This window comes from Paenibacillus sp. EB106-05-06-XG162, assembly GCF_058791655.1.
Genome location: NZ_JBYTDT010000004.1, coordinates 346,029 through 403,699, shown reverse-complemented (window position 1 = coordinate 403,699; position 57,671 = coordinate 346,029). Strand labels below are relative to the sequence as shown.

The following is a 57,671-nucleotide window of genomic DNA, read 5'->3' as shown; positions in this document are numbered from 1 at the left end:
GGACTTTCCAGTCCGTCACTGAACACGCTGCGCGTAATTGCCGATTCGTTAGAAATTCCTTTATTTAGTTTATTTACCGAATTTGTGCCAACCAAAAATTTAATTACTCGAGCAAATTCCCGAAAAAAAGTCATTATTCCATCATCGAACAATTGGGAATATTCATTATTGTCTCCGGATTTAAGCGGCTCCATTGAGATGGTTCTCATGAAATTACCACCTGAATCCCAGTCTGCCGAAAAACCTATGAGACATATTGGTGAAGAAGTCGCCTATGTTTTGGCGGGTGAGGTCGTATTATTTATTGGGGACGATGTGGAGACTTTATATCATGGGGACAGTGTAAAAATACCACCTGGAATGCAACATAAGTGGGAAAATAAATCGGATCAAGAAGCAACCGTTATTTTTGCTATTACGCCTCCGACATTTTAGATTACAAACATAAACCGTTTCTGTATTTGCGAGTGTATTTCACACTGGTAAATACGGAAGCGGTTTTTTTTACCAAAAAAATCGATAAATATTACGCTTGAATTAATAAACGCGAAGTGCTAATATTCAACTATAGTTAATTTATTAAATCTGATTTAACTTTTAGGTTTCCGATGAAAATATCATTAACAATGGAGGTGCCCATATATTAATACACTGCAATTAGAACTGCAATTAGATATTAATGGGAATGTTGCCTCAAAACAAGGAGATGGAATTTTTATGAAACAAACAATTATGACTGATAAAGCTCCCGCTGCAATTGGACCTTATTCGCAAGCAATTGTAAGCGCTTCACGTTTGTATGCATCTGGTCAACTTGGAATTGATCCCCAGACAGGTGAAATGAATAATGATTTTGCAATACAGGCAAAACAAGTGATGGAGAACATCGCCGCAATTTTGAATGAAGCAGGATACGATTTCGATGACATTGTAAAAACGACTATTTTTGTGACCGATCTTGCCAACTTTACTTGTCTGAATGAAATTTACGGCTCTTATTTCAAGTCTAGCAAACCCGCACGTTCCTGCTTCCAAGTTGCAGGTCTTCCAAAGGGAGCCAAAGTTGAAATCGAATTCATCGCAGAAAAATAAAATTAAAATCACCTATTGGATTTAAAATATATCCATTTTAGTACGGAGGTAACCATGACTAACTTAATTGCTGGAAAAACGATCGAAGAATGGAAAAATGAATTACCGGAACTGCAGAAAATCATTGATACTCAGGAAGTTTTCTGGGTAAATCCGCAGCTTGAGAGCTGCAACAACCGAATTATTAACACGGAAATAGGCATCGCTGATATCGAAGATGCGGAAGAACGACTGCTTCGCTTCGCTCCTTATTTAGCAACAGTATTCCCGGAGACCAAAGAAAAAAACGGAATCATCGAATCTGAATTAGTCAACATCCCTAAAATGCAGCAGCAGTTATCAGAAATGTTCAATCAGGAAATAGCGGGAAATGTATATCTTAAATGTGACAGTCACCTGCCTATCTCCGGTTCTGTAAAGGCTCGCGGAGGAATTTACGAAATATTAAAAGTTGCCGAAGAGATCGCCTTTAAACACGGCATGCTGTCAATAAATGATGACTACTCCATTCTGGCAGATGAAAAATTCCGGACGCTATTCTCGAATTATTCGATTGTGGTCGGATCAACCGGTAATCTAGGTCTTAGTATTGGTATTATGAGTGCCCAATTAGGCTTCAAAGTTATTGTGCATATGTCTACGGACGCGAAAGAATGGAAAAAAGATTTATTACGGCAAAAAGGCGCAATCGTCGTTGAACATAATAGCGACTATGGGAAAGCAGTAGAAGCAGGCAGAGAACAATCCCAGGAAGATCCCAATAGCCACTTCGTTGATGATGAAAATTCTAAAACGTTATTCCTTGGTTATGCCGTAGCAGCTAAACGGCTTCAAAAGCAACTCAACGACATGTTGATTCCAGTCGATCAGGATCATCCTCTATTCGTCTATCTACCTTGCGGTGTAGGCGGCGCTCCTGGTGGCATTACTTTCGGATTGCGGACCGTATTTGGAGACAATGTTCATTGCTTCTATGCAGAGCCAACCCATTCACCGGCCATGTTGCTAGGTTTAATGACACGTAAGCATAGCGAGGTATCCGCTCAGGAGTTTGGCGTTGATAATATTACTGCAGCAGATGGGCTTGCCGTAGGGAGACCATCAGGATTTGTGGGCAAAGCACTTGAGAAAGATATTAGTGGTGTCTTCACTGTTCAAGACGATTGCCTCTATCGGATCCTTAGAAAGCTGGCCGATTCAGAAGGAATATTCTTAGAACCATCGGCAGTTGCAGGATTTATCGGACCCGTTCAACTGAACGCTTCTTCCATGGGACAAGATTATTTGAACAATTATCACCTTGAACAGAAGATGCAAAATGCTACGCACATTCTTTGGGCTACTGGTGGCGGCATGGTTCCGAAAGATGTTATGGATGATTTCTACCGTAAAGGCGCAATCAGCTAATTTACTCTATCGTATAGGGAGAGGTTAAGACAATGGACACTGCAACAATGATGATGCTAGTATTAGCCGCATCTATAGCAATTCTCATCTTTCTCATTCTTAAAGTTAAAATACATCCCTTTCTATCCTTAATTTTAGTGTGTATATTTGTGGGAATTGCTACAGGTATGCCTCTTCCTAAGATTGCTACTTCCATTGAAAACGGTATGGCTGGAACGTTAGGTTTTCTGGCCACCGTTATCGGTTTTGGTACAATTTTAGGCAAAATGTTGGAAGTATCCGGCGGCGCCGAGCGTCTTGCACGAACCTTACTAGAAACAATGGGAGAAAAAAGAGCTCCCTGGGCGATGACAATTGTCGGGTTAATTTGCGGCATCCCCGTATTTTTTGAAGTCGGATTTGTTTTACTGTTTCCTTTGGTTTTCATCGTTGCCAAACAAGCTAAGATGTCGTTACTCCGTGTAGGAATTCCTTTGGCAGTATCGCTGATGGTCGTTCACTCGATGGTGCCTCCACATCCGGCAGCGTTTGCAATTACTACAAGTTTGGGGGCTGATGTAGGGAAGGTCATTCTGTATGCTCTTCTTGTTGGAACGCCTACGGCCATTTTAGCGGGTCCAATTTGGGCCAAGTTTATCAGTAAGAAATGCAAGACTGGGGTAATAAAAGAATCAGAACAAAGTGCTGCAACACCATCTGAGAATCTTCCAGGCTTTGGTATTACCCTTTTTACGATCCTATTGCCCCTAATCATTATGGTTGGAAAAACGGTTGGTACAATGTTTCTCGCAAAAGATTCTTCGTTATTGCCTATTGTAAATTTCCTAGGTAATCCAATTATCGCACTTCTCATTTCAGTATTTGTAGCTTATTATACGTTAGGTCTTTCTCGTGGTTTAAAAATGAAAAACCTGTTAACGCTTACAGAACAATGTTTTGGACCGATTGCCGGCATCTTGCTGATTATTGGTGGCGGTGGAGCATTCAATCAGATATTAGTTGACAGTGGGTTAGGTAATGAATTGTCTAAGGTTTTGATGTCGCTAAATATGAACATCGTTATTCTTGCTTGGCTCATAGCTTGGCTCATGCACCTTGCGATCGGTTCCGCTACGGTGGCCATGATTAGTACTGCAGGTATGGTGGCACCTATGCTGGCTGCTTATCCTGGTGTGAGTCCAGAAATTATCGTTCTCGCCATTGGTTCCGGAGCGATTGGCTGGTGCCATGTCAACGATTCGAGCTTCTGGTTTGTCAAAGAATATCTAGGATTATCGTTACCGGATATGTTTAAGAGCTTCACTGCAGCGTGCCTAATTGCATCATTTGTTTCTCTAGGCGGTATACTACTTTTAAATCTAGTCATTTAATAAAATACTATTAAAATACTATCCTCGCCATTCGTCATGGAGAGATACAAAGGTACTTAAATTACATGCTTCCATCAGCATGAAATTTAAGTGCCTTTTTCATCTCTATCTACTTGTGAGATTGGGTCGTCGGTGGATGCCCGTCTTGTGACTCGGGCATACCAACAGGTGTACAACGCGGAAGTCATCGGTCTATAGATTGGTCCTATTTTCTCCACAATTATACCTTTCAAACAATCATGATCATGAATAATCTAATATTATCTTTATAGATTAGGAGGGAAGATCGATGGCAAATACGTTTCGCCAACAAGCAATAAAATTACAGGGAAAGTCAGTACAAGTTACAACGACCGGCAGCACATTTACGGGTACTCTCTCATCAGTTGGTACAGATTTTCTAATTTTAAGTTCCATTATTAGAGGGCGCAGAAGACGACTTATCATGCGATTGGCCGAGATAATTATACTCTCGAGATTATTGGGCTAAAATATGGAATAAACAGAAACCGAAGCCAGGTAATTTCACCTGGCTTCATTGCTACCTATTAAAGCTTGGAAGTTCCTTAGGTCAGATTCGCTTTTGGTTAGTTACTTTACATATCGTTACCGGATAATGTTGAAGTCCCTTTTTGCGCTGTAACTCGCGTTATCAGATTCTTTCATCCAATAGTTTTTAGACTTATCATAAAATTTGACCATATTCAACTTATCAGGTTATAAGCAACACTGTTTCTCTAGACCCACACGAATATCATCGTTTAGAATGTTCTAGTTGAATAGATTTACCTCAAAAGTTTAAAGATATGTGAGGAAAGAATAATGAAGGAATATAAAAAGCAAACATCATTCGCTATATGGATCAGCTTTATTAGTAATATCGTATTGACTGTTATCAAACTGATTGTTGGATTATTCTATAATAGTCCTGTATTAATTGCAGACGGGGTTCATAATGCAGGGGACATTGTTGCTACTGGTGCAGCTCTCACCTCCATGCGTGTGTCTAAACAACCACCTGATGAGGACCATCCTTATGGACATGGTAAAGCAGAAGTTATAAGTGCTGGTATTGTTGCCATTATATTAGTGTTGGCTGCAGTATATATGGCATACCATTCAATAATGGTATTATTCGAGCCACCACAAAAAGCAACAGTCATCGCCCTGATTGCAGCATCCTTTTCTTTAATCCTGAAGCAAATACTTTACCTATATACAATATCGATTGGAAAAAAAACAAATAGTAATGGTTTGATTGCAACTGCATACGACCATCTCGCCGATGTATATGCATCCATTGCCGCAGTAATCGGTATTGGATTAGCAATGATTGGAGATTATTTTCAGATTGGTTTTCTGTCCTACGGAGATCCCATTGCAGGGATCATTGTCGCTTTTTTTGTGTTAAAACTGGCAATTCATATGGGGAGGGCAGCTGTTGATGTACTAATGGAAAAAACTGTGGATCAAGAGAAAATGGATGCATTTGTCCAACTAGTACAATCAGTTCAAGAAGTAAAGCGAATTGATAAAATTCGTGCAAGAGAGCATGGTCATTATATTATCGTTGATGTGAGAGTCGGAATTCCGGCGGAATTAAATATACAAGAAGGCCACGATATTTCTAGGCACATAAAACAATCGATTATGAATCAGCATCCAGAGGTTGAAGAAGTATTGGTTCATTTAAATCCATGGTACGGCGACATAGATTAAATGTGGGAACTATTTTTCATTAATATTGAGGAGAAGTCCAATAATCATAAGTAATTGATTACAATGTAAGACATGTACTTTTAGAAATTAAGAAATGGATAGAGGGTTCAGACGCCATCTGAATCTCTATCCATTTCTTTTTGTTATTTACAACAACATTTTGCCCGTGAGTCACAACGAAGGAATGAGAGGGCTACGTCCCAGATTGTTGATAGTTTAGATGTTTGTCTATAGCAGCAGAGATATTTATGAATATGCTCTTTATATCTGGAAGCTAACAAGAGAAGAGGATGTCAATGACCATTGGAAAAATGAAAAAGCATAAAGAAATGTTACAGATCCCTGTCTTGCGTCCACATTTGCCTAAAACTTACTGGATGACGAAATCAAGGACCTTACGGATGCTCAAAACCTATTCATCTGTCTTCATAAAACCCAATCACGGGAGCGGTGGTAACGGAATCATCCGTGTCAAGAGGTTAGGAAAGAGATATGAGGTTCGCTCTGGCTCAAGTCTGAAGATTGCGAAACGTTCCTCTATCCACAAAGCGATTCGCTCGTACCGGAATTCAAAGCATCGGTATTTGGTACAGAAAGGCCTACGATTAGGGAAGTATCATGGGAAAATTTTTGATATCCGTGTATACCTGCAGAAGCCAAAGCACAAATGGATGATTTCGGGTATGGTCGCCCGTGTTGCCGCCCCTCATAAATTTGTGACCAATTATCATAAAGGGGGCCATGCAGCACCTTTGCGAAGGGTCCTTAAAAGTCTTTTTCATCATAACCAATCCAAAGTGGACACGTGTTATCGAAAGATGGAAAAACTATCCATTATCATCGCCAAAACGGTTAACAAACGGCATTCGATTCATGAATTAGGGGTAGATCTTGCCATAGACAAGAAAGGCCGCATTTGGATCATTGAAGCTAATTCACATCCGGGCCATATGCTGTTTACTCAACTCTCCGATCGCACAATGATCAGAACCATTATGAAAAACAAACGATCCATCGGGATCTAAGCTCCAAATTGATTATTTTAATGGGAAGGAGAAAAGTTCCTATGAAAAAAACAAAGGAGCTTAGAAACTTGATAAACTCCAAAAAGCTGGAGTTTATCATGGAGGCCCATAACGGCCTATCTGCCAAAATTGTTGAGGAGGCAGGATTTAATGGGATTTGGGCCAGCGGGTTATCCATCTCTGCAGCGATGGGCGTAAGAGACAATAACGAAGCCTCCTGGACCCAAGTTCTAGATGTTCTGGAATTCATGAGTGATGCAACGTCCATCCCGATTCTACTGGATGGGGACACAGGATATGGCAACTTCAATAATGCAAGACGCCTGGTTAAAAAGCTGGAACAGCGCAATATTGCAGGGGTTTGTATTGAAGATAAGCAATTTCCTAAAATGAACTCGTTCATAAACGGCCAATTACAGCCGATGGCCGATATCGAAGAATTTTGCGGTAAGATCAAAGCGATGAAAGATACTCAAATCGACGATGATTTTGTAGTTGTAGCCAGAGTAGAAGCTTTGATTACAGGAAGAGGACTTGAGGAGGCGCTGCGGCGGGCGGATGCATATCGGAAGGCAGGTGCCGATGCGGTGCTCATACACAGTAAAAGGCCGGATATCATGGAGATTGAGGCGTTCATGAAGGAATGGGCGGGAAGATTGCCCGTAGTCATCGTACCTACGACGTATTATTTAACTCCAACCGACAAGTTTAGGGAGCTGGGGATTAGTCTTGCGATTTGGGCCAACCATAACTTGAGATCATCCATTGAAGCTATGAAACAAGTTTCCCGCAGAATATATCAGGATGAGAGCCTTGTTCACATCGAAAAGAATGTTGCAACAGTAAAAGAAGTTTTCAGACTGCAAGGAGCAGAAGAACTGGAAGCTGCAGAACAACAATATCTCCCGGCGTCACAGATCGACTCGAATGAGGGGATATAATGGACACGAAATTGTTTGGAGAAGAGCTTCGGAAATTAGGATTTACCTTTTTCAGCGGAGTACCGTGTTCCTACCTGAAAAATTTAATCAATTATGCTATCAACGAAACCGATTATGTTGCAGCAGCTAACGAGGGGGACGCGATTGCCATTGCATCCGCAGCTTATATAGGAGGACGGAAATCCGTTGTACTAATGCAAAATTCAGGACTAACTAATGCTACTTCGCCGCTAACATCCCTTGTCTACCCTTTTCGTATTCCGATGCTTGGTTTTGTCAGCCTTCGCGGAGAGCCGGGTGTCCCTGACGAGCCTCAGCATGAGCTTATGGGCAGGATCACGACGCAGATGCTGGAATTGATGAACGTGGAGTGGCAATATCTTTCCAAAGATTTGGAGGAGGCCCAAAAGCAACTGAATCAGGCTAATGAGCAAATTGCCCAGAATCGGCCGTTCTTCTTTGTCGTCAAGAAAGGGACCTTTGACAATGAGCCTTTGAAAAAGCAACAAAACGCCATTCATTCAAACCAGATTATACGGCATGCCCATAAAAACAATCAGATGCCTGGACGGTATGAGGCACTAGCTGCAATCAATTCGATGAAAGATAGGGATACGATACAGCTTGCAACAACAGGAGAAACAGGACGGGAATTGTATGAAATTGAAGATGCAAGCAACAACCTATACATGGTGGGATCGATGGGTTGCATCAGTTCTTTCGGACTCGGGCTTGCCCTAAGTCAACCCGGCAAGAACATTATCGTGATTGACGGAGACGGATCTCTATTAATGCGCATGGGAAGCCTTGCGACAAACGGGAATTATAACCCCGGCAATATGATTCATATTCTTCTCGATAATAACGCCCATGAATCGACAGGCGGTCAAAGCACGGTATCCCATAATGTTGATTTTGTAAGCATTGCTGCTTCCTGTGGGTATTTGAATGCGATCCATGTCCATAACCTCGAAGAATTAAAAGCCTGTTTACAAGCGTGGAAAGAGACTAAAAGGATTACTTTCCTGTATATGAGAATATCCAAGCAGTCCAAAGAGCATCTTGCTCGCCCAAGCATTAAGCCCCACGAAGTAAAAGAACGACTACAACGATTTATCGAAAGCTATCCTGTACAGATCAAGGAAGTGGATGGCTCATGAGTTCTGCCGTAAAGAGAAACATTTTGCTTACTCCAGGTCCGGTAACGACTACAGAAAGCGTTAAAAATTCACAGGTGGTTCCGGATATATGCCCCCGTGAGGCCGAGTTTGGCGCAATCATGAAGGATATTGCCACAGAGCTTACATGTTTGGTTGCGGATCCGGGCAACTATCAGACCGTATTATTTGGCGGATCGGGGACTGCTGCCGTTGAATCCATGATCGGTTCCGTCCCCGGCAACGAATCCGTAGTTATTATCAATAATGGTGCTTATGGTAAAAGAATGTGCGAAATCGCTGCGGTTTATGGAATCGATTATTTGGAATTCAAAAATCCCTTCGACGATGCGATTAATTTGGCTGACTTAGAGAGTTATATCCAATCTGCAGGCCGAAAGATATCCCATCTTGCTGTTGTGCATCATGAGACAACAACCGGCCTTCTTAATGAAATAAAGGAGATCGGAGAGATATGCAGACGGTATCACATCGACATGTTGGTGGATGCCATGAGTTCATTTGCTGCTGTTCCGATTGAGATGAAGGAAATGAACATTTCCTTTTTGGTATCCAGTTCGAACAAGAATCTGCAGGGAATGCCTGGCGTTTCGTTCGTAATCGCTGAGAAAAGCAAGCTGGAGTGTTTGAAGGATAAGAAACCTAGAAATTATTATTTGGATTTGTACGCCCAATATCAATATTTTGCGAAACATGCGCAAATGCGGTTTACGCCGCCTGTACAGACTTTGTACGCGCTTAGGCAAGCGATCCAGGAATTAAAGCAGGAAGGTATAGCAAAGCGTTACGAAAGATACATGTCATCCTGGAAAACTTTAATCAGCGGTCTAAAAAGGCTGGGTTTAACCTATATCGTCCCCGATGAGCATCACTCCAAGATAATTACATCCATCCATGAACCTGTTGCAGGGTTTGATTTCCAATCGATGCATGATTTTTTCAACAGCAAGGGCATTATGATTTATCCTGGAAAACTTGACGATCTTAAGACGTTCCGAATTGCCAATATCGGCGACATTACGACCAAGGATATCGAGTTTTTTTTGGAATTGCTCGAAGATTATCTGGGTGGCATGTGATCAAATTCGAGAAAGGTGGAGTACTGTGGGAACAATAGCAAAAAATAAATATGCGAAATATAAGTTCATGAAAAAAAGTGCCTCCCTAGCGCCTTACCTGCCGGAAACCAGAAGGATGCGTCGTAAATCCTTCTGGAGCCTTTTGAATAGACATAGGCACGTCATAGTTAAGCCGGTTTGGGGGAGCCGTGGACGGGGTGTCATTCAAGTCTCCGATTTGGGGCATGACAAATACGCCATACATTACGAGAATATGAAAAAGATGAAACGGGGAAGAAAGAAAACCTATCGTTATATCAAAAGGAAAATCGGGTATGCCGCTTATATGGTTCAAAAAAGAATAACTCGTCCGACCATAAATAAGCGCCCCTTTGATATGAGAGTTATCGTTCAACGGAAAAAAAGATCATCTAGGTGGGTAGTCACGGGAAGGGTGATCAAGGTTGCGGGCAAAAACTACATTGTTTCCAATAATACGCGGAGTCATGGAAAACTGCTTAGGTTTAAGACGGGTATTCGGCGTTCATCCATTAGTCACTTGTCTGTTACCAAATTAAAATCCCGAATAGATAAGGTTTCGCTTCGTTCCGCGAAAAGGTTAAAAGCATTGTTCCCTGGACACCGTATTTATGGTCTGGACGTTGCAACAAATCGGAAAGGGCGTGTTTCCATTATTGAAGCCAACCTTTATCCGGCAATGTCCCATTTTCTTAAGCTGAAGGATTTTAAGATGTATCGTCGAATACTCTCGTATAAATGAAGGTGAAAATAGAAAAAGCGATCTTCGAGACGGTCATCGGACCTGTATCTCGAATAATCGCTTTTTTTGCTATGATTTGTACATTGTGATATTTGTTATGAAAAAATAATTAAGATTTAAGGTAATATTATGATCTATGAAATTGGACTTCAGCAAAATTGTTGAATGGACAAAATGCAAAGTATGGGATATTACTGGGTACAATCACAATAAAAAGTTCTTTGAGGTGGGTAAGTGAAAATAGGAAGAGTGACATTAAGGTTGCGGACGACGATTACCTTGATGATTTGTGCCGTTGTTCTCATGGTGTTATTCATTGTTTATGTATTATTCGGAATGAAAGTGACTGAAATGACGAAGGATGCTGTGCAGAATAAAGCGCTCACAATCGCTCGTACCGTTTCACGGACACCGTTTGTGATTGAAGAACTAGAGGGCCGTGGAGATCCAGAGGGAATTCAGCGTTATGCAACGGATATCCTTACGCTCAACCAAGTAGAGTTCGTTGTCGTAATGGATATGAACGGCATTCGTCTTACCCATCCCGATCCAGCAATGATTGGTCACCACTTTATTGGCGGCGATGAAGTTGCAGCACTACACGGAAATGAAAGCGTATCTACAGCCAAAGGTTCACTTGGTGATTCTGTAAGAGCATTTTCGCCGATTTATGGTGAGGATGGAAAACAGGTTGGAGCTGCAGTGGTAGGCATTTCACTAGACAACGTCCACACTGCGGTGCAACAGAATCGGTGGATCATATATTTAGGAATGCTTCTTGGTGGTGTGATGGGGATTGTAGGAGCGGTTGTTCTAGCTCATAAAATTAAAAAAATGATGTTTGGTATGGAGCCTGACGTCATTGCGAAGCTGTTGGAAGAACGTAGTGCCATGCTCCAAAGCGCGCGTGAAGGCATACTAGCCGTGGATAAAAATCTGAAAATCACCCTGGTGAACACGGAAGCAAGACGATTGATGGATCGTACAGGTGTCGATAATGATCCTGTCAATCAAATGGTTGGACATATTTGGCCGCAATTACGAATGGAGAAGGTTTTGGAAACGGGCGAACCGTTGCAGGACATAGAGGTTGAGCAGAGTGGAATCACGCTGCTGGTCAATGTCGTTCCTGTCCGAGTAGGCGAGCACATTGAAGGTGTTATCGCAAGCTTTCGTGACAAGACGGAAATATCTGTTCTGATGGAAAGACTGACCGGTATTTCGGTTTATGCTGATACACTGCGATCACAGACCCATGAATTTATGAATAAGCTTCATGTCATTATAGGATTGACCCATATGCAGCGGTACGAACAATTGGAACACTATTTGGCAGGTATCTTAAGCCATATTCACAATGAAACGGATGCTGTAATCCGGCTCGTGAAAGATCCGGTTATGGCAGGATTTTTGCTCGGCAAGCAAAGCCGGGTGCGTGAGGCGGGGGTAAGGATGGAGCTGCTGGAAGAGGGGATACTGCCTGAATCCGCAGACCCGGATGTCTCACGTGAACTCGTAACCATCGTCGGAAATTTGTTGGAAAATGCACTGGAGGCCTGTCAAGGCACCGAAGACAAAGTGATTCGTATTGGATTTCAATATGAAGACCATACAATGCGTTTCCGAGTCATAGATAATGGCATAGGGATACCAGAAAACAAAGTAGAACGATTGTATGAGCAAGGTTATTCTACAAAGGGGAAAGATCGTGGTATTGGCCTGTATCTGGTTAAGAAAAGCCTGGACAAGCTGGGGGGCTCGATTTACTGGGAAAGCCACCCTGAACATGGTACTGAATTTATTGTACAATTACCCTATGAAGTGAAGAGTGAGGAGTAATTATGGATACATCGATACTTTCTGTATTAATCGTCGAGGATGATCCGATGGTTGCGGAGATGAACAAATTTTATTTAGAGCAGGTAGAGGGCTTTCGAGCCGGAGATTGGGTTGCGTCCACGAATGAGGCATTGCTTGTACTAGAACAGGGCGATTTCGATCTGATTTTGCTCGATATTTATATGAAAGAAAGCAATGGATTGGAGCTGTTGTCCGAAATACGACACAGAGGGATCAAGGTCGATGTCATTGTTATTTCGGCTGCTAGTGACAAGAAGAGTATTCAAGTGGCACTGCAGAACGGGGCTGTAGATTATTTGATTAAGCCGTTCGAGTTCAGCCGGTTCCACGCGGCATTAAATGGCTACAGAGAGCAAAATCAACTGTTTCGCAGTCAGGAACGCCTCAATCAATCGGATCTGGATACGATTAGACGTTTTCGTCAGGAACAGAGAGTGTCACAGGAATTGCCCAAAGGGTTTACAAGGCAGACGCTTCAGACCATCTGGAAAGTCATTGCGTCTTCCGGAGCGGAATTCTTCTCCGCCGAGGACATCTCGATGTTGTCAGGAATATCACGAGTATCGGTCAATAAATATTGTGCGGGTCTGGTGGAAATGGGCGTGCTCGAGATGGACTATGTATACGGAACCGTGGGGAGGCCGGTACAGAAATACCAGATCGCACCGAATGGGAGAAAGACGATATCTAAATACATCACTCAAAACTAAAAGAACAATAAAGTAGGTATGCTGCTGCCATGATGGCAGCCTTTTTTTTGTTATACAACAGAAAAAAATGACAGCGCTTACTTTAATAATTTACAAAATGCATTCAATATTTACATAAAACCAAAAGCGCTTTCAAACGGTTTATGATGGAAATGTAAACGATTCAAGGAGGTTAAGAGGACATGGAAAATGCAATACAGACGTCAGTCGGATTAGAAAAAGAGCAATCATCGAAACCTAAACAAGGATTGTGGCAAAAATTCATGCAGCTTAAGGTAGGTGTTATCCCATTACCGTTATACATCGTATTCGCACTTGTTATTTTTGCAGCCGCTTCACTTGGTGAACTACCAAACGATATGATCGGCGGGTTCGCGGTTATTATCGTCCTGGGTGTGCTGCTCAGTGATCTGGGATTCAAGATTCCGATATTGAAAAACATTGGCGGTCCTGCAATTCTGTCGTTAATGATTCCTTCATTCCTGGTGTTCTGGAATGTGTTGAATCCTTCCGTTATGGATTCTGTGACGACATTAATGAAGACGTCAAACTTCCTTTATTTATATATTTCTGTCCTAGTGGCTGGCAGTATTACTGGAATGAATCGCACCACGCTTATCAGCGGTTTCACCCGTATTTTCATCCCGATGCTGCTTGGAACGGTGGCTGCTGTCGCTGCTGGGGTTGGCGTTGCGATGCTGCTTGGTTATAGCGCACATCATGCCTTATTTTACATCGTTGTTCCAATTATCGGCGGAGGTGTTGGCGAAGGTATCCTGCCGTTATCGATTGCGTTCTCTCAAATTCTTGGCGGCGAATCCGCTCATTATGTGGCACAAATGATTCCAGCTGCGGTCATTGGGAATGTATTTGCCATTATTGGCGCGGGGCTGCTTAAGAAAATGGCGGATCGAAATCCATCGATTACAGGTAACGGTGTCCTGGTTAAATCGAAGGATGGCAAGAAACTTAGCGGAAGTACCTATGATTCGATCAAACCAGACTTTTTGCTCATGGGAGCGGGATTGTTGTTTGCCTGCGGTTTATTCATCACGGGTCACCTGTTGTCACCGTTTGTAGGTATTCCAGGACCGATTTTGATGATTTTTGCCGCTGCGCTGCTTAAAGTGTTCAACTTGCTGCCAGCGAAAATCGAGCAGGGTGCGTACCACTTGTACAAGTTTATTTCTAGCACATTGACTTGGCCGCTGATGGTCGGTCTAGGAATGTTGTATATTCCGCTGAAGGATGTAGCTGCTATCATCTCGATTCCTTATATTCTGGTTTGTGCAACGGTCATTGCAGCGATGATTCTTACGGGTTATTTCGTTGGTAAATGGGTCAACATGTATCCTGTAGAAGCAGCGATTGTAACAGGTTGCCGTGGCGGTCTCGGCGGTACGGGTGACGTAGCCATTCTATCAGCATCCGGACGGATGGAACTGATGCCTTTCGCCCAGATTTCTACGCGAATTGGCGGTGCACTTACAGTAGTTGCAGCTACACTGCTAATAGCCGTATGGGGTGGCTGAAGAAGCTCGAGCAACAGATAGATCAGAAGTGGATAGCGTAAGGCATTAGCCAATATTGGAGGAGATACTATGGAACTATTAGAAGAAATCATGAACTTGCATAAAGGTGGCAAGCTGGAGACAACATTGAAGACCCCGATTCTTACCAAAGAAGACTTATCTAAGGTCTATACTCCGGGCGTAGCTAAAGTGTGTCAGGCCATCGCCCAAGATGATGCCCAGGCATATGAGCTGACGACCAAAAAAAATACAGTAGCAGTTATTTCAGACGGGACGGCTGTATTGGGGCTTGGTGACATTGGACCTAAAGCAGCGATGCCGGTCATGGAGGGGAAGGCCGCGCTGTTCAAACAGTTCGCTGACGTGGATGCGGTACCGATCTGTCTCGATACGAAAGATACAGAAGAAATTATTTCCGTCGTCAAGGCGCTTGCACCGACCTTTGGCGGGATCAATCTGGAGGATATCTCTTCACCACGCTGCTTCGAGATCGAGAAGAGATTAAGAGAAGAACTAGACATTCCGGTGTTCCATGATGATCAGCATGGAACGGCCATTGTCGTGCTTGCCGGATTGCTGAATGCACTGAAGGTCTGCGATAAAAATATGAAAGATGTCAAAATCGTCGTGAACGGTGTCGGTGCTGCCGGCATCTCGATTTCCAAAATGCTTCTGCAAGCAGGTGCCGTGAATCTGATTGGGGTTGACCGTCAGGGTGCGATTAGCCGAAACCTACAGTATGATCTGTCACACTGGAGCGATTTCGCTCAACTCACCAATCCCAATCTGGAAACCGGACAACTGTCAGATATTATCAAAGATGCAGATGTATTTATCGGTGTATCCGCGCCGAATATGCTGACCGTAGAGGATCTTCAACATATGGCGAAGGACCCAATTGTATTCGCGATGGCGAATCCGACGCCGGAAATTGACCCTAGACTAGCAGCCCCATATGTAAAAGTAATGGCGACTGGCCGTTCAGACTTCCCGAATCAAATTAATAATGTACTATGTTTCCCTGGAATTTTCAGAGGTGCGCTGGATAGCGAGGCTACGGATATTACCGATGAGATGAAGCTTGCAGCTGCAGAAGCCATTTCTTCCGTGATTGATCCAGCAGATTTGAATGAAAAATATATTATTCCGGATGCGTTTGATACACGTGTGGTAGAAAGAATCCGTAAGGCCGTTGCTAAGGCTGCGCTAAATAGCGGAGTAGCACGTAAAAGCTTGGTACCTAGCATTGGCTAGGTGGTTAATGGTGATAGAGTAGACACCTAAAAAAGGTGGTCAAGACCCCATTTAGGGGGGATCATAAAAACACCTAGCCTATAAGCTGATTCCTGTACTCGACAGGAGTCAGCTTGTTTAATTTTGTGCTTCATCAATTGATCGAATTCATAGGGAGCTTCAAAATTGGACGATTCATACCTCGTAGCAAGGGTTGAGTAGAGTATTGCTTAGCAATAAATTCGTACTACATTCGGGTCTTGTCCTATATACATCAGTAATGTGAAAAGTATGTTGAGGAGGCTGAATAGGATGATTTATGCACAACCAGGACAACAAGGAGCAAAGATAACTTTTGCGAAGAGGTATGAGAATTTTATTGGAGGCCAGTGGGTGGCGCCTGTGAAGGGTGAATACTTCGAGAATGTATCGCCGGTCAATCATCGCATATTCTGCGAGATTCCACGTTCTACCTCTGAGGATATCGAGTTGGCACTGGATGCTGCGCATGCTGCGAAGGATGCATGGGGCCGTACGTCCGTTCAGGAGCGATCCGTGATCCTGAATAAAATTGCCGATCGGATCGAAGCCAATTTAGAAATGTTAGCGGTTGCAGAGACGTGGGACAACGGCAAACCGATTCGAGAGACGCTCAATGCCGATCTGCCGCTCGCGATTGATCATTTTCGCTATTTTGCAGGATGTATTCGCGCGCAAGAGGGTTCACTCAGTCAATTGGATGACAATACGGTGGCCTATCATTTCAATGAGCCGCTAGGGGTTGTCGGGCAGATTATTCCTTGGAACTTCCCACTGCTCATGGCGACTTGGAAGCTTGCACCTGCACTTGCTGCGGGCAATACGGTCGTCTTAAAGCCAGCAGAGCAGACGCCTGCATCGATTCTGGTGCTGATGGAACTGATTGAGGATTTACTGCCCCCAGGTGTCGTCAATATCGTCAACGGCTTTGGACTTGAAGCAGGCAAGCCGCTCGCGTCGAGCAGTCGAATTTCGAAAATTGCCTTTACCGGTGAGACGACAACAGGGCGCCTAATTATGCAGTATGCATCGCAAAATATCATTCCGGTGACCTTGGAGCTGGGTGGGAAGTCGCCGAACATTTTCTTCGAGGATGTGTTCGCGCGGGACGATGCATTCTTCAATAAAGCACTCGAAGGGTTTACGATGTTCGCCTTGAATCAAGGTGAGGTGTGTACATGCCCATCTCGAGCGTTAATTCAGGAATCGTTCTATGATCAATTTATGGAGAGAGCGCTCCAGCGGGTCGCATCCATCAAGCAGGGGAATCCACTCGATACGGATACGATGATTGGGGCCCAAGCCTCAACTGAGCAGCTCGAGAAGATTCTTAGCTATATCGATATCGGGCGGCAGGAAGGTGCTACGTGTCTTATTGGCGGTAATCGGGCTGCGCTGGATGGGGAACTGTCTGACGGTTATTATGTCGAGCCTACGGTACTTCAAGGTCATAATAAGATGCGAATCTTCCAAGAGGAAATCTTCGGACCGGTTGTCTCCGTTACGACGTTCAAGGATCAGGAGGAGGCACTGGCCATCGCGAATGATACGCTCTACGGACTTGGCGCAGGCGTATGGACGCGCGACATGAACACAGCATACCGATTCGGTCGCCGCATTCAAGCTGGCCGGGTCTGGACGAATTGCTACCATGCGTACCCTGCTCACGCGGCATTCGGAGGCTACAAACACTCGGGGATCGGGCGCGAGAATCACAAAATGATGCTCTCCCATTACCAGCAGACCAAGAACCTGCTCGTAAGCTATAGTCCTGACGCACTCGGATTCTTTTAAGAGTGGCGGTTTTCGATGATAGAAGTGAACAAGGTTATCGCTACCGATGCTGCATTAGAACTGATCGAGACAGTGAAAGCCAAGTATGGTCCCGTCATGTTCCACCAGTCTGGTGGCTGCTGTGACGGCAGCTCTCCCATGTGCTATGCACAAGGGGAGTTTCTCATCGGAGATAGCGATGTATGTCTGGGGGACATTGGCGGAGCGCCTTTCTATATGAGTAGAGCACAATATGACTATTGGAAAAATACGCAGCTGATCATCGACGTCGTACCTGGCAGAGGGGGGATGTTCTCCCTAGAAGGACCGGAAGGCAAGCGATTTCTGACGCGTTCAAGGTTGTTCACGGAGGAAGAACGACGTGTGTTGGGTCTGATTGATTCTTAGTGAACATGTGTTAAAAAAACCAAATCGTAAATGAACGCTGCCGCTCAGATCCCAATAGGAATGAGCGGCCTTTTTTATGTTTTTTTATGAAACATCTGAATTTCCATAGAACTAATGAGGATCTTATATTATCTCTATTAATTGAGATCGATATAATATAGGGAGTATGGAGTATGGAGTATGGAGTATGGAGTATGGAGTATGAGAGGGGGATAGGAGGAATCGCCAACTTATTAATGCATGATCTGGACAGAAAACGCATTCAACGATTAACGAAATAAAGATGATGTGAAAGGTGGTATTTTTATTGTTGAAATGGTTGCTTTGTAGTTGTAGAGTTTCCTCTTTCAAGCTTTCCTCCTTAACAATCTTGATTGCTGCATTTGCGTTTACGTTCCAGTCACATCCAGCGCACGCCGCAACGAATTATACTCAGAGCATGGAGACGATCAATGGTATGAATTATACAGTCATTACGGTTCAATATAGCGGAGACGACGCCGGCCCTACAGTCGCAGAAGCAATCGCTGCCGCCAAAAACGCTCCGAAGCCAGTTATCCTAGATTTTCCAACAGGCACATATCACTTCAAAGATGCATCTGCGATCACAGCGGATTACTATGTGTCCAATACGGCAAGTCAGAGCAGTAATCCGGATGGTGCTTCTAAGAAGGTCGCCATCTTGTTTAAAGACATCCAGGACATGACGATTCGGGGAAACCACTCCACGTTCATGTTCCATGGCGTCGTTACGCCGATCGTATTTGATCATGTCACGAATGTAAATATGCAAAATATTAGCTTTGACTTTAAGCGGCCGGTTGTGTCCGAATTGACGGTACACGCTGTGTCAGGCACTTCGATCGAAGCAGATATTCATGAGGATTCGTTGTATAGTATATCGAACAACCAATTAAAATGGACCGGTGAAGTAGATCACAGCGGCAATCCGCTGGATAACTGGACCGCACGCGGATATACAAACATTACGCAAGTTCAGGAGTATGATCCGGTTACGAAGGAGACTTGGAGAAGATCGAATCCATTATCAGGCGTGACGAGCGCTCAGGATTTGGGGAACAGGCGAGTGCGGTTCAATTATAACAGCGCTCCAAGCCTAACCGTCGGGCACACCTTTCAGTTCCGCAACGATATCCGCAAGGAGCAAGGCGCTTTCATCTATCGAAGCAAGGATATCACATGGACTGGGGTCAATTTCTATGCTGCTCCCGGGCTGGGTATCGTCGCGCAATATAGTGAAAATCTATCCTTCGAGCAATTTAACTTTGCACCGAGAGTGGGAAGCGGACGTACCAACGCATCCATGGCGGATTTCATGCAGTTCTCCGGGTGTAAGGGCGAAATTAAGGTTAACGATTCGAACTTTTTCGGAGCGCATGATGATCCGATTAATGTGCACGGCACGCATCTTCAGATCGTCGACAAACCGGCTCCTAATCAGATTAAAGTACAATTTAAGCATGATCAAAGCTGGGGCTTCGACGCCTTTGTCGTGAACGATGCGATTGAATACATTAATGCTTCAAGTCTACTTGCAGTTGATCATGCGGTAGTTACCGCTGTTACACGCGTTGACAATTATAATATCCTTCTGACATTAGATCGAAATGTTCCCAGCTCGGTCACCGTCAATCAATATATGGTCGAGAACGCAACCTGGACCCCGAATGTGACGATTACAGGCTCTACGTTCGAATCCGTTCCGACGCGAGGCATTCTCGTGACAACGCGGGGGAAAGTGCTCATCGATCATAACACCTTCCACCGAACAAGAATGAGTGCCATTTTGATCGCTGACGATGCGAGCAGCTGGTATGAGTCGGGGATGGTAAGAGACGTAACCATCAGCAATAATACGTTTAATTATACGGGGAATGCAGTTATCGACATTGATCCAAGCACGTCTTCTACGGACCCAGCTAAAACCGTACATAGTAATATTCGAGTTGATGGGAACATTTTTAAAATGAACGGTACGGCAAATATACAAAGCAAGGGCGTTCAAGGATTCAGCTTTACGAATAATGTGGTTCAGGAAGGCGGGCTCAGCCTTGATTTTAGAGGCTCGAAATCCGTCGCTGTTGCCGGCAACACCTTCGCGCAGAGCGGCGTAACCAAGAAGATAAATTTCTACAACATGTATCCAAATTACGATGCTGTTGATCCTGAACAAGGGTTTATTGTTTCGAGAAGCAATGATCAGGTACTGAATTCAAATGATATTCCTTGGTATCAAATCACCGCAACCGCAACCAGTCAACAAGACGGTCATGTGGCAAATCAAGCCGTCGACGGGGAAGGCGCATCCTTCTGGCAGTCGGTATCGTCGCCATCAGCCAACCTACCTCAATCGATCACGCTAGAATTTGGTGGAAGCTATACGATTTCGAAACTAAGATATTTACCAAGATTAGACGGCCAAACCAAGGGAATGATTACCTCGTACAGCATAGAAACAAGTAAGGATGGGGTTCAATTTACTGAAGTTGCAAGCGGTAATTGGGCCGATGATATGACGGAGAAAACGGCTGTTTTTGCGCCGGTCTCAGCCAAGTATGTAAGGCTTACGGCGATTACAGCATCCGGGAATCTAGCTGCTGCCGCAGCGATCCATGTGGAGCGCTATGATCTCAGCATGGAGGGGGAGAGCGGCACAATCAGCGGAAATGCAAAGATCGGGAATCTTTCGGCAGCTTCCGGCGGCCAATATGTCGGAAATATCGGCAATGATTCGAACAGCTATGTGACATTAAAAGCCGATGTGCCTGCAGCGGGCACGTACAAGATGACGATCTATAGCATTTTGTCAGGAACGAGATCTTTCTTTGTCAGCGTGAATGGCGGAGCCGCTCAGGAAGTTAAAGTGACGGGAAGCTCCTGGAGCCAAACTGCGTCCCCTGTATCGCTCACGATTCAACTCAATAGCGGTAATAACGCGATTAAATTCTATAACGATGCTGCATACACGCCGGATCTCGATCGAATCGTTCTCTCTGAAGTGGTTCCCGTGGATAATAAGCTAAAAAGCATCCAAACACCTGCAGTGATAACGAGCTTGGCGATCGGAACAGCAAAGACAGCGGCAGCCCTTGGCTTGCCTGATAAAGTATCACTTCTAACTTATGGGGGAGTGGTGGATGCTAATGTATCATGGAATATGAACGGCACAAATTACGATCCAACGGCAATAACGGGGCAGACTTTTACTGTAACAGGAATTGTAACTCTGCCCGCTGAAGTCGTAAACCCGAATAATGTTCCATTGACCACAAGCGTTCGCGTGACGGTCAATAAAATTCCGCAGTCACAAATGAAGGCAGCGGCAACAAGTGAGGAAACGAGCAGCGGAAATGATCGGGCTTCCAATGCCATTGACGGAAACCCGCAGACGATGTGGCATACGAAGTGGGATAAATCCGATGTTCTCCCGCAATCCATTACATTAAACCTTGGCGGAACATATCAAATCAATCAAGTCGCGTATATGCCAAGACAATCTGGCTCGAATGGTATCATTACGGGCTACAATGTCTATGTAAGCACGGATGGGGTGACATTTACGAAGGCGGCGAGTGGGAATTGGGCGGATGACAGCACACTGAAATACGCGTCATTTGCGCCTATTGATGCAGCCTACGTGAAGCTGGAAGCAACGGCGGGCGTCAATGGGTGGGCTTCGGCTGCGGAAATCAATGTACTACTAGAAACAACGAGCGGACCGCAGACGGTGATAACCGGGACTGATAAGGTTAGCCCTGGCCAAACGTTCCAACTGATGATGGGACTAAGCGGCGTGACGCAGAGCGTATATCAGCGCATGTATGCGCAAGATCTGACGCTTCATTATGACCCGGCGTACATGCAGTTCGAATCAGTCACATCTCTGAAAGACGGATTTCAGGTCATCGATCAGAAGGAGGCCGTGCCAGGACACATCCGGATTGTAGCTGCTAGCGTGGGTGCGAACCAAGGCGTGCAAGCACAAGGCAATTTATTAACCCTTAAATTTACCGTTAGAGCAGCAACACAGGGAACCGAAACGACCGTTTCGGTAGACCATGTTGCTATTGCGAGCGGTGAGGGGAAGGAGCTGGAGGTTAATGGAACCTCCCATAAACTGCATATGGATATCTCTGTAGATAAGTCACGTTTGAATGCTGCTATCGTTGGCGCTCAGGCTAAGCAAGATGCTGCCGTGGAAGGTAACGGACACGGTCTGTATGCTGTTGGATCCAAAGCGCTATTGCAGTCGGCGATCAATGCTGCGCGTGCGACAGAGAGCGATCCGAATGTTACGCAACAGCAGGTGGATAGCGCGAAAACCGCATTGGAAGCGGCCGTTCAAGTGTTCGAAAGCAAGAAAATCTCCGCCGATGTCAATGGAAAAGACGGGATCACGGTCGGAGACTTGGCAATCGTGGCAGCGGCTTACGGCAAGCAAGAGGGGCAGTCGGGCTGGAATGCGAAAGCGGATGTCAATCATGATGATAAAGTGGATATTGAAGACCTTGCCATCGTTGCCAAAGCGATCTTGCAATAGAAGAACACCGTGCATTGTTGGCTTGAATCTAATTATTTTAAAAAGGGCCATTGATTCCATATTAAATGGGATCAATGGCGATTTAAGAGCTTTTGACTTTCTGAACCATTTGAAGTAATATCCATGTGGGATGAATTCCATTACGAAGTCATGGAACGAATCTAGGATCAACGACTACGGCTCTCTCTTTACGGGGAGAGCATTTTTGTTTTTTTGGCTAAGAATAGCGTATTGGGAGGTATCTTATGGATACATTGAACTTTAATCAAGTGCTTGTCGTTGAAGATGATTCGAACATCAGACGATTTGTAACGATAAACTTGATAAATAACGGATTTGTTGTGCATGAGGCCGCATCGGGTGACGTGGCGGTACAGAACTTTATAGCCAATAGACCGAATATCGTCGTTCTGGACATAATGCTGCCAGATATTGACGGTTTTGAAGTCTGCAGAAGACTTCGGGAGATCGATCCAGCGATCGTGGTTGTTTTCCTGACGGCCCGAGGCCAAGATTTGGATAAGATCAAAGGGTTGGAAATGGGTGCGGATGATTACATTGTCAAACCGTTCAACCCATTGGAATTGGTCGCCCGAATCCATGCGATATTGCGCCGGATGCAATTAGCCTCGCAGCCCCAGAGGCAGGTGCTTCAATCTGGGCCGATTCGGATCGATCTCAGTGCGAATAAGCTGTACAAGCATGACATCTCCATTGAATTGACACCGAAGGAATTCCAGATGATCAGAGCCTTCCTCGAACATCCTGATACAGCATTATCGCGCGATGAATTGTTGAACCTCGTCTGGGGAGATGACTATGTTGGTGATCCCAAGACGGTTGATGTACACGTCCGCAAGTTAAGGGAAAAGATTGAAGATGATTGCTCCAAGCCGTATTGGATTGAGACCGTGTGGGGACTCGGATATCGCTTTAGAAAGGAAGGTCCGTGAATTGGGTATTCAGCGAAGATTGGTAGGTAGTTACCTTCTGGTTACATGTATTACGGTACTCATTCTGGAAATTTTCCTATTGGTTTCGGTGAAATATTACTATGATCACAATGTCGAGCGGTTTCTCATGAATCAAGGGGAATTATCCGCTTCTTTTTTTCAGCAATATTTCGCCGATGAGGACGTAGAGAAGCAATCAGAGCGTTTATTAAAAGGGTTCGCACACAATTCGGATGCACAAGTACAGATCCTAACTGCATCGGGGAACCTTCTTCAAGACTCCACAGGACTTCAAAGCACGAAGCTCCTGATTCAATTTCAAGATGTACTAACTGCTTCTCAAGGTGTCGTCGGCCGTTGGAAGGGGACAGAGCCTGTCACCCAGGAGCCTATTCTAGCTGTGTCGTTCCCCCTTATTGCTAAAGAAGAAACCGTTGGTATTGTTCGATTTGTGACCTCCTTGACCGAGACGAATCGTACCGTGAACCAAATTTCAATGATCCTCATTGTTGCTGGCATAATCGTGATTGTGATGGTCACATCGCTTAGTGTGTTCTTGTCTCGAACTATTACGAAGTCGATCAAAGATCTCAAGCGGGCTGCTGACCGAATGACCGAAGGAGACTTCTCTGTAAGGGCTCATATTCGATATCGAGATGAACTCGGATCTCTTGCAGAGACATTGAATATGATGGCATCCAAAGTTGTCCAAAATGAAAAGCTTAAAAATGAATTCATATCCTCCGTTTCTCATGAACTCCGCACGCCTCTTACATCGATCAAAGGTTGGGTCATTACCTTGAAATCGAATGGAGGGGAGAACAGGCCTCTTCTTCTTGAAGGTCTTGATATTATGGAGTCAGAGAGCGAACGGTTAACGGACATGGTCGATGAATTGCTGGATTTCTCGAAATTAGATAACGGAAGAATCACATTACAACTTGGCCCGGTCCATGTATCCGAATTCTTGCATCAAATCGGCAAACAGCTTGCTCCACGAGCTGCACGGCAGGGGGTTAAGTTCGAAATCGAAGCTGTAGAAACATTGCCAGTCATTCAAGCTGATTCGAATCGGTTGAAGCAGGTCATGCTGAATCTGATCGATAATGCCTTGAAATTTACAGATCCTTATGAGCGTATTCTTATACAGGCAAGTTCTGCACAAGGAGGAGTTGTCATTTCCGTTCAAGATACTGGTTCAGGCATCGGGGAAGAGGATCTGGCAAATGTAAGGAATAAGTTCTATAAAGTGGATAAGCATGCGTCCGGCAGCGGCCTGGGTCTCTCTATTTCGGAACAGATCGTTAAGTTGCATCATGGTGAATTGAGAATTACGAGTCAGATCGGCGTGGGAACGACGGTGCAAATCTTTCTGCCGTCAAATTTAACTATTTCATAACCTCTTTATTCGTTTTCGTAGATAGAATAGGAGATAACAGTAACAAGAGGAGTAGGATATCATTATGCTCAATAGATTCATACGGCAAGGTATCATGTTCACTGGATTATTGATGATTGGAGGATGCGGGGTTCCTTCGATGCCTGCAGATTTGATTAAACCCCCATTAACGGGAGAAAGCATGCAGCACGACAAAACCACGCAAGAATTGTTCAGTCTATTACCGGTTGAAGCACAAGTGCAATCCCCGATCCAAGGGAAACAAGGGAATGATATCTCTTATGGAGATATGGATGGAGACGGTGTTAATGAAGCAGTAGTGGTGTATGAGGAGCCGGGAACCAAAGGGAAAATGCTAAAAGCCGCGGTGTTTAAGCAGCATAATGAAGAGTGGCGCATTATTTCGGAAATGAAAGGGTTTGGCTATGGCCTGGAATATGCCGGGTTTCCAGACCTCAATCATGATGGCCGATCCGAGCTCGTATTAAGCTGGTCTCTAGGAGCTGCTGGCAATGGCATGGATATATACGAATGGAGTGACAATGCACTGAAACTGCTGTCTAAGCAGGAGTATCATGGCAAGCTGGAATTCAACTAATCTTCGCCACAACAGGCCAGAAGATTGCGTAAGAGTAAGGGGTGTTGTGATATTGAGCGGTAAATTCAGAGGCCGCCCAGATTTTCTGCTTCTATTCGTAACGATTGCGCTTGTAGGATTCGGTTTACTGATGATTTTTAGCGCGAGCACGCCGATAGCAATGATCAAACACGATAGTCCGTGGCACTATGTTATGAAACAAGGCATATTTGCGCTCATCGGATTATTTGTGATGCTCTTTTTTATGAATATTCCTTATCGATGGTGGAAAAAAACGGCGCCTTTCTTGCTCTTGTTCGCCTTAATCGCGCTTATTCTGGTATTAATTTTCGGTGTAAATATAAATGGTGCGAGACGCTGGTTCGTGCTCGGCGGGTTCAATCTGCAGCCGGCAGAATTCACGAAGCTATCCATGATTGTCTACTTGTCAGCGATTATTAGCAGAAAAGGTGAGCATATACGGAAGTTCCGAAAAGGCCTGCTCCCGATTTTCATCATGATTGGTATCCTGTTGCTGCTTGTCATGAAGCAACCCGATTTTGGTACCGTGTTAATTCTATTCTGTATAGCCGCGTCGATTATCGTAATTGGCGGGGTTGATCTTCGTCACATCTTTCTATTAAGTCTTGGACTAATCCCGGTCTTTATCTATCTTGCTGTAAGTAAGAGCTACCGTCTTCAGCGAATCACCTCTTTTCTAAATCCAATTGATAACCCGCAAGGCTCGGGATATCAACTTATTCAGTCTCTTTATGCGCTGGGTCATGGAAGTATGACGGGGACGGGACTCGGGAAGAGTGTGCAAAAGTTATTTTATTTGCCTGAAGCACATACCGACTTTATTTTTGCAGTGGTTGGGGAGGAATTCGGTTTCGTAGGCTCATTCGCATTCATCATGGTCTTCTTCCTATTTATCTGGCGAGGGATCAATGCGGCCCTGAAGAGCGACGATCCCTTTGGGATTATGCTGGGAATGGGTATCGTTATGATGATATGTATTCAATTTCTGTTAAATATCGGTGCTGTTACAGGGAGTCTGCCGATCACGGGAGTGCCGCTACCCTTCATCAGTTATGGCGGTTCTTCATTGATATTGTGCCTGGCGAGTACGGGAATCCTACTAAGTATATCTAGGGACAATCATCGGAGACGTCAAGCGAGTGAATTCAATTCAATACAAGATAAATAGAGGTTATCAGATGAGTGTTATGCAAAAAATTAGAAATCTAGATTCAATCACAATCATCGTTATGGTGTGTCTTGTTACGATTGGGACGATAGCCATTTATGGAGCAACGACACAGACGAATTTAGAAGGCTTGGAAATGAGTAATGTAACGCTGTTCGCGGCTTTCTGCGTTCCGATGCTAGCAATGGCGTTGCTAGATTACAAGCTATTGGTCGGCAAACTATCCTATATTTTCTATGGATTTGGCATCGGAATGCTCGTTCTTGTGAAATTTACCGGAGAGAATATTAACGGTGCGGTGCGATGGTTAAGTATCGGTCATTTCCAGCTTCAACCCTCGGAACCTGCCAAAATATTTACGATTTTGTTGATTGCGCATTTATTGAGCAAGAGGGAAGGTGAGAAGCTTCGATTGATTCAAGATTTATTGCCCATCGGCATTGTTTTCGCCATCCCAACGATTCTCATTATGCAGCAGCCTGATCTAGGGACATCGCTTGTTTTTGTTGGCGTTCTCCTCAGTATGCTGTGGATGGGGAATATTCGAGCATCCTATATGATACTATTCTTGAGTCTTGTGGCTATTGTTGTCGGTACGATTTTATGGCTCTATTATGCGAATTTCGAAGTATTGTCCAAGATTGTTGAGCCGCATCAAATGTCGAGAATACAGACTTTTCTAGACCCCACTTCGGATCCAGATAAATCTTGGCATGTGAAGAATGCGATGAATGCGATCGGTTCAGGCGGATTGAGCGGCAGTGACGGAGCATATTTACGGAAAGGGTTCATTCCATATGCCTATTCCGATTCGATCTATGTTGTAATCGGCGAAGTGTATGGGTTCGTAGGTTCGGCTGTGCTGCTGCTGTTATACTTTTTATTGATATATCGTTTAGTGCATATTGTGATGGAGAGTAGAGATTTAGTAGGCTCCTACCTCGTCATTGGGCTGATCGGCATGTTTGTATTTCAGATTTTCGTTAACATTGGTATGCATATCGGTCTGGTGCCTTTAACGGGGATATCGCTGCCATTTATAAGTTACGGAGGCAGCTCCCTCCTTAGTAACATGATTGCTATCGGGCTCGCGCTCAGTGTCAAAGTCCATCGCAATGTGATCGATCTCGCGTAATAGAAGGTTCTACTGAAAATTGAATGTTGTCGAGATCCCTGTGGGTGCCTTTTATGACCAGACAGGGATTTTTTGTATTTTTATTCGAACTTTGATAGTAAAAAATATAATATTTTAGTAAAAATAAATTGACAAGAAACATATTAAGAGTATATTTTTAAGTAATATTATTCCAAAAAACATATTAAATTGAATTTATGGAGTCTGAATTGATCGTTTTCTATCGATGGAAATCAAAAATAATCGAAATATTCAGTAAAAATTTAATAAAAATATAAAATTTGAAGAGATATTGACAGCGTATATTTATTATACTATATTTACCTGTAATACAGGTATACAGTTATATAGTTTGATTGCATTCGTCGTAGATCGTATAACTTCAACTGTACTAATTCTAAAAAAATTGGGGAGGTTTTCTAGAATGGTTCGTACAAAGAGAATGGTTTTATTTGTTTTTACATTTGTTATGCTGATCTCTATGGTTTTGTCAGGTTGTGGTTCCTCTTCTAAAGACAATAATGACAGCGCTTCCAAAGGTGAGGCTAAGGTCACGCTCAAGATGATTGAAAGCTTGACAAGTCCGGAGAGGACGGAGGTGCTCAAGAAAATGCTGGCCGAGTTCGAACAGCAGAATCCTGGCATTAAAGTCGAACTGATCTCCCCGCCGCTGCAAAACGCAGATACGAAGATTGCAACGATGCTCGCCGCAAAAGAAGACCTAGATGTGCTTGAGGTACGCGATATTACGGCAAAGCAGTTTGTCACCAACCAATTCATCGAAGATTTGAAGTCGTATACCAGTAAGTGGGAAAACTATAAAACGTTGAATGACAGTGCGAAGATGTCAGCGAATTACATCAACAATACGCCATATTACATCCCATACGGTCTGTATCAGAAGATCTTATTCTATCGTAAAGATTGGTTCGATGCCAAAGGAATGACTCCACCGGCAACATGGCAAGAAGTATACGAGAAAGGGAAGGCCCTGACAGATCCCGCTCAAAACCGGTATGGCTATGCATATCGAGGCGGTGCAGGCGGCGATAACTTTACGCTGATGATAACTCAAGCGTTCAACGCGGATCAGATCAATCCGGATGATTCGATGTTCCTCAAAGACGGGAAAACGATATTCTCAACGCCAGAATCCAAGCAAGCCATGGATTTATTCACAAAAATTTATCAAGAGGCTTCTCCGAAAGATTCAACGAACTGGGCATTCTCGGAAACTGTGGAGAGCTTTGTTTCGGGTGTAACAGCGATGTTGATCAATGATCCGGACGTCATCGCCGTAACCAAAGAGAAGATGAAAGAAGGTACATGGGCTACGGCACCTATCCCGCTCGGTCCAACAGGGAAAGCACCAAGGTTTGTAGGTGCAGCTGGCTGGGGAATGACTTCCTACAGCAAACATAAAGAAGAGGCTTGGAAACTGATTGAATTCTTGTCAAATCCCGACCAGAATTTGGTGTTCGCGAAGGCTGTTGGATTAATTCCAATCCACACGACAGCTGCCGATGATGAGTTCTTCAAAAATGGCGCGTATCAACCATTCATCGAAATGAACAGCAAGCCGGATGCGTATCTCATGATGCGGGATGCAACAGATTATCAGGGTTATGGCGAGTCTAAGAAAATCGCGGTAGAAGATAATCAAGCATTGATTTTAAAACAACGTTCGATCGACGATGTGTTGAAAAACTGGGATAAATATTGGACGGATCAAAAAGCAAATCAGAAGAAATAAATGGAGCATCAAATAGGGGAGATTGGAGCATTGTCTCCAATCTCCGTCTTGGCATCGAGAGGAGGAAAGAAATGAAGAACATCGTAAAAGCGAGAAAACCGGTATCCAGTCAAAGTAAATTCATCTTCTTCTGTTTGCTTCCGGCTATTCTCATGGTTGGGATGTTTACGTTTTATCCGTTTTTCCGGGGCATTGGGATGGCTTTTCAGAACTATACCTTATTCGACTTAACGGACATCCACTTCATTGGGCTGGACAATTTCAAGACGATTTTCACACAGCCGCAATTTCTGCAAGCCTTATCCAATAGCTTCTATTGGGTGTTCGTATCTTTGATCTTTCAATTTGTCATTGGGTTTATTCTAGCGCTCCTGCTGAAAAAGCCGTTTAAGGGCAGAGGCGTATACCAAGGCTTTATATTCTACTCTTGGGCAATGTCTGGATTCCTGATCGGCATCATCTGGAGATGGATGTTGAATGGACAAATTGGTGTTATTAACGATTTGCTGTTAAAAGTGGGGCTAATCGAGGAACGCATCGGATTTTTGTCCGATCCGAAATGGTCGCTTGCTTCCGTCATCGTAGCGAATGTATGGTACGGTATTGCTTTCTTTGCGATCATGCTGCTCGCAGCGCTTCAATCGATTCCAGACGATCTGTACGAATCCGCTGGCATCGATGGGGCCAATTGGTTCCATAAGCTGTTCTACGTAACCATTCCGTATATTATGCCGACAATTATAGCTTCGACGCTACTGCGGGTGATATGGATATTCAACTTCCCGGATATCATCTATGCGATGACGAATGGGGGACCGGCGGGATCGACACATATTCTGGCGACGTATATGATGGACAAAATCATGTTCGGCGGGGATTATGGTCAAGCCGGAGCGGCAGGTGTCATCATGATTATTCTCTTAGCAATGTATACCATATTCTACCTGACAGCGACGAAGTCTGGGAAAGGGGCTGACTTCTAATGAAACATCGGCTTCAGTCTCTAGGAATCTCTTTGAAGGTTCTTTTCTTGAGTTTGTTTTTGATCGTCATGGTCTTTCCGCTCTACTGGATTACGATAACTTCGTTAAAGCCATCAGACGAAATTTTCTCTATCCCGCTGCAATATTGGCCGGCGCATATTACCTTTGACAATTTTATTAATATTTTCAATATATCTAATTTTCACATTTACATTATGAACAGCTTGATTGTCTCGCTGACGGCTTCACTGGTTGTGCTGATGATCGCGGTACTCAGTGCTTATGTGCTGGCCCGATACCATTTTAAAGGAAATAAACAGATTATGTATGCCTTTTTCTTGACGCAAATGATCCCTGCATTTATCGGTTTCGCTCCACTGTATATCATGATGTCTCATTTCGGGCTGCTTAATAAGCTATATTCCTTGATGATCGTCTATACAGCGGGGTTAATTCCGTTCTGTACCATTATGCTGCGAGGTTTCTTCCAACGGATTCCATCCAGTCTGGAAGAAGCTGCGATGATCGATGGCTGCTCTCGCCTATCGGCCTTAATTCGCGTGATCCTACCGGTGATGCTTCCGGGGATCGCAGCTACGTTTATTTTTGCCTTCGTACAGAATTGGAATGAATTGTTCCTATCCATTATGTTTATCGATCAGGAGAGCTCAAAGACGATTCCGGTGGCGATAAACGGGTTCATTACGAAGTTTAATATTGATTGGGGTCCGATGTCCGCAGGCGCTGTTTTATCCGTTATTCCGACGATCATTATTTTTGCGTTCTGTCAGAAAATGATCGTGGGTGGATTAACGCAAGGCGCGGAGAAGGGATAGTTCGATGGCAAGTGACATGTACTATGGAAGGATGGAAGAACATGCGGGAATCCGTAAACCTGAACAAAGAGACGATCGTCGTGCATGATCCGCATGACGAAAGGCATTATGGAGCTGTATCATTTCCAGTGTATCAGAATAGCCTATTTACCTTTAACACACATGAAGAGTTAGAGACGGCACTCGCTCTTGAAGTCAGTTCAATGATTTATACGAGAGGGAACAATCCGACTGTGGCAATGCTAGAAGATAAGCTTGCGAAGCTGGAAGGCGGGGAACGGGCTCGTTGTTTCGCCTCGGGTATGGCCGCTATTTCCACAGCTATTCTATCCGTTATACGATCAGGCGATCACATTGTCTGCGTGGATGGTGCCTACGGGCCAGCGAAGAAATTTATGGAGCAGTATCTAAGCAAATTTAACATTGAGACGAGCTTTGTCGATGGGAAGGATATCACGCAGATCGAAGCGGCCGTTCAAGAAAATACCCGTCTCATTTATTTAGAAAGTCCGACCAGTTTAACGTTTGAATTGCAGGATTTACGAGAGTGCGCTGTGCTTGCTACAAGGATCGGGGCAACAACGATTATCGATAATACCTGGGCCACACCTATGTTTCAGAATCCGCTTCAATACGGGATCGATCTGGTTGTTCATTCGATGACGAAATACATCTCCGGTCATAGCGATCTGGTCGGTGGTGTTATTATTGGGTCGCAGAAGCATATGGATGAATTGTTCGCTAGCGAATTTCAGCTCTTGGGGGGGATTCTTCATCCGCAGAGTGCTGCTATTTTTATGCGAGGATTACGGACGCTGCCGCTGCGGATGCAGAAGCATGAGCAGAATGGGCTGCTAATTGCGAGTTACCTGAATACAAGGCCGCATATTATCCGTGTCAATCATCCCGGGCTTCCCGATCATCCGCAGCATGATTTATTCAAGACGCAGATGCTCGGAAGCAACAGTCTGTTGTCTTTTGAAACAGATATCTCCATGGATAACATGAGACATTGGGCGAATTCCCTGCAGTTATTCCGTAAAGGGATCAGTTGGGGCGGTTACGAAAGTCTGATCTATATGAAGGAGCTATCCGACGGTAAGTTTATCGTTCGCTTGTATATCGGCTTGGAGGAGCCTGATGATCTTATTCGCGATATGGAACAAGCGTTTGACAGCATCGGTTGTGGAATGAAGTAAAGAAACATCAAAAAAAGTCCGGATGACAGCACGAGTTGCGTGGTCATCCGGACTTTTCTCATTTGTTATCCGTGGGTACTTTCTGAATATTGCCCTCGATCGCATCCATTAGTAAGTTGAATTGCATAACAGCTTGTTCCTTATCACGGTTAGCTATGGCTTCAGCGATACATGGATGGAATGGGAATGTATCTGTGAACAATCTATTTTGACCGAGTGGAGCGGTCTCCCAGAATGTGTCGAACAACGTGGACATTGAAGTGATGATGCTTTGTAGAACTTTATTTCTGGACGCTTCATAAATCGTTTGGTGAAAATTTTTGTCAGCCAGACGTGTAATCGGACCATCTGGATTGCTCCTAATCTCGTTCAAATAATGCATCATTCGTTCGATTTGTTCTTCTGTAGCATGTTCTGTTGCGAGTTCAACGGCCAGTCCTTCAAGAGCCCTGCGAACCTGGCAAGCTTGCAACAGCAGTGTCTTCTCATTGCTGACATCGATTTTGGTCGAGAAGCGGTAGGAAGAAGTATCATCGACGAAGACGCCTTTTCCGTTGACCATCTTGACAAACTCCATTGCTTCAAGAGATCGGAGCGCTTCGCGAATTGAAGTGCGGCTAACATCGAGCAATTTGCTCATCTCTTCGAGTGAGGGAAGTTTGTCCCCATTTTGCAGGCCATTTTCTTGAATGTAATGCACAATTTCTTGTGCGGCGATCTCATGCAGCTGCATTTTTTTAATTTTTTGCAACGTAAGGGTCCTCCTTATTTCAATACCTATCATACTGTACTATAGCTTAATATTACAGATAATGAAAGATCGTGTCTATGAAGATCTCCACAACGTATCAACGAGGCAGGTTGTATTGACGTATGTGCTTAATCAGTCCTTCCCAACAGGCGCTATCATTGGCCGGCGCAACGATGCGGAATTGAAGTCATGCCTTGCCGCAAACGGAATTAGAGCTCACCAGGGAGGAGATCCGATGGCTGGATATTCTATCCCAACCCTGTTTGGTAGGATTTCCAAATATTTGAACAAAAGTGATTGACGTGAAAACGTATTCATAATAGAATGATATTTGTAAACATTTGGGTGAAAAACCAATGACATTTTACATGTTTTGCCCGAATTTTTGGGCAAATGTTGGGGTGGTGGTTAGCGGATAATCAGGTGTTTGTGCCAGAACATTTGGGTATGATTTGATATTGCGCTTCCAGTATAATGGATTGGTGCAGTTTGAAATCATAAATGAATGGCAAAAAAGGAGCCAATTGCAAGTGACAACTTTAAAAGATATAGCAGAAGCTGTAGGCGTGTCGATATCCACCGTCTCCCGTGTCATCAACAATGATGTGACCAAACATGTTAGTAAGGAGACAAGAAGCAAGATTTGGCGTGCTGTTCAAGAGCTTGGTTATGCGCCGAACGAATCTGCGCGCAAGCTGGTGATGAAGAAGAAGTCGGCTTCGAAGCAGCCTTCGATGCAAATTGGGTTCATCTCCTCTTGGACGATATATTCAGCAGAGCAGGATCCGTTCTTCACAACGATTTTTGCCGGCATACGAAAAATGCTCGAGGACTACGGATATACGTTCGCTTACATGCTCACATTCAGGGAACTTCGAAATGAAGTGACGCTGCATAAGATGCTCCATGAGCATAGGGTCGACGGAGTGATCGTGTTTGGGAATGTTGACGAGGATCATGACATTGTCGGCTTGATTCAGAAGCATGTTCCAGCAGTCGTGGGTGTGATGTCAGACAGCCCAGACATTCAGAATATTAATTTCAACCACATTGCTGCGGCAGAGACGGCTGTTAACCATTTGATTGGGCAAGGCCATCGGCAGATTGGCTTTATCGGCGGGCATGGCTGCGACGGGGATTCCGAGTACGATGAGCGTTATATTGGATATAAGCTATCGATGCAGAAAGCCGGTCTGGAGATCCGTAAAGAGTGGCTCGTCAATACGGAGTGGGTCGTTGACCGTAGCTACAGCTGTATGCTGGAAATGTTGGAGCGGAGCCAAGGCAATCAGCTGCCTACTGCCATATTCGCGGCTAGTGATCGATTGGCACTTCCGGCCATGAGAGCAACCATCGAAAGGGGATTCAATGTCCCACAGGACATCGCATTTATCGGGATCGATAATATTGAGTTGTCTCAATACACTTCACCTCCATTATCAACCATTCATATCCCGAAATTTGAGCTTGGCATGACAGCGGTCAAAACGTTGATCGATTATATGCAGAGCGATTTCCGTCCGTCGTTTCGGTTGCTACTGCCGCATGAGCTTATTGTACGACAGTCTTCAGATTATAAGAGGAATGAGTAAAGGCAGTCACGGGTCATATGATCAGTCAACCAAGATGCCCGTCATTTCCTGCGACTTTAGGGCAAACGTTATCATATTTTGTGCCCAAGTTTATGCGCCGCCACCGAATCCATTCGCTCTGGCGGACGTGTCGTGGAGGTCGCACCAATACCCGATTTTATGAAAGAGGGTCGATGAATTCTTGGAACAAGTTACCCCTGATGTACCAATCCACAAAGACCGAACCCGCACAGCACCCTCACCGCTATTAAAAACGGTCAAACGAAATTGGGATCTATACTTAATGATTATTCCTGTAATCGCTTTCTTCATCATCTTCGCTTACCTTCCACTGTATGGCATACAAATCGCATTCAAAGATTTTTCCGCATTTAAAGGCATCTGGGATAGCCCATGGGTCGGCTTCAAGCATTTCGAACGGTTTTTTGACAGCTATTATTTTTGGCGGTTGATTAAGAATTCTTTCCTGCTTGGCATCTACTCGTTGGCGATAGGCTTCCCGATTCCGATTATTCTTGCGCTCATGCTGAACGAAGTCAAATCGAACCGGTTCAAAAAATTCGTTCAGACGATCACCTATGCGCCGTATTTTCTTTCCACCGTTGTTATCGTTGGGATGCTCTTCATCTTCCTCTCACCTAGAACCGGCCTAATCAATCATATCATTCAAGCTTTTGGCGGGGATCCGATCGCATTTATGACGAGTGCGGGATGGTTCAAGACCTTATATGTTTTCTCAGATGTGTGGCAAACGGCAGGCTGGAGCTCGATTATTTACTTGGCCTCGTTATCGGGCATTGATACGCAGCTTCATGAGGCGGCTAAAGTTGACGGTGCAACGAAACTGCAGCGCATTTGGCATATCAATATTCCAGGCATTATGCCGACGATCGTCATTTTACTGATCTTGAATCTCGGCTCGGTCTTAAGTATCGGCTTCGAGAAAGTACTCCTCATGCAGAATAACTTGAACATGTCCGGATCGGATATTATCTCGACGTACGTCTACCGCAGCGGGATTTTGGATGCGCAGTACAGCTTCTCGACCGCAGTGGATCTTTTCAATTCAATTATTAACTTCGTTTTGCTCGTCACGGTCAATTATGTGGCCCGCAAAGTGAACGATACCAGCTTGTGGTAAGGAGTGAAATAACGTTATGGGATTGCAAAGCCGTGGAGACCGTCTGGTCGAGATTATCAATTATATCCTGCTTGCGCTGATCGCCGCCGTTGTCATTTATCCGCTGGTGTTCGTGCTTAGCGCTTCTTTTTCGAAACCGGATTTTGTGCTGCGCGGTGAAATGTGGCTGCTGCCAAAAGGCATTAACTTGGATGCGTACTCGAAAATTTTTCAGAACAAAGATTTGTGGATTGGTTACAGAAATACGATTGTATATACGCTCGTTGGCACGTCTATCAATCTACTGATGACCATTCTCGCTGCTTATCCGATGTCTCGCAAAGATTTTGCGGGCCGGAATCTCGTGATGGCAATGATGGTGGTCACGCTGTTCTTCAGTGGCGGTCTCATTCCGACGTATTTGCTGATCAAAAAACTGCATATGCTCGACACGTTCTGGGTGATGGTGATTCCGAATGCTGTATCGGTCTGGAACATTATCATCATGCGTACGTTCTTCCAATCCAGCATTCCACATGAAATTCAGGAGTCGGCAATGATCGACGGCTGCGCCAATTGGCAGATCTTGATTCGAATCGTGCTCCCGTTATCGATGCCTGTCATTGCGGTTATGATTCTGTTCTATGCTGTCGGCCACTGGAACGCGTTTTTTAATGCCTTAATTTATTTGAATGACAAGGATAAGTTTCCGCTGCAGCTTATTTTGAGGGAAATGCTCATTCAGAACTCGATGAAGGATATGGCGAAGCTGACGCAGGAAGCGGTCGCGAAGCAAGCGATGAGTGTGGAAGGTATCAAATATGCGATCATCGTGGTCGCCAATTTGCCGGTATTGCTGCTGTATCCGTTCTTGCAGAAGTATTTTGTCAAAGGCGTAATGATCGGAGCGTTGAAGGGTTAATCAATACGTAAAGACCATATGAAAATATTGATGGAGGGGTAACGACATGAAAGGAAGAAAATTCAGTCTACTACTGCTCGTACTTACACTTATGGTTTCATTATTTGCAGGTTGCAGCGGAGGGGGAGATACGGCGGCGGAGAACAACAAAGACACAGCAAAAGGAACGACGACCGATACGTCGACTGCAACGGACAATGCGACAAAAGAAGGCTTCCCGATCGTCAAGGACAAAATCACGATCAAAGGGTTTGGTTCCAAGCTGTATGACTTTGCCGACTGGAATACATTAAAGCTGTGGCAGGAATACGAGAAGATGACGAATATCCATATTGACTGGACTGTCGCATCACAATCGAACCTGAAGGAGAAACGCAATATCGTGCTTGGTGGCGGAGATTTGCCTGATATGTTCTTCGCTGCAGCGATTCCGCGTGCGGACTTGATTAAGTATGGTCAAGAAGGCGCGTTCCTGAAGCTGAACGATTACATTGATCAATATGCGCCGAATTTCAAGGCGATTATGGAGAAATACCCGCTTGTGCGAAAAGCGATCACGATGCCGGATGGCAGCATCTATGGGATGCCAACGATTTACGATCCGGAATTCAAGTCCTTGTTCTATGGTACGCCATGGATGAAGAAGGAATGGCTTGACAATCTCGGCTTACAGGAGCCGACAACGCTTGACGATTTCTATAATGTATTGAAAGCGATCAAGGAGAAAGATCCGAACAAGAACGGCAAAGCTGATGAAATCGGTTGGGGTAGCGGATATGGCGCAGACGGACTCATCAGTTTCCTAAAGGGCTCGTTCGGCCTTGGGACCCACGGTTCTACACATCCTTATGTGGATACGGATCCAAGCAGCGGCAGCTTGCGCTTTATTCCGACGGATACGCGTTACAAGGAATTGCTCGAATATGCGCACAAGCTCTATAAAGACGGATTGCTCGACAGCGAGTTGTTCACGTTGAACGGTAAAGATACGGAATTTACGTCCAAAGCTTCGACCGGTGTGTACGCGTTCCTTGATAGTGTAGATCCATCGGCGGTATTTAACCAAGAGGGGTACATTGGTTCACCGGTGCTCGAAGGTCCGCATGGCGACCGGATCAATACGATGCTTGGTTCTCCAGTAGGTGGGCTTGGTATGTTCGTATTGACGGCTAACAACAAGTATCCAGCTGAAATGGTCAGATGGATGGACCATTTCTACAGCGATGAAGGGGCCAAGATGTTCTTCCTCGGTTGGAAAGACTTGACGTACAAAGAAATGCCGAACGGCGAGTTCGAATATACGGATGAAATCACGAAAAATCCGAAAGGCCTGACCCTTGATCAAGCAATCAGCCAATACTTGATGTGGCCGGGCGGTTATTATCCGGGCATCGTGAAGCAGAAATTTTTCAAAGGTGCGGAAGGGCGTCCAACCTCAGTCGACAATGCGAAGAAAGCTGAGCCGTTCACGATCAAGATTGACGACGTGTGGCCATCGTTCAACTATACGGCTGAAGAGACCGAAGAGCTGACGACGATTGCCAACGACATTACGACGTATGTAGGCGAAATGAGAGACAAGTTCATTATCGGCGACGAATCATTCGCCAAGTGGGATGAATACGTTTCGACGATCCAAAAAATGAATCTGGATCGCTACATGGAAATTTATAAGCAAGCGTACGACCGTTATATGAGCGATAAATAATAAAAAAGCGTTGCCGTCGGCTGCGCCGCCACCGAATTCATTCGTTCAGGCGGACGCGTGAAGGTTGCTCCGATTCCTTATTTTATGAAATGCTAATCAACGTTTTATATCCGCTTTCAGCAAGTTAAAAATGGAGGGTATTCGGTGGTTCGTAAATTTCACAAACAAATACCAAAGCTATTACTTGCGGCAATCGCTGTTTCGTTGATCGCCTGGTGGTTTTATTCAAGAAAAGCGGACTATTCGGCGTTGGCGAACATTCCCCAGTACAACGATGTCGATACGCAATCGATTTTGGCTGGGGAAGACATCAAGTCGAGGCTGGAGCCTTCTTATTTGAAATACGTCAAGCAGTTGAAAAGTGAAGGAAAACAGGATACCGAGAACGTAAACATCGTCATTCCGGGCGCAGACTACGCGGCGATCAGCGATTTTGGTGTGAGCAAGCAGGACTCTATTGGAGACCGTGCCGGAACTGCGCTGATCCAAACTGATGAAAACAGCTGGGCTGAATATACCCTAGACATTCCGCGGGACGGGTTTTACCAAATCGGCATGACCTATTATGCGATGCCGGGCAAGCGGGCATCCATCCTACGCAGCCTGCAAATCGACGGCAAGTATCCATTTTTTCAGGCCAAAATGATCGATTTCAAACGGATGTGGAGAGAAGTCGGTGAGCCTTGGAAAGATAATCAAGGCAACGAATTCAATCCGCGCCAGGAAGAAGTCATGGGCTGGCAATTCCAGGAGCTTCACGATGCCGAGAGCAAAGTGTCTGAACCTTTGCGATTTTATTTGACCCAAGGAAAGCATACGATTCGGCTGACGGTAATTCGGGAGCCGGCGGCGATCGGGGAAATTCGCGTTTTTTCTCCGGATAAGCTGCCTGGATATGCAGATATACACAAACAAGATTTGAAGCAGGGACGCCAGGAATCCAAAGACAAACTGCTGAAATTCCAAGCGGAGCAAGCGGTACTGAAGTCCGACCCGACCTTGCGCAGGCAGGAAGACCGCAATCCGGCATCCGATCCGTATGACAGCAATAAGAGCATTCTGAACGTGTTCGGAGGCTCGGGCTGGCGCAAAGGCGGTCAATGGGCAGAATGGGAAATCGACGTTCCCGAATCGGGTTTGTACAACATTGGCGCCCGGTATTCAAATCCTTACTTAAATGGCATTCCGGTACAGAGGAAGGTTGCAATCGACGGTAAAATTCCGTTCGCCGAAATGAACGCGGTCAGCTTCGAATACGGCAGCGGCTGGCAAATCGCCGGATTCGGCGGCAAGGAGTCGCCGTATGAACTTTATCTAGAGAAGGGTAAACACCGCATTCGGATGGAAATGCAGATCGGCTCGCTCGGTGAAGTGTTCGAAATCGTTCAGCAGGTCACGCAGCACATGTCGCTGCTGCAGCGGGAAATTTATCTCGTGACGGGAACGAATCCCGATCCGAACCGCGATTATGAGCTCAAGAAAAGTATCCCGAATATAATTCCGAGATTGAATTTGATGGCGAAAGATCTCCAGGATGGCATGAAGCTGCTCTATTCACTTGGGGTCGAACAGAACAGCTCCCAGGTCAGTACACTCGGCATGGCGCGTGACCAACTACTTGATATGGCGAAGAAACCGGAGACGATCACGGCGAGGCTCGATCAGTTCTCCGACAAACAGGCGGAGCTTGGGACATGGATGACATCCCTAACCGGGCAAGGGCTGCTGCTCGATTATTTTATCGTGAAGTCGCCGGATCAGCCGTGGCCGGATGCGAACACAGGCTGGGCCGCTCAAAGCTGGAATTCGGTGAACGATTTTCTACTCTCATTCCGTAAAGACTACGACGGTATTGGGAATCGGTACGGCGAACAAGACAAAGTACTGGACGTCTGGGTTGCTCGAGGACGGGAATGGGCGAATATTATCAAGCGGATGACGGACGAGGAATTTACTCCGCAAACTGGAATCAAGGTGAACATCAACGTCATTCCGGCCGGAGCGATGCATCTGCTTATGCTGTCAAGCACCGCCGGAATGGCGCCAGACGTTGCGCTTGGAGTACAAGCGGAAATTCCGATCGATTACGCGGTCAGAAATGCCGTCGTCAACCTGGGCGAGTTCCCGGATTATAACGAAATCGCTGCGCGGTTCCGGCCGGGTGCGCTCATTCCGTACCAATTCAATAACGGGCATTATGCACTTCCTGAGAATCAAAACTTCAGCATGCTGTTTTATCGCAAAGACATTTTGCAGCAGCTTGGTGTCGAGAAGGCGCCTGAGACATGGCAGGATATTATGGATTTGATTCCGCTCCTGCAGCAGAACGGTATGGACTTTTATTACGGGCATGCGCCGGACGATTTCACCCCGTTCCTATTCCAGAACAGCGGCGAATATTACCGCGAGAACAGCAAATATTCCGCGCTTGACACGCCAGAAGCTCTAAAGGCGATGAAGATGTGGACGGATTTGTTTACGAACTACAAAATCAACAAAAAAGCGGATTTTTACAATCGGTTCCGCACCGGGGAAATGCCGATCGGCATAGCAGACTACTCGACGTATATTTTGCTGTCCACGGCTGCGCCAGAGTTGACCGGATGGTGGGAAATGAAGCCGATGCCAGGCATTATGGACAAAGACGGCCAAATCAACCGCTCAACGGGCGGGGCTGCACAAACCGGGGTTATATTCAAAGCTACGAAGATGAAAAACGAAGCCTGGGACTATTTGAAATGGTGGACCAGCGCCGATGTGCAAGAGCAGTTCGGTTCGGAGCTTGAATCGGTTCTCGGCGTCGAAGCCCGCTGGAATACGGCGAACGTCGAGGCGCTTAAACGGCTGCCATGGTCTTCCCAGGATATCGATTCCGTACTAAAGCAATGGGATTGGTTCAAAGAACGCGAAATCGTACTTGGCGCGTATTTCACGACACGCCATATTACGAATATGTGGAACGAAATCGTGCTGAACGGCAAAACGGTACGTGAAGCCGTCGAAGACGGCATTAAGGAAATTAACAAAGAGCTGCGGAAGAAGCGCGAGGAATTCGGGCTTGACGTAGGGGAGCAAGAAGGAAACGGGAAAGGGGGTGGCAGCCGATGAGTGAAATATCGGTAGAGACAAAAACGAGCGAACCAGCGCGCCCTTTGCGGGCGGCCTCCAAGCTTAAGGAGCTTTGGAAGGACATTGTGCGAAACCGGGTATCGTTTTATTTTCTCACTCCATTCATGATCCTGTTTCTGGTATTTACGATCATTCCCGTCTTGACAGCATTTGGGGTAAGCTTCACTTATTTTAATATTTTGGAGCCCCCCAAATGGATTGGGCTGTCGAATTACCGGCTGCTGTTCATTGACGACGACATCTTCCTGACGGCGCTTGGAAATACGTTGAAATTCGCAGTCGTTACCGGACCGGTCGGTTACGCTATGGCGTTTCTGCTCGCTTGGCTGATCAGCCAAATTCCACAGAAATATCGGTTCTTCTATACGCTGTGTTATTATACACCGTCAATTGCAAGTGGAGTCGCAATGACCGTCGTCTGGCAGTATTTATTCTCCGGTGACCGCTACGGCATGCTAAACTATTGGCTGCTAAAGCTTGGCTTTATCAATGAGCCGTGGCAGTGGCTGGAAGACGTCAATACGATTCTGCCGATCATTATGATCGTTTCGCTTTGGATGAGCATGGGAATCGGTTTTCTCGCCTTTCTGGCGGGTTTGCAGAACGTCCCGCGCGATTTGTACGAAGCCGGCGCAATTGACGGAGTCAGATACCGCTGGCAGGAGCTGTGGTACATTACGGTTCCAGCGGTGAAGCCGCAGCTGCTGTTCGGCGCGGTCATGCAGGTGGTCGGTGCGCTCAACGTATTCAGCGTCAGTGTTGAGTTGGCAGGTATGCCGAGCCCGTTATATGCCGGACATACCATTTTGACCCACCTGCACGATTACGCGTTTATCCGCTTCGAGATGGGCTACGCATCGGCGATCGCCGTCGTTTTATTCTGCATGATGGTTGGCTTGAACCGGTTTATTTTCAAATGGCTTGGAAACAAGGAGTGATCGTTGTTGTCAACATTATCGGGTTCCATGGTGAAAGGCAGAAGAGTGGATTGGGGAGGGATAATTCTTTATTTAATCCTGACCTGCTTCGCGCTGCTGATGGTGGCTCCCCTCGTTTATCTGGTTTCGACTGCGTTTAAGCCGCTGGAAGAGCTGTTTTTATTTCCTCCGAGGTTTTTCGTTATCAACCCGACGTTGAAAAATTTCAACGATCTGCTGATGATCACGGGTGCGTCCACGGTGCCGTTTTCGCGGTATATTTTTAACAGCTTGTTCATTACGCTCGCCTCCGTCAGTTTGGGAGTCGTCATCTCGGCGATGGCCGCTTATCCTTTAAGCAAGCATCCGATGCCGTTTCGCAAACCGATTTTTTCCATGATCATTCTTGCGTTGATGTTCGCTCCTGCGGTGACGCAAATTCCGCAATATCTCGTTATCGCTAATCTCGGCTTGATGAATACGTATTGGGCCATGATTGTTCCCGGCTTGGCGGCGCCTGTGTTCTTATTCCTGACGAAGCAGTTCTTGGACCAAATCCCGGATCCGCTGCTGGAGGCGGCTAAAATCGACGGCGCGCGGGAATGGGTTATTTTCTGGAGGATCGTCATGCCGATGCTAAAGCCTGCTTTGTCCACGGTTGTACTGCTCAGCTTCATCAGCACTTGGAACGATCCCGGACCGGCGATGCTGTTCACGACAGCGGAAAGCATGAAAACACTGCCATATGCGTTATCCACGATCAGCGGAGGGACGGGAGTGATCGCCCAAGCTGGAGCTGGTGCGGCGGCGGCATTGCTCACAGTCATTCCAAGCATCGTCATGTTCGTCATTTCGCAGCGCATGGTTCTCGAGACGATGGCCCATTCGGGCATAAAAGATTAACGGGTAAGGAGCCGGATTTCATGAAACGATCGACTTCGAAACGAGCGATTGCCGCGCTGCTGATGCTGGTGATGCTGGCGATGTTTGCGCTGCCGGATGAGGCTGCGGCCAATAGCCCGTACAAAGGTTATATCTATAATCAGTCTGAGGAAACACCGATTTCGATCAATGGATATTTGTATCGTGATTCGATCGACGGCTATGACTGGGACGCAGGTCCGTTCAAGGAGCCGGAGGATCTGTTCATCGCAGGAGACGATACGATATATGTAGTTGACGGGGGCAATAACCGGGTTGTTCATTTCGACAAGAGCCAGCGTCTGCTCGGCATTTACGGCGATCCGGAAGGCAAAGGGCAGCTGAACGGCCCAAAAGGCGTCTACGTCACGGGAGACGGCGAAATATTCGTTGCCGATACGTTGAATCACCGGATCGTTGTGTTCAACCGGGAGGGCAGGTTCGTCAAGGAATTTGGGGCCCCACAAAGCCCGCTGCTTGGCGCAGATTTCGTCTATTCTCCTTCCAAGCTTATCATCGATAAACGAAATTATATGTTCGTCGTTAGTGAAGGAGCCTACCAAGGCTTGCTGCAGATCGATCCGAATGGAGTGTTCAAAGGCTTTTTCGGCGCCAACCTGCTTGGCTTCAGCTGGGAAAAAACGATCGTCAAGTTCGTTGCCTCGCAAGAGCAGAAGGAGCAGCTGTCGAACGAAAAGCCTCCGGAATTTTCGAACCTGATTCAGGATCAGGAAGGGTTCGTCTACACGACGACACTCGGTATTCCGACAAGCCAGTTGAAGCGGCTGAGCGCCGTTGGCGTCAATACGCTGACTGACATCGAATACGGAGATCATCATATGGCCCGCCGGAATTGGGAGAGGTTGTTTCCAACGTTTATTGACGTAACTGTAAACGATAAAGGCGTGTTCACCGCTTTGGATCAAACGACAGGCAGAGCGTTCCAGTACGACAAGCTTGGCAATTTGCTGTTTATTTTCGGCGGCATCGGCGAGCAAGATGGGCTGTTCAAGACGCCATCCGCTATTTCGGAGACGTCGGACGGCACGATTTATATCGCGGACCGGACGCGCGGGCGGATCGACCGTTTTCGTACCACGCCTTTCGCAGATAAGGTGCACGAAGCGACGAATTTGTATGTGGACGGAGATTACGAGAAATCGGCCGAACCGTGGCGGGACGTGCTGGACATGAACAGCAGCTACGATTTGGCTTATAAGGCGATCGGCAAGGCCCTTTACAAATCCGGACAATACCGCGAAGCGATGGATTATTTCGAGCAGGCCAAAGCGCGTGACGATTATTCAGCTGCGTTTCTGGAATACCGTAAGCAATATATGCGGCAGCATTTTGCCTGGATCGCCGGCGGGGCGGTGGCGCTGTACACGCTGCTCAAAATCGGATTCCGCTTGTACCGGAAATGGCGAAGCAAGCGCAGCCAATCACAAATGGCGGTATCTGAAGGGGGAAGTGCTTAATGAATACGGTGCGGCTGGCAAAACTGGTGCTGCTTCACCCTATCCAATTTTTCGAAGATATCCAGGAGCGGGCGAAATGGCATTATGCTTTCGTCATGATCGGATTGGCGATTCTGGCTCATTATCTCTCCTTGACGTTTTCCGGTTTTTTGTTCCAAACGCGGGAGCCGTACCAAATTTCGATTTTCATCGAAGCGTTGTGGATCGTCGTTCCTTGGCTGACCTGGTCGGTCACGAATTGGGGCGTCAGCACCATCATGGACGGAGAGGGTAAGTTTAAACAGATTTTCGTAGGCAGCGCTTTCACGTTGATACCGTATATCGCCTTGTCCGTTCCGGTGGCAGTTGTCAGCAATCTTCTCGCCAAATCGGAAGCGAGTATGTATAACGGGCTGGAATTGTTCATATTTGTTTGGGTCGTCTACTTAATCTTGCTTCAGGTCAAAATCATTCACGATTTTACGTTCGGCAAAATGCTATGGATTACTGTTCTGACGATCGTCGGCATGTTCATCATTTGGTTTATCGGACTTCTCTTGTATGGGCTGATCAACCAATCGATTCAATTCGTAATCGGACTTTATAAAGAAATTAATTATCGCTTGTAGGGAGGAGAGGACAATCGATGACGAATAAAGCCCAAAAAATCGCGATTGCCGCTGCCGCTGCTGTAGCCATCCTTTTCTTCGTGACGGCCTCCCCGTATTTCTCGCAAGCGGAAGGTGGCGTGATGGAGCAGGAGGCGTCCGCAGGGGCGGCTGAGCAGGGAGCGGCCTCGGCGGCTGAGTCTTCAGCGGCTCCGGCGGAAGAGAAAGCTCCAGCTGGCGAATCATCAACAGGAAAGGCTGAAGAGTCCTCGGCAGCGACCACAGAGAAGCAGGAGATTTCCCCTGCGGTTGACCCTGCAGCGTATAAGCTGACGACGGCCAAAAAGAAGGTTGCCGAAAATTCGAATTTCGAACTATTTATTGACGACAAAACCGGGCAAATACGTCTGGTCGGCAAACACAGTGGTAACGAGTGGGGGGCGCCTCCGGTGGAGAAAAAGATGCCGCCGGCCAATCAGAAGTTTATCGAATCGCCGGTTCATATTCGATATACCGAAGGTGGAGACGTTCGTCAAACGTATCCTTCCAAGGAGAAAGGGACAATAACGACCGTGAAGCCGACCGAACAAGGGGCCCTGGTGCAATACGAGCTGACGGGGCTTCAAATTAGTTTTTCACTGGAATATAAACTGCTTGATGAAGGGATCGAAGTTCGTATTCCGTTTCAATCGATTCATGAGCAAGGCAAAGCCAAGCTGATCAGTTTGGAGCCGGTGCCGTTTTTCGGAGCGGCACCTCAGCAGTCCAAAGGCGCGATGTTCATTCCTGACGGTTCGGGAGCACTCGTTAAGTTCAAATCGAACCATCCGACTTATTTCGAACCGTACAGCGAGCGCATTTATGGCGGTGACTACGCCTTTATGACGACCGTATACAAGCAGGTCACCTACAACAAGAGCGAACTCGAAAGCTACGGCCCGCACGAAGCAGTGGCGCTGCCGGTATTCGGCATTTATAAGGACGATACCGCCTTTCTTGGGATCGTAACCGAAGGCGATGCAGACGCCAAAATCAACGGAACGCCGACGGGCTTACGCAATATTCCACTGTATCGGATTTCGGCGGAATTGGTCTACCGTAACAGCGACATCGTGTTTATCGGCAGTTCCGGGGAAATTCCGCTCGTGCAGCGGGAGATGATTCCCGGGGACCGGGCCGTACGGTTCGTGCCGCTTGAGGGCGAGCAGGCGGATTATGTCGGCATGGCTCATGCTTACCGTGACTATTTGGTTCACGTCAAAGGAGTTAAGCCCGTTGAGACCAAGCGTCCTGCCTTCCAGCTGCAACTGCTCGGCGGGGTGCAACGCAAGGATATGATCGGCAACACCTTTGTTTCGATGACGACGTTCGAGCAGGCGAAAGAGATTTTAGACGGATATACCGCAGCAGGTGTCGATTCGCTCGAGGTCACTTACGAGGGTTGGTCCAATGATGGCATGTACGGCAACGCGCCGGATCATTTCCCGGCCGAAGGCAGTCTCGGCGGCAACCACGACCTTGAAGCGCTGGCCGCTTATGCCAAGGAGAAAGGAATCCGGCTGTACTTGAAAACGAATTACGTTAAGCCTTATGAGAGCAGCGATGCGTTAAAACCTTCACAGGACTCGATTCGCGGACTCAATAAGGAAGTTATGGAAGTCAGAGATCCTTGGGTGACAACGAATCAGCCATCGTGGAAGCTGTTTTATTATTTGAAGCCGGATCGTGTGTATGACAAATATATCTCCGAAGAAGCCAGCAAGCTCGCCGAGCTTGGCGCTGACGGCATCCATTTACAGTATATGGGCGATACGCTGTATTCGGATCAAAGCTCGGATATTCCGTACAACCGGAAGCAAACGATGGAAACGTGGACGAAGGCGATGGATCTGATGCGCTCACAAACAGGGCATGCTTCGGTTGACTACGGTTTCGCTTATGCACTCGGCCACGTCGACCGGATCGACGGTGTCCCGATGGATTCCAGCCATTACGTCTACGAAGACGGTTCCGTTCCCTTTTACCAAATTGCCGTACGCGGCCTTGTTCCTTATACTGGTGACCCGTCCAATTTGCAGGACGATCCCCGCATATGGAATCTCCGACTGCTCGAATACGGAGCGATGCCAAGTTACCTGCTGACGTACGAGGACAGCTCGCTGCTGAAACGAACGATGGTTGACGGCTTGTTCAGCTCGAACTACAGCAAGTGGCTGAAGCCGTCAATCGACGAATACAAGAAGCTGACTGAGGTGCTCAATTTGGTGGAGGGACAGGAAATAACCAACCACGAGCAGCTGGACACCTACGTATACCGGACGACGTATGCGAATGGCGTGCAAGTTACCGTAAATTACGACAGCGAGCCTACCCACGTCGGGAACGATGTCATCCAGTCTTATGACTACTCGGTTCGGAAAGGATGAAGCTTACGGTGAAAACACGACTTGGCCTTACGTTGAGAGCACGGCATATCGTCCAAGGATATTCGTTCATATCGATTTGGATCGTCGGCTTCTTCCTGTTTATGGCTATTCCGCTGTTCAAATCGCTGATGTTTTCGTTTCAGGATTTAAAAATCATGTCGGGCGGCCTGGAAGCGACCAAGGTCGGACTGAAGCATTACAATAACGCGTTTACGGTTGACACGAGCTTTATTCCGAAGCTCATTACGTCGTTTACGAACATCGTCATTCAAGTCCCGCTTACGCTCGTTTTTGCGATGTTCACCGCCCTGCTGCTGAATCGCAAGCTGTTTGGCCGCATCGCATTCCGCGGCATTTTCTTCCTGCCTGTCATCATTGCGTCGGGGGCCGTGTTGAAGAAGTTAATGGGGCAAGGGGCTACGCGGCTACCGATTTTCGACCAGGTGGATCTTGTCGGCAAGCTGATCGATTACGTACCGGGACAAATTTTGTTCCCGCTGCTGAAAATGCTGGATGCAATCACGCTTATCATGTGGGATTCAGGCGTCCAAATCCTGATTTTCCTTGCCGGCCTTCAGAGCATCTCCACAACGTTGTACGAAGCGGCGAAATGCGATGGAGCGACCCCTTGGGAAAGCTTCTGGAAGGTGACATTTCCGATGATCGTACCGATGATTCTCGTCAATACACTATTCAGTATCGTAAGCTCGTTCACGAAGGTGGACAACAGCGTGATGGATTATATTCAATACATCGTGTTCAATAAAAACGATTATGGTTACGCTTCCTCGCTCGGCTGGATTTATTTTATATTCATATTTCTCGTCATCGGCGCCGTATTTTTGATGTTCCGCGGCGCTTCGGCCGAAGAAAGGAGGTAACGGTATGGCGATTAACCGAGATGCGGTCACGACGCACGTTTCTACGTTCAAACGGATCGCGGCGGACAAAGGGGTTGCCACGGCGCCACTTCGTCGAGCGGCCACACGGCGGACGAAAACGTTCCTATCCCAGCTGTTCATTTATTCGGTATTACTTAGTCTTGCATTCGTCTTCATTTATCCGATGCTGTTTATTTTTAGTAGCTCGCTAATGCAGGCCGACGACGTTGCCGACGCGACCGTCAAATGGATCCCGAAGCAACTGTCGTTTGCCAATTATACTTACGCCTTTCAGCAGCTTGATTTTTGGAGAAGCTTCATGAACAGTACGATCATCTCGCTTGGCAGCGCCGTCGTACAGGTCGTAAGCTGCGCTGTCGTCGGTTACGGTTTTGCCCGTTTCCGTTTTCCGGGTCGCGGTTTATGGCTTGCACTCGTGCTGTTCACATTCCTTGTACCGCCGCAAACGATTATCGTTCCGCTGTTTTTGCAATTCAGCGATCTGGGCTGGTTGAATACATACTTACCGTTTATCGCGCCGGGGCTGTTCGGCCATGGGTTAAAGGGCGCGTTGTTCGTTCTGATCTTTATCCAGTTTTTCAGCAAACTGCCGAACCAACTGGAAGAAGCGGCGCTAATTGACGGGGCAGGAGCGTTTCGCACGTTTCGCTCCATCATGTTTCCGCTCGCCCGTCCGGCGATGCTTGTCGTATTTTTGTTCTCGATCGTATGGCATTGGACCGATACGTACGAGCCAACGATGTATTTGATGGAACCGGAGAAGTTCAACATGACGCAGCAGTTATCGAAGATGGACGGAGAAGGGAATGGCGAAGGGGCCAAACAACTCGCTGTGACCAAATCGGTCATCGGAGAACCGCCGACGAAGGTGAATCGCGTTATGGCAGGGGCGCTGCTGTCGATCTTGCCGCTTTTGGCACTGTATTTGTTTACGCAGCGTTATTTTGTGGAAAGCGTCGAACGAACCGGAATCGCCGGCGATTGACACGGCACTGCACGACCGCTTTTGAGGGAGGTGATGGCCGCTCGGTTTGAGCGATTTATTGATTCAACCTGGTACAGTATATTTTCAATTGAAAAAATGGGAGGGTACTTGAATGAAAAAAATGCTGTTCGTTTCGATCATTCTCGTTTTAACGTTTGTCACTGTGCTGACTGGATGCGGCGGCACTAGCAATGTATCTGGAAACAAAGATACGGCCGCACAAACAGATACTGCAGATAATGCAAAAACAAACGACCAGACAGCGAAGGATGATGTTGCAAAAACAGCGGATACGAACTCTTCCGGTGACGCGGCCAAAACGGATACGGTGAATACGGAACTAACAGGCGAGATTACGTTTTGGAATGGTCTTGGAAAAGATGACAAATCGTTTGATAACGTGATTGAAGGCTTTAATAAAAAATACCCGAACATTAAAGTAAAAAATCTTAAAAACGGCACTCATTACGAAATCGCCAACAAAATGAAAACGGCGATTGCCGCCGGATCGGGCGCACCGGATGTTTCGACGATGGAACAAAGCTATATCAGCAAGTTCAATGCGACTGATGCTTTTGTCGATTTACTGCAGCCTCCGTACGACGCCAAACGGTATGCAGGCGATATTCCGGAGAATATATGGGAAAAGTTTCACTCGCTTGACGGCAAAAGGCTGTTGGCGATTCCAATTGATGCTCCTCCAGGTAACATGTACTACCGAGCAGACATTATGGAGGAGAACGGATTCCCTTCCGATCCCGATGAGCTGGCGACATATATGGAAGATCCGGACAATTTGATGAATATGGCTCAAACGTTAAAAGCACAGGGCAAATACATTATCGAATACGATACCGAACTATTGGATTTTCTGAGTGACTCCAGATTATTCGACAAACAACTGAACTACACTCACACGGGCGATAAATATATTAAAGGTTTGGATTTGTCCAAGAAAGTTAAGCAGCTCGGCCTTGCAGCCAATTTACAGGGCGACGCATGGAACCAGGCGGTGAACAACGGCAAGCTAGCGATGATCTCGAGCGCTTCCTGGTATTTGAACGGCCTTAAGGTAGACTCCAAAGACAATGTTGGCAGATGGCGCGCGTGCCGTCAGCCGCTAGACACGTATTCGGTTGGCGGAGGCTCTGCGCTCGTCATTCCTTCGCAAAGCAAAAATAAAGAGGCGGCATGGGCATTTGTCGAATATGCTTTGCTTACAACTGAAGGTCAAAAAGAGTTAATTAAATTCAATTCGCTTCCTGCGTTTAAACCTGCCCTGAAGCTGCCGGAGATTACCGATATTGAAGAACCGTTTTTGGGCGGACAAAAAGCGAATGCGTTATTCGCCTCTTTAGTAGAAAAAATGCCGCCAGATTACCCGTCTTCCTTGGATGGATCTGCATGGAAGGTATGGAGTGCAGGTATCGATAAAGCGATGAAAACGAACCAGGATTCAAGGGCAGCGCTGCAGCAAATCGCGGATGATGTTGAAAAGGCAGTTGCAAAGGACAAAGCAGAGTTGCTGAAATCGATCGGGCAATAACAAGCAGTTAAACTAGGAGGTTGTTCAAAATGACCATAACCAACGCAAAATTGGCTGACCTGCACAAGGATTACGAATGTTTCCATCGTGATGTTACAGCACTTCCCGCATTTGCGAGAAGCGGCGGGGTAACTGCGATCGGAGAATCCGCATTTTCGGTATGGATTCACCCGGAGTCGAACCCGATTATCGCAGCGGCGCGTTACGGCAAAGGCCGCGTTGTTGCTGTCGGCAATGAGTTGTATTTCAATTTACTCGAATCGGAACTATCGGCATGCGGTTTGCTTGCGCGGAACATCTTGCTTTGGCTGACGGAGAGAGGTACGGAGGCAGATGTAGGTGCAGCCGGCTGCCTATACCAGGATGCGCTGGATGGACAAGACGCACTGAAGCTCGCAACAACATCCGGCACGCTAGCGGTTGGTGCTTCGTTTCCGGTGGAGCTGGTCAAGGCCGACCGCTGGTCGTCCTTCACGCTTGATCCTTCGGAATACCCGGTTGCCTATGTAGACGCATCAATAGACGATGCTGACGTACCCGTTCTCGAAGCGTATATCCGGCAAGGTGGCAGTGTTGTCGTTACACAAAGAGGGTGGCTGCTTTGCTCCACACCGACGGAAGCCGTCCAAAGCCAAGCTCAAGACCGTGCGGTGCGATTGGGCGACTATCCGTTGCAAAAGCTGCTGAACCGGGTTGGCTTATGTTTGCTGGACAGCGTCGCGCAGTGGTATGTGCGTCCAGGCGATACGCTGCCAGAGCAGACGTTCGAGCAGGTAAACGATACGCATATGCAGCTGTTGTTCGACCAGGCCCAGGCGATTGAACGCGGCGAATTATCGTTCAACGACCTGAACGTCGGAAAACCGGGAGCAAACGCGGAGGACAAAGTCAGAGTGATTACTGCTGTAGTGGAAGGCACGATTCGTTCGCTTGCGGAGGAATCCCCGTTGCTGAAAGTCATCCGGGACGAAGCGAATAAAGCGAAACCGATGCCGTTGCCGTTCGACAAAGTGAAGCAGCCTTATACCGCGGGAGTGTTATCGTATATGTTCCAGCAGGTTACGCTTGATCCGGACAACGTGAAATCGCCGTATGCGGACGTTTTCCCGCGAAGCGTCGGAGAGCAGGCGGAGACAGTGTACGATCAAGTTGTTGAGGTTGATTTCGACTACCTGGATTTAAGCTATATGCGCATGCTGACCGCTCCAATGAATTGGCGCAGCACCGGATTGTATGCGCCTGCAGGCAAAGTGGTGACAGTGGATGTGCCGGAAGGGACCGAATACTTGGACGTGCAAATCGGCGTACACACGGACAATTTGTGCGACAATCCGAAATGGGACCGCGCCCCGATTGTCGCCCTGAAGCAGAGGCTGAAGCCGGGAACCAATCGGATAAACAGCCCTTACGGCGGTTTGATTTACTTGATTCCGTCCAAGCCGAAGGCAGGCACGAAAGTGAACGTGACGATCCATGGAGCAGTGCGTGCTCCGTATTTCGTGCTCGGCCAAACGACCGAGCAGGAATGGAACGAAACGATTAGGCATTATCCGGTGCCGTGGGCCGAGCTGCAGGGCAATCGCATCATCGTAACTGTGCCGGCGGACAATATTCGTGAATTGGACCGGCCGGAGCAGCTTATGCGTAAATGGGACGAAATCGCCGATCAATACGATAGACTTGTCGGCGTTGCGCCGGATCAGCCGATCCCGCACCAGAGCCCGGACAATCCGCAGCGGTTTGTCGCCGACATACAGATTAGCGCGGGGTGGATGCATTCCGGTTACCCGATCATGTTCTTCGAAGGGGTTACCGCTCAAGAAGCGGTCGACGTCGACGTGATACAGAAAAATGCCTGGGGGTTCTGGCACGAGCTCGGGCATAACTACCAACAAATCCCCTGGTTCTGGGATCCGATCATCGAAGTGACCGTCAACCTGCATTCGATTCATATCCAGTCGTTATACGGAAACCGCTCCCGTTTGTTCGAAACCGGCAAGGATGGCAAAACGAATTACGATCGGGCGCTTGAATTTACGAACAGCGATTATACGAACAAAAATTTTGAGGATGTCGGCTTTTTCGAACGCCTTGTGATGATCAAACAGCTGCAAATGGCCTACGGATGGGAGTTTTACACAAATTTGCATATCGCTTACCGCGAGCTGCCGATTGACCAGGTTTCCATGGACGAAGAAGATGACGAACCGCAGAAGGTCGATCTTTTCGTGATCATGGCTTCCAAGGTGAGCGGCCATAACCTGTTAGAGTTTTTCGATCGGTGGGGATTCTCGGTGACGGAGGAGGCCAGACAGAAGGTTGCTGCTCTTCAGTTGCCTGCACCTGCAACTCCGATCTGGACGTTGACCGAGCAAGCATAGGATTGGAATGGGTGGGAGATCGGTATTGCAGATCCTGAACTCACCGGCTGATGGGAACAGATACGTAGATAGTGCTTCGTAACCTAGCGTGTAAAAATGGTCCCGCCAAGACTTGAGCTTGGCGGGATTATTGATGCAGGAGTCGTCAGAGGGAGGAGTAACAGATGCTTGCTGCGAATCCTCAAACAGCCTTGGCGCGTCATTTCTACGAATCGTAGCAAATTATGGCTAACAAACTCTAGTGACGCTATTGAACTCTTAATGAGGGAAAAAAGTAATTTTTTCAATCAAAATAAAGAAATTTTCAATCATTTATTAGTTTAAAATGAAAGCGAATTCAATTACAATAAGATAGAGATGATGTCAGAGGCTCGTAGGAGTAACTTTTTATAGGAATGGAGAGATGACAGGATGCATCGTGAGATCGTTCAAATTATTTCCCATAATGCAGTTATTGTGAAAGGTTCGAGCAACACGCAATTCATCGCATTCGGTAAAGGGATCGGATTTAAGAAAAAAGAAGGTATGATGATCCAACAAGCGGATATTATCCAAGAGTATATGATGCAGCCGATTTCCGGTACAAAATCGATGTAATCATTCGTAAAGAGACTGAAGCCAGCCACCTTGGGTTTAGTCTCTTTTTTGTTGGATTTTGGAAAAAGAGACGATTCAAGGGGCTTGAATTAGGTATATCAAATTGATTAGAATAGAATAAAAGGTATATTCTTTTAATATAATTTGATATTCATATTTAATCATGGGTGAGGGAGTGGATTGAAATGAAGAATCCGTTTTCATTAGACGAGAGTCAAATTCAGAACATCGAACAAAAGTTTGAAATCAAAAAGAAATTGGCGCAAGCGAAAGAAAAGGAACTTTTTGATGTTTTAGAGCAGCCAATGAGTGGGGAAGAACGGTTCGCGCTTAAGTTTTTATATGCTTATATGCCATTAAATGATTTGGCGGATTATGATGGAGAGCTCTTCTTGAGCCATGTACGAACTTCCATTGAAATTCGGAATAAGGTACCATGGGGCCATCAAATCTCGGACCATTTATTCCTTCATTTTGTTCTGCCGTATCGCGTCAACAATGAGAATATTGAAGACTGCCGCGGTTGGTTCTTCGATCAAATCTTTGATCGCGTGAAGAACCTATCCATGGAGCAAGCGATTCTTGAGATCAACCACTGGTGTCATGAAAAGGCGACGTATATCGGAAATGACCCAAGAACCGTATCGCCACTTACCTTGGTTCGCACGACGCTGGGTAGATGTGGGGAACAGTCCACGCTCGCAGTGGCAGCGCTGCGTAGTCTAGGAATCCCGGCACGTCAATGCTACACACCTCGCTGGGCGCATTGTGATTCCAATCATGCATGGGTCGAAGCTTATGCGGATGGAACATGGTATTTCCTAGGGGCATGCGAACCTGAAGCAAGACTGAATGAAGGATGGTTCCGTGCGCCTGCACTGCGTGCCATGCTCGTGAATACACGTGTTCCAGCGAACTATCCTGGACCAGAGGAAGCAACTTTATCCGAGACGTGGTACACCGAAATCAATGTGTTGCCGACGTATGCGGAGAGCAAAAAGGTTACGATTACGGTAAAGGATGAGCAAGGGGCAGCCGTTCAAGGCGCGAAGGTCCAATTCCAGCTCTATAACACGGCAGAATTCTTCCCCATCGCGACAATTACGACTGATGTGCATGGACAGGCGTCACTTACAACAGGTTATGGGGATTTGTGGATTCATGCAGTGAACGGCAATCGATGGGGAACGAAGAAGTTCCGTGTCGCGGATGCGAGTGAGATGGAAATCTGTATCGTGGAGCAGTCTCCTGAGAGCGGGTTCTTGGAGTTCGATATGGTGCCTCCGATGGAACAACCGGACTCAGCCAATACGGGGATTACCGAAGAAGAGAAGCAAGAGAATACGCGTCGGGTGCAAGAGGGTGCCGCCATTCGTGCTTCCTATGAGCATACCTTTGTGAACCAGGAGCAGGCAGAAGCACTCGCAACAGAGCTTGATTTACCGTCAGCAAGGGTCTGGGAAATGCTGAGCAGAGCGCGCGGGAACAGCCATGAAATTGCAGCATATTTGAAGGAGTGTACACCACAATTCGGCGAATGGGCCCTTAAGCTGCTCGAGAGTCTGAATGTCAAAGATTTAACGGATACGTTCCGCAATGCTCTGGAAGATCACTTGGTGAATGCATCTACATTCGCTTCTACGCATGAGGATGAGACGTTTATGCGGTACATTCTGTGTCCGCGAATCAACACGGAGATGATTGTACCATTCAGAGCATTCTTCCTATCGCAATTTACAGTGGAGGAGCAGGAGCAATTCCGTCAGAAGCCGGTTGCACTTGCACAGTGGATTGCAGATCATGTGGAAGTACTTGAGAACTATAATTACTACCAAGGATCTGCGACACCGCGCGGCAGCTTTGAACTACGTAAAGCTGATCGTCTGTCTGTCTATCTATTATTCGTTGCGATGGCGCGCAGCTTCGGTATTCCTGCGAGACTTGATCCAAGTGAGCGGTTGCCTCAATTTATGGAGGCGGGTGTATGGAAAGAAGTGACTTCGATTCTCGTAGGTGATATGGATCCGGTCGAAGTGCTCAGTGAGAACGACGGAGGATACATCAAGCTGCACCAAGGTGAAGGCACAACGATGGAGTATTTCCGCAACTTCTCGATTGCTAGATTTGATAACGGTGTCTATAAGACGCTGCAATATCCTTACGGCAAAACGGATTGGAACGGCGAAACGCTAGAGGTGAAATCCGGGTCTTACCGCCTGACAACGGGTACACGGTTAAGTAGTGGTACTGTGCTCATTCGGATGCATATGTTTACGGTTGAGCCAGGCCAGACGATCGAGACTACCCCTGTCTTCCGTGAAGAAACCGTCGAGCTTCCTGTACTCGGTGAAATAGATCCACAATTGTCACTTAGCTTCCTCTCAGGAGCTGCAAGTGCAGCGAAATCGCTGACTAAAGATGGTGGCATGCTGCTCGCATGGATCGAGCCGGATCGGGAACCATCGAAGCATCTTATTCGTGAGTTGCGTGAGCTTACCGCAGAATTCGAAGCATGGGGCGGCCCGATTAGTCTTGTCATTAGCGAGAATAACCGGACAGCAGCGTTTGATCCAAGCGCGTATGCAGATCTTCCAACCAAGACACAATTCGCAATCGATGCGAAGGATGCTGGTTTGATTCAGGTAACGGGGGATGCCGAAGCCGCACAGACGCAAAGTCTGCCGCTTGTATTCGTCATTGACCAAGAGGGACAGATCCGTTACAAATCTGCCGGATATAAATTAGGTATTGGTAGAGAGGCGCTGCAAGTGATCAAGGGGATTAGCGCGAGCGTTGTGCATTAGTAGATGGTGACATAAGACAACTTTTTGGCAACCTCTAAGTGTGATAAAATGGTTATATTTGTAGATGGACGAGATGACTGGACGTGATGATTTTGGAATCGGAAAATAAACCACTCTATATGCGAATTTTGGGCGATTTGCAAGAGAAAATTCGAACAGGACAATATGTGCCG

44 protein-coding genes (2 of these 44 cut by a window edge) are annotated in these 57,671 nt (G+C 46.4%); 43 read left to right on the top strand and 1 reads right to left on the bottom strand.

Features of this window, described 5'->3' with window-relative positions; genetic code table 11:
- From AC3WU2_RS12965 to AC3WU2_RS12840, 26 genes are all read left to right on the top strand, one after another.
- A protein-coding gene (locus AC3WU2_RS12965; RefSeq protein ID WP_492454656.1) for a cupin domain-containing protein crosses the window boundary here: on the top strand, positions 1 to 435 show its 3' portion. It extends 120 nt beyond the left edge of the window; 435 of the gene's 555 nt are visible here — the last part of the coding sequence; its start codon lies beyond the left edge, outside the window; its stop codon occupies positions 433 to 435.
- Positions 436 to 717: 282 nt separating this feature from the next.
- Positions 718 to 1,092, top strand: a complete 375-nt coding sequence (locus AC3WU2_RS12960) for a RidA family protein (RefSeq protein ID WP_492454654.1) — start codon at positions 718 to 720, stop codon at positions 1,090 to 1,092.
- A 54-nt stretch (positions 1,093 to 1,146) separates the two neighbouring features.
- Positions 1,147 to 2,499, top strand: a complete 1,353-nt coding sequence (dsdA, locus tag AC3WU2_RS12955) for a D-serine ammonia-lyase (RefSeq protein ID WP_492454652.1) — start codon at positions 1,147 to 1,149, stop codon at positions 2,497 to 2,499.
- A gap of 32 nt (positions 2,500 to 2,531) precedes the next feature.
- Complete coding sequence (locus AC3WU2_RS12950; RefSeq protein ID WP_492454650.1) at positions 2,532 to 3,869, top strand: GntT/GntP/DsdX family permease; 1,338 nt, start codon at positions 2,532 to 2,534, stop codon at positions 3,867 to 3,869.
- A gap of 822 nt (positions 3,870 to 4,691) precedes the next feature.
- The gene (locus AC3WU2_RS12945) at positions 4,692 to 5,588 is read left to right on the top strand and encodes a cation diffusion facilitator family transporter (RefSeq protein ID WP_492454648.1); all 897 of its coding nucleotides are present in this window, start codon (positions 4,692 to 4,694) and stop codon (positions 5,586 to 5,588) included.
- 296 nt (positions 5,589 to 5,884) lie between these two features.
- Entirely contained in the window at positions 5,885 to 6,613 is a 729-nt protein-coding gene (locus AC3WU2_RS12940) for a YheC/YheD family protein (protein ID WP_492454645.1), read from the top strand.
- Positions 6,614 to 6,654: 41 nt separating this feature from the next.
- Entirely contained in the window at positions 6,655 to 7,554 is a 900-nt protein-coding gene (aepX, locus tag AC3WU2_RS12935; RefSeq protein ID WP_492454643.1) for a phosphoenolpyruvate mutase, read from the top strand.
- A complete protein-coding gene (aepY, locus tag AC3WU2_RS12930; protein WP_492454641.1) occupies positions 7,554 to 8,714 on the top strand; it encodes a phosphonopyruvate decarboxylase in 1,161 nt (386 codons plus the stop codon). The genes aepX and aepY overlap by 1 nt, the downstream gene beginning before the upstream one ends.
- A complete protein-coding gene (locus AC3WU2_RS12925) occupies positions 8,711 to 9,811 on the top strand; it encodes a 2-aminoethylphosphonate aminotransferase (protein ID WP_492454639.1) in 1,101 nt (366 codons plus the stop codon). Before aepY ends, AC3WU2_RS12925 begins: the two co-directional genes overlap by 4 nt.
- 25 nt (positions 9,812 to 9,836) lie before the next feature.
- Positions 9,837 to 10,571: a YheC/YheD family protein gene (locus AC3WU2_RS12920; RefSeq protein WP_492454637.1), complete on the top strand. Its 735-nt coding sequence runs from the start codon at positions 9,837 to 9,839 to the stop codon at positions 10,569 to 10,571.
- 234 nt (positions 10,572 to 10,805) lie between these two features.
- The gene (gene dcuS / locus AC3WU2_RS12915; protein WP_492454635.1) at positions 10,806 to 12,410 is read left to right on the top strand and encodes a DcuS/MalK family sensor histidine kinase; all 1,605 of its coding nucleotides are present in this window, start codon (positions 10,806 to 10,808) and stop codon (positions 12,408 to 12,410) included.
- 2 nt (positions 12,411 to 12,412) lie between these two features.
- A complete protein-coding gene (locus tag AC3WU2_RS12910) occupies positions 12,413 to 13,141 on the top strand; it encodes a response regulator (protein ID WP_492454633.1) in 729 nt (242 codons plus the stop codon).
- Positions 13,142 to 13,323: 182 nt separating this feature from the next.
- A complete protein-coding gene (locus AC3WU2_RS12905) occupies positions 13,324 to 14,673 on the top strand; it encodes a 2-hydroxycarboxylate transporter family protein (RefSeq protein ID WP_492454630.1) in 1,350 nt (449 codons plus the stop codon).
- A gap of 69 nt (positions 14,674 to 14,742) precedes the next feature.
- The gene (locus AC3WU2_RS12900) at positions 14,743 to 15,927 is read left to right on the top strand and encodes an NAD(P)-dependent malic enzyme (protein WP_492454628.1); all 1,185 of its coding nucleotides are present in this window, start codon (positions 14,743 to 14,745) and stop codon (positions 15,925 to 15,927) included.
- 291 nt (positions 15,928 to 16,218) lie between these two features.
- Positions 16,219 to 17,739 carry an aldehyde dehydrogenase gene (gene adh / locus AC3WU2_RS12895; RefSeq protein ID WP_492454626.1) on the top strand — a complete coding sequence of 507 codons (1,521 nt, stop codon included), beginning with the start codon at positions 16,219 to 16,221 and terminating at the stop codon, positions 17,737 to 17,739.
- A gap of 15 nt (positions 17,740 to 17,754) precedes the next feature.
- Complete coding sequence (locus AC3WU2_RS12890; protein ID WP_492454624.1) at positions 17,755 to 18,126, top strand: DUF779 domain-containing protein; 372 nt, start codon at positions 17,755 to 17,757, stop codon at positions 18,124 to 18,126.
- A gap of 457 nt (positions 18,127 to 18,583) precedes the next feature.
- Positions 18,584 to 22,687: a discoidin domain-containing protein gene (locus tag AC3WU2_RS12885; RefSeq protein ID WP_492454621.1), complete on the top strand. Its 4,104-nt coding sequence runs from the start codon at positions 18,584 to 18,586 to the stop codon at positions 22,685 to 22,687.
- A gap of 245 nt (positions 22,688 to 22,932) precedes the next feature.
- On the top strand, positions 22,933 to 23,640 hold the full coding sequence (locus AC3WU2_RS12880; protein ID WP_492454619.1) for a response regulator transcription factor: 708 nt from the start codon (positions 22,933 to 22,935) through the stop codon (positions 23,638 to 23,640).
- A gap of 1 nt (position 23,641) precedes the next feature.
- Positions 23,642 to 25,039 (top strand): sensor histidine kinase, encoded by a 1,398-nt coding sequence (locus AC3WU2_RS12875; RefSeq protein ID WP_492454617.1) that lies wholly within the window; start codon positions 23,642 to 23,644, stop codon positions 25,037 to 25,039.
- A gap of 64 nt (positions 25,040 to 25,103) precedes the next feature.
- On the top strand, positions 25,104 to 25,637 hold the full coding sequence (locus tag AC3WU2_RS12870) for a hypothetical protein (RefSeq protein ID WP_492454615.1): 534 nt from the start codon (positions 25,104 to 25,106) through the stop codon (positions 25,635 to 25,637).
- Positions 25,638 to 25,689: 52 nt separating this feature from the next.
- Positions 25,690 to 26,826 (top strand): putative lipid II flippase FtsW, encoded by a 1,137-nt coding sequence (gene ftsW / locus AC3WU2_RS12865; RefSeq protein WP_492454613.1) that lies wholly within the window; start codon positions 25,690 to 25,692, stop codon positions 26,824 to 26,826.
- Positions 26,827 to 26,836: 10 nt separating this feature from the next.
- Entirely contained in the window at positions 26,837 to 27,961 is a 1,125-nt protein-coding gene (locus tag AC3WU2_RS12860) for an FtsW/RodA/SpoVE family cell cycle protein (protein ID WP_492454611.1), read from the top strand.
- 424 nt (positions 27,962 to 28,385) lie between these two features.
- The gene (locus AC3WU2_RS12855; RefSeq protein ID WP_492454609.1) at positions 28,386 to 29,714 is read left to right on the top strand and encodes an ABC transporter substrate-binding protein; all 1,329 of its coding nucleotides are present in this window, start codon (positions 28,386 to 28,388) and stop codon (positions 29,712 to 29,714) included.
- A gap of 71 nt (positions 29,715 to 29,785) precedes the next feature.
- The gene (locus AC3WU2_RS12850; protein ID WP_492454607.1) at positions 29,786 to 30,697 is read left to right on the top strand and encodes a carbohydrate ABC transporter permease; all 912 of its coding nucleotides are present in this window, start codon (positions 29,786 to 29,788) and stop codon (positions 30,695 to 30,697) included.
- Complete coding sequence (locus AC3WU2_RS12845) at positions 30,697 to 31,533, top strand: carbohydrate ABC transporter permease (protein ID WP_492454605.1); 837 nt, start codon at positions 30,697 to 30,699, stop codon at positions 31,531 to 31,533. The genes AC3WU2_RS12850 and AC3WU2_RS12845 overlap by 1 nt, the downstream gene beginning before the upstream one ends.
- Before the next feature lie 41 nt (positions 31,534 to 31,574).
- A complete protein-coding gene (locus AC3WU2_RS12840; RefSeq protein ID WP_492454603.1) occupies positions 31,575 to 32,732 on the top strand; it encodes a trans-sulfuration enzyme family protein in 1,158 nt (385 codons plus the stop codon).
- 58 nt (positions 32,733 to 32,790) lie between these two features.
- Here the strand turns inward: AC3WU2_RS12840 and AC3WU2_RS12835 are convergent, their stop codons facing one another.
- The gene (locus AC3WU2_RS12835; protein ID WP_492454601.1) at positions 32,791 to 33,483 is read right to left on the bottom strand and encodes a FadR/GntR family transcriptional regulator; all 693 of its coding nucleotides are present in this window, start codon (positions 33,481 to 33,483) and stop codon (positions 32,791 to 32,793) included.
- A 530-nt stretch (positions 33,484 to 34,013) separates the two neighbouring features.
- Between AC3WU2_RS12835 and AC3WU2_RS12830 the strand changes: the two genes are divergently transcribed.
- The 17 genes from AC3WU2_RS12830 to AC3WU2_RS12750 form a co-directional block, all read left to right on the top strand.
- Positions 34,014 to 35,075 carry a LacI family DNA-binding transcriptional regulator gene (locus AC3WU2_RS12830; RefSeq protein WP_492454599.1) on the top strand — a complete coding sequence of 354 codons (1,062 nt, stop codon included), beginning with the start codon at positions 34,014 to 34,016 and terminating at the stop codon, positions 35,073 to 35,075.
- 208 nt (positions 35,076 to 35,283) lie between these two features.
- Positions 35,284 to 36,216, top strand: coding sequence for an ABC transporter permease (locus AC3WU2_RS12825; protein ID WP_492454739.1), 933 nt, complete (start codon positions 35,284 to 35,286; stop codon positions 36,214 to 36,216).
- A gap of 16 nt (positions 36,217 to 36,232) precedes the next feature.
- Positions 36,233 to 37,117 (top strand): carbohydrate ABC transporter permease, encoded by an 885-nt coding sequence (locus AC3WU2_RS12820; protein ID WP_492454597.1) that lies wholly within the window; start codon positions 36,233 to 36,235, stop codon positions 37,115 to 37,117.
- Between the two features lie 46 nt (positions 37,118 to 37,163).
- On the top strand, positions 37,164 to 38,825 hold the full coding sequence (locus tag AC3WU2_RS12815; RefSeq protein WP_492454595.1) for a type 2 periplasmic-binding domain-containing protein: 1,662 nt from the start codon (positions 37,164 to 37,166) through the stop codon (positions 38,823 to 38,825).
- 144 nt (positions 38,826 to 38,969) lie between these two features.
- Complete coding sequence (locus AC3WU2_RS12810) at positions 38,970 to 41,933, top strand: extracellular solute-binding protein (protein ID WP_492454593.1); 2,964 nt, start codon at positions 38,970 to 38,972, stop codon at positions 41,931 to 41,933.
- Positions 41,930 to 42,892 (top strand): carbohydrate ABC transporter permease, encoded by a 963-nt coding sequence (locus tag AC3WU2_RS12805; RefSeq protein ID WP_492454591.1) that lies wholly within the window; start codon positions 41,930 to 41,932, stop codon positions 42,890 to 42,892. Before AC3WU2_RS12810 ends, AC3WU2_RS12805 begins: the two co-directional genes overlap by 4 nt.
- Before the next feature lie 6 nt (positions 42,893 to 42,898).
- The gene (locus AC3WU2_RS12800; protein ID WP_492454589.1) at positions 42,899 to 43,774 is read left to right on the top strand and encodes a carbohydrate ABC transporter permease; all 876 of its coding nucleotides are present in this window, start codon (positions 42,899 to 42,901) and stop codon (positions 43,772 to 43,774) included.
- 20 nt (positions 43,775 to 43,794) lie between these two features.
- Positions 43,795 to 45,270, top strand: coding sequence for a hypothetical protein (locus AC3WU2_RS12795; protein WP_492454587.1), 1,476 nt, complete (start codon positions 43,795 to 43,797; stop codon positions 45,268 to 45,270).
- On the top strand, positions 45,270 to 45,878 hold the full coding sequence (locus AC3WU2_RS12790) for a Yip1 family protein (RefSeq protein ID WP_492454585.1): 609 nt from the start codon (positions 45,270 to 45,272) through the stop codon (positions 45,876 to 45,878). The genes AC3WU2_RS12795 and AC3WU2_RS12790 overlap by 1 nt, the downstream gene beginning before the upstream one ends.
- A gap of 17 nt (positions 45,879 to 45,895) precedes the next feature.
- On the top strand, positions 45,896 to 48,283 hold the full coding sequence (locus AC3WU2_RS12785; RefSeq protein ID WP_492454583.1) for a DUF5696 domain-containing protein: 2,388 nt from the start codon (positions 45,896 to 45,898) through the stop codon (positions 48,281 to 48,283).
- 8 nt (positions 48,284 to 48,291) lie between these two features.
- Positions 48,292 to 49,164: a carbohydrate ABC transporter permease gene (locus AC3WU2_RS12780; RefSeq protein ID WP_492454581.1), complete on the top strand. Its 873-nt coding sequence runs from the start codon at positions 48,292 to 48,294 to the stop codon at positions 49,162 to 49,164.
- 4 nt (positions 49,165 to 49,168) lie between these two features.
- The gene (locus tag AC3WU2_RS12775; protein ID WP_492454578.1) at positions 49,169 to 50,170 is read left to right on the top strand and encodes a carbohydrate ABC transporter permease; all 1,002 of its coding nucleotides are present in this window, start codon (positions 49,169 to 49,171) and stop codon (positions 50,168 to 50,170) included.
- A gap of 112 nt (positions 50,171 to 50,282) precedes the next feature.
- Entirely contained in the window at positions 50,283 to 51,716 is a 1,434-nt protein-coding gene (locus AC3WU2_RS12770) for an ABC transporter substrate-binding protein (RefSeq protein ID WP_492454576.1), read from the top strand.
- 29 nt (positions 51,717 to 51,745) lie between these two features.
- On the top strand, positions 51,746 to 54,097 hold the full coding sequence (locus tag AC3WU2_RS12765; protein WP_492454574.1) for a M60 family metallopeptidase: 2,352 nt from the start codon (positions 51,746 to 51,748) through the stop codon (positions 54,095 to 54,097).
- A 411-nt stretch (positions 54,098 to 54,508) separates the two neighbouring features.
- The gene (locus AC3WU2_RS12760; protein ID WP_018754979.1) at positions 54,509 to 54,694 is read left to right on the top strand and encodes a CAT RNA binding domain-containing protein; all 186 of its coding nucleotides are present in this window, start codon (positions 54,509 to 54,511) and stop codon (positions 54,692 to 54,694) included.
- 185 nt (positions 54,695 to 54,879) lie between these two features.
- Positions 54,880 to 57,498: a transglutaminase domain-containing protein gene (locus tag AC3WU2_RS12755; RefSeq protein ID WP_492454572.1), complete on the top strand. Its 2,619-nt coding sequence runs from the start codon at positions 54,880 to 54,882 to the stop codon at positions 57,496 to 57,498.
- A gap of 86 nt (positions 57,499 to 57,584) precedes the next feature.
- Positions 57,585 to 57,671, top strand: the start of a protein-coding gene (locus AC3WU2_RS12750) for a GntR family transcriptional regulator (protein WP_492454737.1). It continues 1,047 nt past the right edge of the window; the window shows 87 of its 1,134 coding nt (coding positions 1–87); it begins with the start codon at positions 57,585 to 57,587; its stop codon lies beyond the right edge, outside the window.

Excerpts from the sequence above, each read along its gene's own strand:
- AC3WU2_RS12960 (WP_492454654.1), top strand. The coding sequence starts at position 718 with ATGAAACAAACAATTATGACTGATAAAGCTCCCGCTGCAATTGGACCT.
- dsdA (WP_492454652.1), top strand. The coding sequence starts at position 1,147 with ATGACTAACTTAATTGCTGGAAAAACGATCGAAGAATGGAAAAATGAA.
- AC3WU2_RS12950 (WP_492454650.1), top strand. The coding sequence starts at position 2,532 with ATGGACACTGCAACAATGATGATGCTAGTATTAGCCGCATCTATAGCA.
- AC3WU2_RS12945 (WP_492454648.1), top strand. The coding sequence starts at position 4,692 with ATGAAGGAATATAAAAAGCAAACATCATTCGCTATATGGATCAGCTTT.
- AC3WU2_RS12940 (WP_492454645.1), top strand. The coding sequence starts at position 5,885 with ATGACCATTGGAAAAATGAAAAAGCATAAAGAAATGTTACAGATCCCT.
- aepX (WP_492454643.1), top strand. The coding sequence starts at position 6,655 with ATGAAAAAAACAAAGGAGCTTAGAAACTTGATAAACTCCAAAAAGCTG.
- aepY (WP_492454641.1), top strand. The coding sequence starts at position 7,554 with ATGGACACGAAATTGTTTGGAGAAGAGCTTCGGAAATTAGGATTTACC.
- AC3WU2_RS12925 (WP_492454639.1), top strand. The coding sequence starts at position 8,711 with ATGAGTTCTGCCGTAAAGAGAAACATTTTGCTTACTCCAGGTCCGGTA.
- AC3WU2_RS12910 (WP_492454633.1), top strand. The coding sequence starts at position 12,413 with ATGGATACATCGATACTTTCTGTATTAATCGTCGAGGATGATCCGATG.
- AC3WU2_RS12905 (WP_492454630.1), top strand. The coding sequence starts at position 13,324 with ATGGAAAATGCAATACAGACGTCAGTCGGATTAGAAAAAGAGCAATCA.
- AC3WU2_RS12900 (WP_492454628.1), top strand. The coding sequence starts at position 14,743 with ATGGAACTATTAGAAGAAATCATGAACTTGCATAAAGGTGGCAAGCTG.
- adh (WP_492454626.1), top strand. The coding sequence starts at position 16,219 with ATGATTTATGCACAACCAGGACAACAAGGAGCAAAGATAACTTTTGCG.
- AC3WU2_RS12890 (WP_492454624.1), top strand. The coding sequence starts at position 17,755 with ATGATAGAAGTGAACAAGGTTATCGCTACCGATGCTGCATTAGAACTG.
- AC3WU2_RS12885 (WP_492454621.1), top strand. The coding sequence starts at position 18,584 with ATGAATTATACAGTCATTACGGTTCAATATAGCGGAGACGACGCCGGC.
- AC3WU2_RS12880 (WP_492454619.1), top strand. The coding sequence starts at position 22,933 with ATGGATACATTGAACTTTAATCAAGTGCTTGTCGTTGAAGATGATTCG.
- AC3WU2_RS12870 (WP_492454615.1), top strand. The coding sequence starts at position 25,104 with ATGCTCAATAGATTCATACGGCAAGGTATCATGTTCACTGGATTATTG.
- AC3WU2_RS12860 (WP_492454611.1), top strand. The coding sequence starts at position 26,837 with ATGAGTGTTATGCAAAAAATTAGAAATCTAGATTCAATCACAATCATC.
- AC3WU2_RS12855 (WP_492454609.1), top strand. The coding sequence starts at position 28,386 with ATGGTTCGTACAAAGAGAATGGTTTTATTTGTTTTTACATTTGTTATG.
- AC3WU2_RS12850 (WP_492454607.1), top strand. The coding sequence starts at position 29,786 with ATGAAGAACATCGTAAAAGCGAGAAAACCGGTATCCAGTCAAAGTAAA.
- AC3WU2_RS12845 (WP_492454605.1), top strand. The coding sequence starts at position 30,697 with ATGAAACATCGGCTTCAGTCTCTAGGAATCTCTTTGAAGGTTCTTTTC.
- AC3WU2_RS12840 (WP_492454603.1), top strand. The coding sequence starts at position 31,575 with ATGCGGGAATCCGTAAACCTGAACAAAGAGACGATCGTCGTGCATGAT.
- AC3WU2_RS12820 (WP_492454597.1), top strand. The coding sequence starts at position 36,233 with ATGGGATTGCAAAGCCGTGGAGACCGTCTGGTCGAGATTATCAATTAT.
- AC3WU2_RS12815 (WP_492454595.1), top strand. The coding sequence starts at position 37,164 with ATGAAAGGAAGAAAATTCAGTCTACTACTGCTCGTACTTACACTTATG.
- AC3WU2_RS12805 (WP_492454591.1), top strand. The coding sequence starts at position 41,930 with ATGAGTGAAATATCGGTAGAGACAAAAACGAGCGAACCAGCGCGCCCT.
- AC3WU2_RS12795 (WP_492454587.1), top strand. The coding sequence starts at position 43,795 with ATGAAACGATCGACTTCGAAACGAGCGATTGCCGCGCTGCTGATGCTG.
- AC3WU2_RS12790 (WP_492454585.1), top strand. The coding sequence starts at position 45,270 with ATGAATACGGTGCGGCTGGCAAAACTGGTGCTGCTTCACCCTATCCAA.
- AC3WU2_RS12785 (WP_492454583.1), top strand. The coding sequence starts at position 45,896 with ATGACGAATAAAGCCCAAAAAATCGCGATTGCCGCTGCCGCTGCTGTA.
- AC3WU2_RS12775 (WP_492454578.1), top strand. The coding sequence starts at position 49,169 with ATGGCGATTAACCGAGATGCGGTCACGACGCACGTTTCTACGTTCAAA.
- AC3WU2_RS12770 (WP_492454576.1), top strand. The coding sequence starts at position 50,283 with ATGAAAAAAATGCTGTTCGTTTCGATCATTCTCGTTTTAACGTTTGTC.
- AC3WU2_RS12765 (WP_492454574.1), top strand. The coding sequence starts at position 51,746 with ATGACCATAACCAACGCAAAATTGGCTGACCTGCACAAGGATTACGAA.
- AC3WU2_RS12760 (WP_018754979.1), top strand. The coding sequence starts at position 54,509 with ATGCATCGTGAGATCGTTCAAATTATTTCCCATAATGCAGTTATTGTG.
- AC3WU2_RS12755 (WP_492454572.1), top strand. The coding sequence starts at position 54,880 with ATGAAGAATCCGTTTTCATTAGACGAGAGTCAAATTCAGAACATCGAA.